Genomic DNA, 42,347 nt, shown 5'->3' on the forward strand with positions numbered 1-42,347 from the left:
CGTTCATTCGCATGCGAAGCGCTATCTTGCGCTTCTCCTTTTGTTGCTCTGGACTGAGCTTGCGGGCGTCTTCTTTATCCATGCCAATATCATACCACAAACGCCCTATATATTTGCCGGGTTAATATCCAGCTTCCTTCTATGATTCACTGTCGGGAGAACTAACTCGGCTCGGCTTTCCAAGACAAGCAGCTTTATGAGTGACAGGTGATCGACGCATTCCGCACAGACTAACAGACTTACTGAAGAGCAGCTTCATCCGAGATCCTTTCATAGGCCTTTCGACGAGCAGGTTTCAGGGCGCAGCAGCCGTTCAAGTGACGGCTCTCCTGAGTGGACGAATTTCCGCCCCTGGCCGGTTGCAGAACTTCCGTTTCGACCGATTGCCCCCCGACCTCAACGTCGCCCTGCCCTCTCCTGCCCTCTCCTGTGGCAACAAGATTGGCTCTGTCATTCACTCGAAATGCCATCCATGGACCGCAAATTGCCGCTCAAGATTTTCCCGTCACCTTCAGTTCCGTCTCGCTTTCGATACCGCGATTCACAAGCGTGGCCAGCACCAATTCAGCCCGCCGACTGGGCAACCCGCCCCCCTGAATTCACCTCCTGACCACATCTCGCCAGCCAGTCAGGCGGCAGGCCTCCCGCTCATGACTATCCTCACCGCCGTAGATCAGGATGGGCTTGCGGCTTGGGGTGTCGGCGCTGAACTTCTGCCATTTCTTCACACCGTCCAGCCAGTCGGCGGCGAAGGTGCTGCCGGATTTGATTTCGACCGGCTGCAGTCCGTCCGCCGTTTCGTACACCACGTCGATTTCGTTGCCCGAGCTGTCGCGCCAGAAGTAGAGGTCGGCGGGCTGGCCGGTGTTGAAACGCTGCTTGATCAGTTCTGACACCACCCAGGTTTCGAAAAGGGCGCCGCGGGCGGCATGGGTGCTGATCGACGCTTCGTCACGGATGCCCAACAGCCAGGCCATCAGGCCGACATCGAGGAAATACAGCTTGGGCGACTTGACCAGGCGTTTGCCGAAATTCTGAAAATACGGCGGCAGGCGGGTGACCAGATAGCTGGCTTCCAGCACCGACAACCATTCCCGCGCCGTCACCGCCGAGATGCCGCAATCCGCCCCGAGCGCCGCCAGATTGAGCAGTTGCCCAGAGCGGGCCGCGCACATGCGGACGAAGCGCTGGAACTGGGAGAGATCGCGCACCGCGATGATCTGCCGGACATCGCGCTCCAGATAGGTCGCCACGTAGTTGGAAAACCAGTCGCTGGCCGCCAGTTCGCGCAGGTAGATTGCCGGATACCCGCCGTTCAGCAACAGGCGATCCAATGTCGGCGGCACGCAGCCGCCGTCCTGCATTTCCGGCAGCGACAGGGGCAATAGCTCGACGCGCCCAACCCGCCCGGCCAGCGACTGGCTCATTCCGGCGATCAGGTCGAACTGGGCCGAGCCGGTCAGGATGAACTGCCCCATGAGCTGCCGCGCGTCGACCACGCCTTGCAACCAGGACAACAAGGCCGGGCAGCGCTGCACCTCATCGAGAACCGCGCCTTCCGGAAAACGCGCCAGGAAGCGCTTGGGGTCGTGTTCGGCGAATTCGCGCTCATCCGGGTTTTCCAGCGAGACATAGGGCTTGTCGGGGAAACAGGCTTTGGCCAGCGTGGTCTTGCCGGATTGGCGCGGCCCAGTGATGGCCAGCACCGGAAACCCCCGGGCCAGTCGTTCCAGTGCTGCACGGGCTTGGCGTGGATACATGGAGACCTTTCTTTGCAAATCGAAAGTTTTGATTTCGATTTGCAAAGAATAGCATCAACAAACCGGAGTGGGCGGACAAACCAGCGATACGAGCAGCAATCCGGGATCAAGCCTCGGCACCGGGTCGGGAAAGCGGACTGCCGCCGTCACTCGCCAAGCAGAGCCAAGACGATCCGGTAACGCTCCTGCAGCACGGGATGCCGTAGCGGGTCCGGGCGCAAGCGCCTGAACTGCCGTTGCCACCATCCCCGGGAACGCGCCATGGCAGCGGGCACCCTTTCCCGGACTTCGTTCTCGGACCAGCCTTCCATTTCAGGCATCGGGTTGAGCCCGCTGAAGTTACCGATGAAGACGGGCGCCACTTCGTCGCGCAGGATGTTCGCCAGTTCCGCCGCGCCGACCTCCGCCGCGCGCAGCGTTTGCGCGATGCTTCGGTAGTCGTAATCCTGCAATTCGCGCGCGACGAAAAGTTCGGCCAGGGCAGTCCACACCTGGACACGGTTTTCGGGTTCGGAAGCGGGTGGAGCCATCGTTCAGCGCACAGCCAGGGAGGGCAAGTGGGCGGGATCATAGCATTCCATTGGCTTACTCCCGCGCCATGGAATGCTGCGGCTTGCGGTGGTCGACCGCCCACTTCACCCCCGCTTCACAATCCCCCGCCCCGACTTCGCCCTGCCCTCACTTGCGGCGGCGAGACTGGCTCCGTCATTCACTCAGGGAGCCTTTCATGGACCGCAAGTTGCTGTTCAAGATTATTGCCGTTGTCGTCATGTCCATCCTGCTGCTGGTGCCGCTGGCGCTGATCGAGGGGCAGATTCGGGATCGTAGCCAGCGCCAGCACGAGGTGCAGCAGAACATTGCCAACAGTTCGGCCGGCGCACAGACGCTGGTCGGGCCGGTGATCCTGCTCGAATTCCGCGAGCAGGTGCAGGAGCCGACGCGCGATCCGGCCAGCGGCAAGATCACCGGCACGGTGTCGCGCATCGAGACGCAGCGCCAGTTGATCTCCGCCGAGAGCCTGAACATCGACGGCGCGGCGCGGGTGGAGAACCGCCATCGCGGCATTTACCAGGCGCGGCTGTTCCATCTTGACCTGGCCAACCAGGCAAAGCTGGTGATCGAGCCCTTCGCCGCCAGCGCGCCGGAGCGCACGCTGCTTGATGCCGAGGCGACGCTGGTGCTCGGGGTGGCCGATCCGCGCGGGGTCGATGTCGATCCCGAGGTGACGATCAATGGCCAGCCCTTCCGTTTCATCACGCCGGGCAACCGGCTGGAGACCGGCGAAGCGCTGAAGATGCCACAGTTGATCGTGCCGCTGGGGCGCATCGACCCGAGCAAGACGCACAGTTTCGACGTGCGCTTTCCGCTGCAGCTGACCGGCACCACCCGCCTGGCGATCACGCCGAGCGCGCAGAGCAACCGGATTCACCTGAAGTCGGACTGGCCGCATCCCAATTTCGGCGGCCGCTTCCTGCCGCGCGAGCGCAGCGTCGGCGCCGACGGCTTCGATGCGCAGTGGGCGATTTCCCACCTCGCCCGCGATTTCGACCGGGCGCTGGACCCGACTTCGGGCGAGGCCCTGTCCATCGACTTCGTCGATCCGGTGAATGTTTACCTGCAATCAGAGCGGGCGGTGAAGTACGGCATCCTGTTCATCGTCCTCACCTTTGCCGGCTTCTTTCTCACCGAAATCCTGCGCCGCGCGCCGATCCATCCGATGCAGTACCTGCTGGTCGGGCTGGCGCTGGCGCTCTTCTTCCTGCTCCTCATCGCCTTGTCCGAACACCTGTCGTTCGCGCTGGCTTACGGGCTGTCCTCGCTCGCCTGCATCGCGCTGATCGGCTTCTACCTGGCCGGCGCGCTGGGCGGCGCGCGGCGCGGGCTGGCCTTTGCCGGCGGCCTCACCGGCTTGTATGGGGTGCTGTACGGCGTCCTGCTTTCGGAAGACAACGCACTGCTGATGGGCGCCCTGCTCCTCTTCACGGCACTCGGCACGATCATGCTCGCCACCCGCCGCGTCGATTGGCACAGTCTGGCCGGCAAGACGGAGCAGGCCTGATGGCGGCGCTCGCCCTGCCCCTGCGCGGCGCCCCGGCGCGCCGCCGGCCCGGCGCGGCGACACTGGCGGCCAATCTGTGGCCGCTGGTGCTGCTGCCCTCGGCCTGGTATTACCAGCACCCGCTGCTGTTCGGCCTGCGTCACGTCGAAAGCGCGCTGCTCTGGGTGCTGCCGCTGCTCGGCCTGCTCTGCTGGCGGCGGCTGCCTGGCATCGCCCGCGTGCTGCTGCTCGGTATCGGGCTGCTGCTCGGCTGGCAGGCGCTCGACTACCGCCTGCAGCGCCAGGCGGTGCTCGCCGCCGGGCCGACAATGCGCGCGGTCGGCGGGCATTTCATCGTCGGTTACACCGATCTCGACGAAGTCCGCGAACTGGCGGCCAAGGGCTTGATCGGCGGCATCTACATCGGCCGACGCAACGTGCGCGGCCGCAGCCTGGCCGACGTGCGCGCCGAGATCGCCGGCCTGCAGGCGCTGCGTGCACAGGCCGGCCTGCCGCCGCTGATCGTCGCCGCCGACCAGGAGGGCGGCCGGGTCAATCACCTGTCGCCACTGCTCGAACGCCTGCCGCCGCTGGCCGGCGTCACCGAACAGCCCGACCCCGGCCGCGCCGCGCAGGCCTACGGCGCGCGTCAGGGCCAGGCGCTGGCCGGTCTCGGCGTCAATCTCAACTTCGGCCCGGTGGTCGACCTGCGCCCGGCTGACCGACCTGCCGGCGACAGGTTCAGCGACATCCCGGCGCGCGCCATCGGCAGCGATCCGGAAGACGTCACCGAAATCGCCGCCGGCTACCTCGACGGCCTCGCCGCCAGCGGCGTACGCGGCACGCTCAAGCATTTTCCCGGCCTCGGCCGGGTCGACCGGGACACTCACCTGCACCCGGCCCGGCTGAGCGAAACGCCTGCCGAACTGGCCACCGACTGGCTACCCTTCCGCAGCCTCGCCGGCCACGCCGGCAGCGCGCTGATGCTCGGCCACGTCACGCTCGAAGCGCTCGACCCGCAACGCGCCGCATCGCACTCGCCGGCCGTCGTCCGCCTGCTACGCAAGGACTGGGGCTACGACGGCGTGCTGCTCACCGACGACCTCAACATGGGCGCGGTCTACGACCTCGGCATCGGCAAGGTGGCAAGCGAAGCGCTGGCCGCCGGCGTCGACCTGGTACTGGTCAGCTACGACCCGCGCCAGGTCTACCGGGCGGTTTACGGCGCGGCAGCGGCGCTGGCAGACGGGCGACTGACGGCAGAAAACCTGGCGGCAAGCAGGCAAGGGCTGGCGACCTTGACCGGCACGCTGCGCAGGGAATAGACGGCGAACCGCGCCCCTGAGCGGGCCTTGAACACAGTACCGCGTCATTGACGCCCCTCCGGCGCTGCACTAGGCTTGCCGCGTGGCACGCCTTTCCAGGCGGGTTCGGGTTGCCTGCAATCCGGCCACGCCGGGGCTACCCCGGCGGTTTTCTCGCAGTTGGACTTTTCATCGCCTGAACCTCACACGCCGCTGGCGTGGCCGGTTCAGGCAGGACACGACAGGCTGGAAAGGGCGCCACGCCCGCAGGCGCGCAACATGGATGATCCCGACGACCGCGACGACGACTTCGACCCGGAGGACCTGCTGCCGGCCAGGGCCATGCGCGCGGTCGCCAGGGGACTGGTGCACGCCTTCCTCGCTGGCAGCTCCGACCCCGCCAGCCTGCGCGAACGCGGCCGCCACGCGCTGGGCGAGAATCCGCGCTGGTTGCCGTCGCTGGTCCTGCATCTGCGCCAGGAATTCGGCGCGCCGTTCACCGCCCACCAGCACGACGCGCTGCTCGAAGCGGTGCTGGCTTACCGCCACTTTCGCCAGGCCTTTCTGCCCTGGTGCATCCGTCCGCGCATCCGCGCCCATTTCGCCTTTCATCCACCGATGGGCGAACCGCCCGCCGCGCTCGCCGGGTTGGCCGTGCCGGCACTCGCCACGCCCGGCGAGCTGGCCGACTGGCTCGGCCTGCTGCCCAACGAACTGGCCTGGTTCTGCGGCAACTGGCAGGTAGCGCCAAGCCAGCCGAAGCTGGATCATTACCGCTATCGCTGGCTGCGCAAGGCGAGCGGCGGCGCGCGCCTGATCGAAGCGCCCAAGGAAACGCTGCGCGCCATCCAGCGCCGCATCCTGCACGGCATTCTCGACAAGGTGCCGGCGCATGCGGCGGCGACCGGCTGCGTGCGCGGTCTGTCGGTGGTCGACAATGCCCGCCGCCACGCCGCCTCGCCCTTGCTGCTGAAAATGGATCTGCGCGATTTCTTTGCCAGCATCCCGGCCGGGCGCGTCTTTGCCCTGTTCCGCACCCTCGGCTACCCAGCGGCCAGCGCGCACTGCCTGACCCAACTGTGCACGCACGCAACGCCGATGCGCGTCTTGCGCCAGGTGCCGCAGGACGAATATGCCAGCCTGGAAAGCCGCCGCCAGGCGCAGGCATGGGCGCGACGCTTCGCCAGCCGCCACCTGCCGCAGGGCGCACCGACTTCGCCGGCACTGGCCAACCTCTGCGCCTGGCGGCTGGACCTGCGACTGGCCGGACTGGCCCGCGAATGTCGCAGCGGCTACAGCCGTTACGTCGACGACCTCGCCTTTTCGCTGCCTGTGGACGATGCGCCCCGCGCCCGCCGCATCCAGTTCCTGGTCGAGGAAATCATCATTCAGGAGGGCTTTGCCCCGAACTGGCGCAAGACCCGCCTGTGCCCGGCCAGCCAGGCGCAGATGCTGACCGGTCTGCTCATCAACCGCCATCCCAACCTGCCGCGCGCCGAGTACGACCGGCTGAAAGCCATCCTCACCAACTGCCGCCGCCACGGCCCAAGGGAACAGAACCGCGATCAGCACCCGGATTTCCGCGCCCACCTGCAAGGCCGCCTCGCCTGGTTGCGGCAAGTGAATCCGGCCAAAGGAGAGAAGTTGCTGGCGCTGTTCGGGCAGATCGACTGGGCGTGATCGCGCCATCTCCCGTGGCCAACGGCAAAGCCCGCTCGCCCGCAGGCAAAGCGCGAAAAACCGCCGCCCCCCGCCCGCTCTGCTAAAATCCTGCGTCCGTTTTTCCGGCGCCCGTTCCATTGGCATGGCGCCCCTCCCGTGGAGATTTCACCGATGTACCAGTCCCCCCTGCTTCAGGATCTGCATGAGCGCGGCCTGATCGCCCAGCTCACCGACGCGGAAACGCTCGACAAAATGCTGCAGGAGGAGAAGATCACGCTGTATTGCGGCTTCGATCCGACCGCCGACAGCCTGCACCTCGGCCACCTGGTGCCGGTGCTCATCCTCAAGCGCTTCCAGCAGGCCGGCCACAAGCCGATCGCGCTGGTCGGCGGCGCCACCGGCATGATCGGCGACCCGAGCTTCAAGGCCACCGAGCGCAAGCTCAACACACCGGACGTGATCGCTTCCTGGGTCGGCAAGATCCGCGGCCAGGTCGAACCCTTCCTCAGCTTCGACAGCGCCAACGCGGCGCTGATGGCGAACAACCACGACTGGTTCGGCGCCATGAACTGCCTGGAATTCCTGCGCGACATCGGCAAGCACTTCTCGGTCAACGCGATGATCAAGAAGGAATCGGTGCAGCAGCGCCTGGTGCGCGAGGACCAGGGGATTTCCTACACCGAGTTCTCCTACAGCCTGCTGCAGGGCTACGACTTCGCCGAACTCTACAAGCGCCACCAGTGCGTGCTGCAGGTCGGCGGTTCCGACCAGTGGGGCAACATCACCGCCGGCACCGACCTCACCCGCCGCCTGCACCACACCCAGGTCTACGGCATGACCGTGCCGCTGATCACCAAGGCCGACGGCACCAAGTTCGGCAAGACCGAATCCGGCGCCGTCTGGCTCGACCCGAAGAAGACCTCGCCCTACGCCTTCTACCAGTTCTGGCTGAACACGGCCGACGCCGACGTCTACAAGTTCCTCAAGTTCTTCACCTTCCTGCCGGTGGCGCGCATCAACGAGATCGAAGCGACGGACCAGGCCAGCGGCGGCAAGCCCGAAGCCCAGCGCATCCTGGCCGAGGAAGCCACCCGCCTGGTGCACGGCGAAGTTGCATTGATGGCGGCACGGCGCATCACTGAATGCCTGTTCTCCGGCCAGCTCGCCGACCTGACCGAGAACGACCTCGAGCAACTGGCCCAGGACGGCATGCCCGGCATCGCGCTCGACAGCGCCGCCGACAGCCTGATCGACGCTCTGGCGGCAAGCGGCCTGGCCAAGTCGAAGTCGGAAGCGCGCACTTTCATCCAGGGCGGCAGCGTAACGATCAACGGCATCAAGGCCGACTCGCTCGACCACCGCCTCGTCGGCGACGACCGCCTCTACGGCCGCTTCAGCATCCTGCGCCGCGGCAAGAAGCAGTACGCGATGCTGCGCTGGCAATAACCCTCACCCGGAACCGTCATGGACTTCCTGTTCAATCCCGAAATCTGGATCGCCTTCTTCACGCTGACCGCGCTGGAGCTGGTGCTCGGCATCGACAACATCATCTTCATCTCGATCATTGTCGACAAGCTGCCCAGGGAAACCCGGGAGTTCGCACGCAAGCTCGGCCTCTTCCTCGCCATGTTCATGCGCATCGGCCTGCTGCTGGTGCTGTCGTGGATCGTCGGCATGACCGAGCCGGTGTTCACCGTCTTCGATACCGGCTTCTCCGGGCGCGACCTGATCCTGATCGGCGGCGGCCTGTTCCTGCTCTGGAAGAGTACCGGCGAAGTGCACCAGTTGCTCGAAGGCGAGGAAGGCGAGGAATCGCGCAAGATCGCCAACAGCTTTGCCGGAGTCATCGTGCAGATCATGCTGATCGACCTCGTTTTCTCGCTCGACTCGATCATCACCGCCGTCGGCATGGTGCGCGAGGTGGGCGTGATGATCGCCGCCGTCGTCGCCTCGGTCGGCCTGATGATGCTGTTCGCCGGCGCCATCGGCAAGTTCGTCTCCGACCACCCGACGATCAAGATGCTGGCCCTGTCCTTCCTCGTCGTCGTCGGCGTCGTGCTGATCGCCGACGGTTTCGGCCACCATGTGCCGAAGGGCTACATCTACTTCGCGATGGCCTTCTCGGTCGGCGTCGAGATGCTCAACCTGCGCCTGCGCAAGAACGCCGCCAAGCCGGTCGACCTGCGCGAGCCCTACGTGCGCGAAGAAGGCGAAGGCTGAGCGATGCGCCAGTTGCTGCTCGACCTGCTGCCGGAGAGTGCGCCCAGCCTGGACAATTTCGTCACCGGCCCCAACGCCGAGACGGTTGCCGCGCTCACCGGTTGGCTCGCCGGTTCGCCCGCCGACACCGCCTTCTGCCTGTACGGCGGCGCCGGTTGCGGACGCAGCCACCTGCTGCAGGCGAGCGCTTTCGCCTACCACGACGCGGCGGCCGATCCGGCGCTGCACGGGCTTGGCGACGCCATGCAGGTAGCGGTCGATAACGTCGAGTCGCTCGACGACGCCGGCCAGATCGCGCTGTTCAACTGTTTCAACCACCTCAAGATGGACGGCGGCCGCCTGCTCACCGCCGCCGCCCAGCCGCCCGCCCACCTGGCGCTGCGCGAGGACCTGCGCACCCGCCTCGGTTCCGGCCTGATCTACCGCCTGCAGGCGCTGAGCGACGCCGAAAAGGCGGCGGCACTGGCCACCCAGGCGCGCGAGCGGGCACTGAAGCTACCACCGGAAGCGATCGACTACCTGCTGCGCCACGCGCCGCGCGACATGCGCTGGCTGTCGGCCTTCATCGTCGCCCTCGACCAGCACACCCTCGAACACAAACGCGCCGTTACCCTGCCCTTGCTGCGCGAACTGCTCAATCACGAAAGCCCCGCATGAACCTCGCCCTGTTTGACCTGGACAACACTCTGATCGCCGGCGACTCCGATTTCGAGTGGGCGCAGTTCCTGATCGCCAAGGGCGCGGTCGACCGGGAAATCCAGGAAGCCAAGAACGTCGAGTTCTACGAGCATTACAAGGCCGGCACGCTCGACATCGGCGCCTTCCTCGAATTCCAGCTGGCGCCGCTGACCCGCCATTCGCGCCAGGAACTCGACGCCTGGCATGCGGAATTCATGGACCGCCACATCCGCCCGATCATCGGCGACAAGGCGCGCGCCCTGGTCCGCGAACACCTCGACGCCGGCGACCTGTGCGCCATCGTCACCGCCACCAACAGCTTCGTCACCGGCCCGATCGCCCGCGAATTCGGCATCCCGCACCTGATCGGCACGATTCCGGCGGTCGATCTGAAGGATGGCACCTTCTTCGGCACGCCGACCGGCACGCCGTCGTTCCAGGCGGGCAAGATCGTCCGCGTCGAACAATGGCTGGAAGCGCACGGCCTGTGGTGGGGAAGCTTCGAGACCACCAGCTTCTACAGCGATTCGCACAACGACCTGCCGCTGATGAAGCAGGTAAAAATGCCGGTTGCCGTCGACCCGGACGACAGACTGCACGCTTACGCGAGCGAAATGGGCTGGAAAATCATCACTTTGCGGTAAAATCCCCGTCTTTACGTCGCGCCCCATGCGCCTGCCCCTCAGGAACTCGTGATCCGCAAATTCATTTCCCGCGTTTTCAGCGGCAAGAACAACCGCGCCGGCCGTAACGAACCGGTCGTCATCCCGGTCTCCGGCCACGGCATCACCCGCGACCGTATCTCCAGCGGCAGCCGGCGCACCTGCGAGACCCTGCAGGCCGAAGGCTTCAAGGCCTACGTCGTCGGCGGCGCCGTGCGCGACCTGCTGATCGGCGCCGAGCCGAAGGATTTCGACGTCGCCACCGACGCCACGCCGGAAGAGGTCAAGCGCGCCTTCCGCCGCTCGCGCATCATTGGCCGCCGCTTCCAGATCGTGCACGTGATGATGGGCCAGGAGCAGATCGAGGTCACCACCTTCCGCGGCGAGCTCGGCGAAGACACCAAGAAGGACGAACACGGTCGCGTGCTGCACGACAACGTCTTCGGCAGCCAGGCGGAAGACGCGGCGCGCCGCGACTTCACGGCCAACGCGCTGTACTACGACCCGACCACGGAAACGGTGCTCGACTACCACCACGGCGTCGGCGACCTCAAGGCGAAGACGCTGCGCATGATCGGCGAACCGCGCGCCCGCTACCGCGAAGACCCGGTGCGCATGCTGCGCGCCGTGCGCCTGGCGGCCAAGCTCGGTCTCGCCATCGACCCGGCGGCGAAGAAGCCGATCCGCGAGATGGCCGGCCTGCTGGAAAACGTCCCGGCCGCCCGCCTGTTCGACGAAATGCTCAAGCTGCTGACCTCGGGCCACGCCGTCAAGTGCATCACCCAGTTGCGCGACGAGGGCCTGCACCACGGCCTGCTGCCGCTGCTCGACGTGATCCTCGAACAGCCGATGGGCGAGCGCTTCGTGATGGCGGCGCTGGCCAACACCGACGAGCGCATCCGCCGCGGCAAGGGCAGTTCGCCCGGTTTCCTGTTCGCCACCCTGCTCTGGCACGAAGTCCTGGCGCACTGGGAAAAGCTCATGGCCGCCGGCGAGACGAAGATTCCGGCGCTCTACCAGGCGATGGATACGGTGCTCGACGTACAAGCCGAGAAGCTCGCGATCACCCGCCGCATCGCTGGCGACATCAAGGAAATCTGGGCCCTGCAGCCGCGCTTCGAACAGCGCACCGGCAAGCGCCCCTACGCGCTGCTCGAACATCCGCGCTTCCGCGCCGGCTACGACTTCCTGCTGCTGCGCGGCGAAGCCGGCGAGATCGACAGCGAAATCGGTGCCTGGTGGACGGCCTTCCAGCATGCCGACGGCGAGCGCCGCGCCAACATGCTGCTGCCGGAAGCCGCCGGCGACAAGAAGAAGCGCCGGCGCAAGCGCAAGAAACCGGCCGCCGAACCCGAAGCCTGAGATGGCCATTGCCTACATCGCCCTGGGCGCCAATCTCGGCGACCCGGCGTCCACGCTCCGCACCGCCTTTGCCGCGCTCGCTGAACTTCCGGACAGCCGCCTGCTCGCCCGCTCGGCGCTCTACCTGAGCGCGCCGGTCGGCCTGACCGGCCAGCCGGACTTCGTGAACGCCGCCGCCCATATCGAAACCACGCTGCCCCCAGAGGCGCTGCTCGACGCACTGTTCGCCATTGAACAGCAGTTCGGCCGGCTGCGCGGCGAACGCAATGGCCCGCGCACGCTCGACCTCGACCTGCTGCTCTACGACCAGCAGGTCATTTCGACGCCGCGTCTGACCCTGCCGCACCCGCGCCTGCACCTGCGCGCCTTCGTCCTGCTGCCACTGGCCGACCTCGACCCGGCACTGCGCATCCCGGGCCGCGGCACGCTCGCCGCCTGGCTGCCGGCGGTCGCCACCCAGGGCATCCGGCGGCTCGACGCCTGACACTTGCAGCCACGGCGCCGCTGTGTATCCTAGGCGTCCGATTCATAGGAGCGAATCCCCCATGTCCGCACAAACCGTCACCCGCCGCCTGACCCAGGCCGACCTGGCCAAGCTTTACCAGGCCGGCGAAAAGGTCGTCATGTTCACCTGCTACGACGCCAGCTTCGCGCGCCTGCTCGACGGCGCCGGAATCGACTGCCTGCTGATCGGCGACTCGCTGGGCAACGTCGTTCAGGGCCACGACACGACGCTGCCAGTCACCGTCGCCGACATCGCCTACCACACCGCCGCCGTCAAGCGCGGCTCGGAGCGCGCCTTCGTCCTCGCCGACATGCCTTTCGGCAGCTATCAGGAATCGCCCGAACAGGCTTTCCGCAACGCCGTCGCCCTGATGGCCGCCGGCGCCCAGATGGTCAAGCTCGAAGGCGGCGCCGAGATGGCAGCGACGGTGCGCTTCCTGGTCAGCCGCGGCATCCCGGTCTGCGGCCACCTCGGCCTGACGCCGCAGTCGGTGCACGTGCTCGGCGGCTACAAGGTGCAGGGCAAGGGCGAAGCCGCCGCCCAGCGCCTGAAGGACGACGCGCTGGCACTGCAGGAAGCCGGCGCGACGATGATCGTCCTGGAAGCGATCCCCGCCGCGCTCGCCGCCGAAGTCACCGCCGCGCTGCACATCATCACCATCGGCATCGGCGCCGGCAAGGACTGCTCCGGGCAGGTCATGGTCGTCCATGACGCCTTCGACATCCCGCCCGGCCGCAAGGCCAAGTTCGTCCGCAACTTCATGGACGGCGCCAGTTCGCTGCACGACGCCGCCTGCCGCGCCGCCGCTGCCGTTCGCGACGGTAGCTACCCCGGCCCGGAACATACCTACGCCGGCTGATCCCGCCGGCCCACACCCCCCAACGCCATGCAAATCCATTCCGCCATCGCCGACCTGCGCGCCGCCCTCTCCCAGCGCGGCCGCATCGTCTTCGTCCCGACCATGGGCAACCTGCACGCCGGCCACATCAGCCTCATGGAACAGGCCCGCGCGCACGGCGACACCGTGGTCGCATCGATCTTCGTCAATCGCCTGCAGTTCGGCCCGAACGAGGATTTCGACAAATATCCGCGCACCTTTCAGGCCGATTGCGACAAGCTCGCCGCCGCCGGCGTCGACGTCCTGTTCGCGCCGACCGAGGCCGACCTCTACCCGGAGCCGCAGGAATACTTGATCGAGCCGCCGGGCATCCAGAACATCCTCGACGGCGAATTCCGCCCCGGCCACTTCCGCGGCGTCGCCACCGTCGTCACCAAGCTGTTCAACTGCGTCCAGCCGCAGGTCGCGCTGTTCGGCAAGAAGGATTACCAGCAGTTGATGATGATCCGCAACATGACGCGCCAACTGGCACTGCCGATCGCCATCATCGGCGGCGAAACGGTGCGCGCCGAAGACGGCCTCGCGCTCTCGTCGCGCAACGGCTACCTGAGCGAGGCCGAGCGCGCCGAAGCGCCGCGCCTCTACCGCACGCTCAACGAAATCGCCGCCGAACTGCGCGCCGGCAACGCCGATTTTGCCGGCCTCGAACAGGCCGCCACGGCCAAACTGGCGGCTGCCGGCTGGCAAACCGACTACATCGCGATCCGTCGCCGTCACGACCTGGCAGCGCCGGAAAACCTCGACCAACCGCTGGTGATCCTCGCTGCCAGCCGGCTCGGCAAGACCCGCCTGATCGACAATCTGGAGGTCTGAACCCCACCATCATGCCTGATGCATTTCTTTACAAAAGAAATGCATTTTTATCATAAACTCCTCCGCGTAAATCATCTTGACCACGCGCCAAGCGCATTTTTCAAGGAGTACAGGCAATGGCGACAGACCTCATCGATCGCGACACCATCGATTCCACTTACGACATTCCCGGCGACATCCGCAACGTCTGGCTGGGCAAGGGCAATGACACGCTGACCATCGGCGGCAATGCCAACTACGTCAACACCAGTGACGGCAACGACAGCATCACCATCGCCGGCAGCGTCGATTGCGTGGACGCTGGCAAGGGCGACGACCAGATCGACATCGGCGGCGACGCCAAACATGTGCTGCTGGGCAGCGGCAACGACACCCTGAAGGTCGGCGGCAACCTCGGCTGCGTCGTTAACGCCTGCGGCGGCGGCGACGACCAAGTCACCGTTGGCGGCAACCTCGGCCACGCCAACCTGGGCGACGGCAACAACACGGTCACCGTCAAAGGCAGCGCCGACTGTGTCATCACCGGCCAGAACAACGACACTGTCCTCGTCACAGGCGATCTCAAGCATGCCTGCGTTGGCAGCGGCAACAATCTGATCGTCACCGGCGGCAATGCTGACTGCCTGGTCGCCGGTAGTGGCAGTGACCGCATGTTCGTTTTCGGCAGCCTCAAGCATGCCAACATGGGCGGCGGTGACAACTGTATCGTCGTCGACGGCAATGCAGAGTCGATCATCGGCTGCGGCGACGTGGACGCGGTCAAGACCGGCGGCAATCTCAAGCATGCCTGCCTGGGCGACGGCGACAACGCTGTCCTCGTCGGCGTTGCTGGCGGCAACGCCGTTACCGGCGGTGATGTCGGCTGCCTGGTCACCGGCAACGGCAACGACCGCTTCGTGATTTATGGCAACGCCGACCACATCAACATGGGCAGCGGCAACAACCAGGCCTACATCTCGGGCAACGTTGACTGCTCGGTGATTGGCCACTGGGACAGCGACAGCCTGCAGGTCGACGGCAACCTGAAGACCACCTGCCTCGGTTCCGGCGACGACCAACTGGTGGTCAGGGGTAGTGCCAACTGCGTCAACCTCGGCGACGGCCAGGACACCGCCTGGATCGGCACCAACGCATGCATCGTCGATGCCAGCTGCGGCAACGACACGGTCTATGTCGGCCAGAACGATGGTCGCGTCTATATGAGCTTGGGCGACGACACCCTGGCGCTGGCAGGTTTCGCCGACCGCAGCGTGGTCGATGGCGGCCTTGGCAATGACACCTTGCAATTGGTTGGTGACGCCGCTGACTACACAGTCGATTCGAGCTGGAATGGCAAGAAGCTGGAGATCACCAACAACGCCACTGGCGAAAAGATGACTGCCTGGTGGTTCGAGGATCTGCAGTTCATCGACGCCAGCGCTGTCCCGGTCAACGATTACATCGACCCGAACTTCATTGAGGACGTGTACAACATTCAGTGCTTCAACACTGACGTCAGCAATATGATCTAATCCAAGCTGCAGCGAGTTGATTGAGCAACTCGGACACAGGGGGCGCAAGCCCCCTTTTTTGGTTTTCGCAACCCCGTATCGTGAGCCTGCCCACGGATGAACCGCCACATCCTGCCGCCCCTGCATTTCCCGCACCCCCACGCCACTCTGGAACAGGCACTCAAGCTCTGCAAGAACAGCTTCCTGAGCATCGCCGCCTTCAGCATGTTCATCAACCTGGCCATGCTGGTGCCGGCCATCTACATGCTGCAGGTCTATGACCGGGTCGTGGTTGGCAGCAGCTTGCCGACGCTCTATGTCCTGACCCTGCTGCTGCTCGTCTTCATGGCCGCCATGGGACTGCTCGACTGGGCGCGCCAGGACATCATGCGGCGGGTCGGCAACCGCCTCGACATCCTGCTGGCGACACCGCTTTTCGACGTCGGCTACCGGCAGGCGGTCTATTCCGGCGGATTGGTGTCCGGCACGCAACCACTGCAAGATCTCAAGGGCATCCGGCAGTTCATCGCCAGCAACGGCCTGTTCGCCTTTTTCGATGCGCCCTGGGTTCCCCTCTACCTCATCGTGATGTTCGCCTTCAACGTCTGGATCGGCGTTGCCGGCGTGCTCAGCGCCCTGCTCCTGATCGCCATCACGGTCGCCAACGAACGCCTCACCCGCCAGCCGCTAAAGGAATCGGGCCAGGAATACGAGGAGGCCAACGCCTCCCTGAACCGGCTTTACCGCAACGGCGAAGTGATCGCTGCCATGGGCATGCTCGGCCTGATCCGGCAGCACTGGTTGAAGCGCACCAGGAGCGCCATGCTCAAGCAGAACGCGGCGGCTGATACCTCGTCGATGCTGACCGCGCTCTCGAAGACGCTGCGCATCGTCATCCAGTCGCTGATCCTCGGCCTCGGCGCCTACCTGGCGATTCAGCAGGAGATCTCGCCGGGCATGATGATCGCCGGCTCGATCCTGCTCGGCCGCGCCCTGGCCCCGATCGACCAGATGCTCGGCATCTGGAAGCAGTTCGCCCAGGCCAGGGAACAATACAAGCGCCTGAACACCAGCCTGCACCACGACCACCTGGTGGAAAGCGACATGTCGCTGCCAGCGCCGCAGGGCGAACTGCTGGTGGACAACATCACGGTCACCGCCCCCGGCAGCAACAGCGTGCTGCTGCACGACATCTATTTCCAGGTCCGCGCCGGCACCATCACCGGCATCATCGGCCCGAGCGCCGCCGGCAAATCGACGCTGGCGCGAGCCCTGCTAGGCATCTGGCCCTGCGCCAAGGGTAGCGTCCGCCTCGACGGCGCCGACATCTTCACCTGGAACAAGGCCGAGCTCGGCCCGCACGTCGGCTACCTGCCGCAGGACATTGAACTGTTCGAAGGCAGCGTCGGCGACAACATCGCCCGTTTCGGCACCCGGGATCCGGAAAAGGTCGTCGCCGCGGCGCGCAACGCCGGCATCCATGACATGATCCTGCGCCTGCCGCAGGGTTACGACACCCTGCTCGGCAACGCTGGCGCCAACCTTTCCGGCGGTCAGCGCCAGCGTCTGGGCATCGCCCGCGCCATCTACGGCTCACCGCGCCTGGTCGTCCTCGACGAGCCCAACGCCAACCTCGACCACCAGGGCGAAATGGCCCTGCTCGACACCCTGCAGATGCTGCGTCGCGATGGCGCCAGCGTCTTCATCATCACCCACAAGACCAATGTACTGGCCGCCGTCGACAAGCTGCTGGTCCTCGCCGACGGCAGCCTGTCGATGTTCGGTCCGCGCGACGCCGTGCTGGCCGAACTGAATCGCCACGCGCCGCCGCCCAAGCTCAAGGAAGTCGTCTGAGATGCACCCCCACAAGGAACTCCGCAGCAAGGCCCTGGTGCTGGGCGAAGACCGCTCGCTCGACGGCATCGTCGAAGAGGGACGCGCGCGCCGCGTCGGCTTCTTCGTCGTCGTCAGCACCTTCGTGCTGTTTGGCGGCTGGGCGGCCCTGGCGCCAATCGGCAGCGCCGTCGTCGCCCCCGGTGTGGTCAAGGTCGAACTCGATCGCAAGACCCTGCAGCACCTCGAAGGCGGCATCATCCACCAGATTCACGTCCGTGAAGGCGACCATGTCGAGCGCGATCAGGTGCTGATCACCCTCGAACAGACCCAGTTCCAGGCCGATCTCGACGTCGCGCGCAGCCAGACCCAGGCGCTGCTCGCCAGCGAAGCCCGCCTCAAGGCCGAACTGCAGGGTGCCAGCAGCATCGCCTTCCCGGAAGATTTTGTCGCGACCGATCCGGAAACTGCCCGCCTGATGCAGAGCGAGACCGCCCTCTTCAACGCCCGCCGCGCCTCGCGCAGCGGCGAGCTGCGGGTGCTCGAGGGGCGCATCCAGCAATCGGGATCGCAGATTGCCGGCCTCTCCCGGATCAACGGCAGCAAGCACGACACCCTGCGCTCCCTCGAATCCGAACTCGCCGACCTGCAGCGCCTGGTGGCCAAGAACTTCATCAGCCGGCACAAGCTGAACCAGACGGAGCGGCTGATTTCCGAACTGCAGGCCGAGATTGCCGAAAACGACGCCAACATCGCCAACCAGCAGGTCCAGCAGCAGGAAACCCGGATGCTGATCGATTTCCGCAAGTCCGAATTCCGAACCCAGGATGTCGATGCCCTGACCGAAATCCAGAAGCGTCTCGACGAGATGCGCAAGAAGAGCTTGTCGCTTGCCGACCGCGTCGAGCGCGCCAGCATCCGCGCCCCGGTCGCTGGTCAGGTCATGGGTCTGCAGGTCAACACGACGGGCGCCGTGCTGCGTGCCGGCACGCCGATCCTCGACATCGTGCCGGCCGGTGCCGCGCTGCTGATCGAAGCGCGCATCTCGCCCGCCGACGTCGACACCGTGCACACCGGACAACTCGCCGACATCCGCTTCACCGGCTTCAAGGCAACGACGACCCCGGTGGTCGAAGGCAAGCTGGTCTACCTGGCCGCCGACCGTCTGGTCGACCAGCACAGCGGCCTGCCCTACTTCAACAGTCACATCCAGCTCACTGCCACCGGCCTGAGCAAGCTGCAACAGTTGGGCCTGCAGATCCAGCCGGGGATTCCCGCTGAAGTCATCGTCAAGACCGGCGAACGCACCCTGCTGCAATACATCGTGCAACCGCTCAGCAACGTGCTCGCCCGCACCTTCCGGGAGCAGTGAATCCGCCAAAAAGATCGTTGACACGGGGGGCAATGCCGTTAAAATTCGCTTCCCCCAACTGTCTGGATGAGTGAAGCCATGCAGAGAACGATGTTGAAATCCAAGCTGCATCGCGTGACGGCAACCCACGCCGATCTGCACTATGAAGGCTCGTGCGCGATCGACGAAGATCTGCTGGAAGCGGCCGACATCAAGGAATACGAGCAGATCGACATCTGGAACGTGAACAACGGCGAGCGTTTCACGACCTATGCCATCCGTGCCGAACGCGGCTCGGGCGTCATCTCGGTCAACGGCTCGGCTGCCCGCCGTGCCGCACCCGGTGACATCCTGATCATCGCCACCTTCGCCACGTACACCGAAGTCGAACTGGCCAGACACGAACCGTCGCTGATCTACGTCGACTCGCAGAACCGCATCGTCCGCCGCGGTCACAAGATTCCGGTCCAGGCCGCCGCCTGACGAGCGCAGTTTCGACGCAGTCCTGCCGCGAAGGCCCGCCCATTGGCGGGCTTTTCTTTTTCTGTACAATTCGTTCCACAATGTTTAACAAGAAGCTGGAGACGATTGATGGGCGTGATTTTCGCCAAGACAGAGAAAGGCCAGACCGAACTGACGCAGAAGAGCGGCGGGCTGACGCCACGCCAGCGACGGGTGCTGATCATGGTCGACGGCAAGCGCAGCGTCGACGAACTGCGCGAACTGCTGCAGAGCGACGACCTGCAGCACACCCTGGGCCTGCTCGAGGAATCCGGATTCATCGAAATCGGTGGTCTGCTGAACGCAACCGGCACCCCTCAGGCAATGCCTGCCGGGCCGCTGCCGGCCATCGACGCCTTCCGTCCGCCGCCCGATCCGCCCAGTCCCAAGGACATGGCACTGGCGCGCAATTTCATCCAGAACACGCTGAAGACCTTCTGCGGTCCGTTCGCTCATCTGGACATCGTCGAAGCCGCCTACGCCGCGACCAGCCATGAAGAATTGCGTCAGCAATTCGCCCCCTGGTTCAACGCCATCGTCCAGACCCGCGACGGCAAGCGTCGCGCCGAGGAATTGCGCAGCCTGCTCCTGCGCGTGATCTGATCCGCCGCGCCAGACGCGGCCTCCCTGACCGCCAAAGGCGGGCGAAAGAAGCTTGTTTCGCCCGCCTTTTTTGCTCAATGCCCGGGCCTCGGCAAAGGCTGGAAAGCGCCACCGGATGGGGCTCCGGCAGCGGCGACAAGATCGGTGAAATATAGTTCCGCGATACGCAATCAATTTTTGTTGCAACGCAACAGGTTTTCCTTATACTCGGCCACCTCACGAACATGAACGCGGCGCAACTGCTTTCATGCCACCGGGGGGAGCAATCAACCCGCCTCCCCCTCCCGCAGGCTGGATCCGACCTCCGACTGCCCCGTGATGGATGCCGCACTCCAGCCCTCAAGGCCCCCCCGCGGTCTCCAGACAATTCTCTTGAAATATCTTTCGCGCATTCTTCGCCGTCGTCCCGACCTGGCGAGGCAATCGCATTTTGCTTGTGGAGAGCGGTGGATGGGTTTTGCGAATCTGGCTGTTTCCGGTCTGTTCATGCTGGCGCTCGGCCTCGCGCTTGGCGGCATGCTGGCGTTCGCCAGCCGGAAACTGGCGGTGCTTGAAGATCCGCGTATCGACGAAGTCGAAGGCCGCCTCCCCAAATCGAACTGCGGCGCCTGCGGCGAAGCCGGCTGCCGCGCCTTCGCCGAGAAGGTGGTGGGCGGCGCCGTGCAGCCCGCTGCCTGCTCGGCAAGCTCGCCGGCACAACGCCAGGAAATCGCCGATTATCTCGGCATCGCCGCCGGCACGGTCGAAAAGAAGGTCGCCCGCCTGGCCTGCTCGGGCGGCCAGCACGTCGCCTTCCTGCGCGCCCGCTACGCCGGCCACCCCTCCTGTCGCGCGGCAGCCGTCGTTGCCGGCGGCGGCAAGGAATGCGCCTGGGGCTGCCTGGGACTCGGCGACTGCGCCAGCGTCTGCAGCTTCGGTGCCATTACCATGGACCGCCACGGCCTGCCGCAGGTCGATGTCGACAAATGCACCGGCTGCAACGACTGCGTCGAAATCTGCCCGAAAGGCCTGTTCAGCGTCGAACCGCTCAGCCGCCAGTTGTGGGTGGCCTGCCGCAACCAGGCGGACGGGCCGACCGCCGAAGCCGCCTGCGAAGTCGCCTGCACCGCCTGCGGCCGCTGCGTCCAGGACGCGCCGGGCGAACTGATCAAACTCAACGGCAATCTCGCCAGCATCAACTACGAGCTCAACGAACTGGCCAGCCGCCACCCCATCGAGCGCTGCCCGACCGGCGCCATCGTCTGGTACGAGCGCCCGGACCACGCCGTCAAGGGCGCCGCCGCGCGCCGCATCCTGCGCCAGGAAGCCCTGCCGCTGGCACACTGAATTTGCAAATCCACGGAGTCACACCATGTTCAAGAAGCTGTTCCAGTCCGCCACCAACGCCAGCGACAGTCAGCCGGCGACGGGCCGCGCCGTCAAGTACCCCGGCATTCGCGACGCGGTCGATGGCAACACGGCGGTCATCCACGTCGAACGCGAAGCCTCCGACGCCGCCGGCGCCTACCCGATCACGCCGTCCACGCAGATGGGCGAATACTGGGCCGAAGCCGCCAGCCAGGGCCATCTGAACATTTCCGACCGGCCGCTGATCTTCGTCGAGCCGGAATCCGAACACGCCGCCGCCGGCGTCACCGCCGGCATGTCGATGACCGGCCTGCGCGCCGTCAACTTCTCGTCGGCGCAGGGTGTCGCCTTCATGCACGAATCGCTCTACGGCGCCGTCGGCAAGCGCCTGCCCTACGTCCTCAACATGGGTTGCCGGGCGATCACCAAAGCCTCGCTGAACGTCCATTGCAGCCACGATGACTACCATTGCGTCGACGACACCGGCTTCATCCAGGTGATGGCCAAGAACGCCACCGAAGCCGCCGACCTCAACCTGATCGCCCGCAAGCTCGCCGAACTCTCGCTGACGCCGGCCATCGTCGGCCAGGACGGCTTCCTGACCACGCACCTGATCGAATCGGCGCTGCTCCCCGAACGCGAACTGATCGCCGAATTCCTCGGCCGTCCCGACGACCTGATCGACACCCCGACCCCCGCCCAGGCCATGCTTTACGGCCCGAAGCGGCGGCGCATCCCGGCCATCTGGGACGTCGATCTGCCGATGGTCTCCGGCACCGTGCAGAACCAGGACGCCTACATGCAGGCGGTGGCCGGCCAGCGCCCCTACTTCTTCGACCATGTCGAAACCCTGAGCGCCCGCTGCATGACCGAATTCGCCGAACTGACCGGCCGCCGCTACGAGCGCATCAGCACCTACCAGGCGGCCGATGCCGATTACCTGATCGTCGGCATGGGCAGCATGGTTGTCCAGGCGGAAGCCGTCGCCGACTACCTGCGCCAGACGCGCAAGCTCAAGGTCGGCGTCGTCAACATCACGATGTTCCGTCCCTTCCCGGGCGATCTGCTGGGCCAGGTGCTGCGCGGTCGCAAGGGCGTCGCCGTGCTCGAACGCACCGACCAGCCGATGGCCGAAGACCTGCCGCTGATGCGCGAAGTGCGCGCGGCATTGAGCAAGTGCCTGGAAAACGGCGCCAGCCAGGACGATGAACGCCCCTTCCCCGGCTACGCCGCCTACGCCGGCGGCGACCTGCCCCGCCTCTATTCCGGCTGTTACGGCCTGGGCTCGCGCGACATGCAACCGGAAGCGCTGATTGCCGCGGTCGAGAACATGCTGCCGGAAGGCGCCCGCCGCAAGTTCTACTACCTGTCGGTCGATTTCGTGCGCGACCCGCTCAATCCCAAGGACGAGGTGCACCAGCAGCAGCTCCGGGAAGCCTATCCGAAGATCGGCGAAATGGCGCTGCGCGGTTCCGAGAACCCCAACCTGCTGCCGCAGGGCGCAATCACCGTGCGCATGCACTCGGTCGGCGGCTGGGGCGCCATCACCACCGGCAAGAACCTCGCCGTCACCCTGTTCGAACTGCTCGGCTACGACATCAAGGCCAACCCGAAATACGGTTCGGAAAAGAAGGGCCAGCCGACCACCTACTACCTCTCGGCGGCGCCGGAGCCGATCCGCGTCAACTGCGAATATGTCTACGTGGACGTCGTGCTGTCGCCCGACCCCTACGTTTTCGGCCATTCCAACCCGCTGTCAGGCCTGAAGAAGGGCGGCGTCTTCATCATCCAGTCCAACCTCGGTGACGAAACCTGGGCAAGCTTCCCGCTCTGGGCGCAGAAATTCATCGTCGACAACGGCATCCGCGTCTTCCACCTCGACGCCTTCGCCATCGCCCGCGAGGAAGCCGGCAGTCCCGAACTGCAACTGCGCATGCAGGGCAACGCCTTCCAGGGCGCCTTCTTCGCCGCCAGCCCGCTGATGCAGGACGCCGGCCTGAGCGAGGACAAGCTGTTCGCGGCGATCGAAAGCCAACTGCGCAACAAATTCGGCGACAAGGGCGCGGCCGTCGTACGCAACAACCTGAGCGTGGTCCGTCGCGGCTTCAGCGAACTGACCGAAATCACCGCCAAGGAAGTCGGCGCCACCCGCCAGCAGATCGCCAAAAAGGACGCCGGCCTGCCGATCATGCTGCGGCAGATGCCGGAAGGTGACGGCAAGATCGCCGACATCCACCGCTTCTGGGAACAGACCGGCCATTTCTACGCCACCGGCAAGGGCAACGACAACCTCGTCGATCCCTTCATCGGTGTTTCGCTGATTCCCGCTGCCACCGGCGTTTTCCGCGACATGAGCGGGATCCGCTTCGAGCACCCGGTGTGGACTGCGGAAAACTGCACCGCCTGCGGCAACTGCTACACGGTCTGTCCGGACAGCGCGATTCCCGGTCTGGTCAGCAATGTCGGCGACGTGCTGAACACCGTCGTCAGCCGTGTCGAAATCTCCGGTCGGCCGACCCGCCATCTGCGACGCGCCGTGCGCACGGTAGAAAAGAAGCTGCGCGCCATGATCGACGGCGACGGCGCCCCGGTGCGCGCGCTGATCGACCAGGCGATCGCCGCGACGCTCGACGAGGCCCCCGCCGAGGACAAGGAGAAAATGGCCGAAGAGTTCGCACTCTTCCAGACCCAGCTGGGCGATTTCAAGTTCGCCACCACCAAGCCCTACTGGAGCAACAAGGAGAAAAAGGAAAAAGGTGCCGGCGGCCTCTTCTCGATCACCGTCAATCCCAACACCTGCAAGGCCTGCGGCCTGTGCGTCGACGTCTGCGCCGACCAGGCGCTGACGATGGTGACGCAGACCGACGACAGCGTCGAAACCCTGCGCCAGGACTGGCGCCTGTGGCTCGACCTGCCGACCACGCCGAAGGAATACAGCCGCATCGACAGCCTCGACGAAAAGATCGGCGCCCTGGAAACCCTGCTCCTCGACAAGCACAACTACAACGCCATGCCCTGCGGCGACGGCGCCTGCCTGGGCTGTGGCGAGAAGACGACGATCCACCTGTTCACCTCGACCATCACGGCCCTGATGCAACCGCGCGTGGCCGCCTTTGTCGAGCGGCTCGACCGGCTGATCGCCGGCCTTGAGCAACGCATCCGGATGAAGGTCACGGAATCGATGGATGTCGGCGACACCCGGGCCATGATCGCCGCCGTCGACGCCGCCCGCGACGGCGACCTGACGCTGGGCCGGCTGGCCGACTCGGTCTCCGCCGGCAAGCCGTCGCAACCGATCGACCCGGCCTGGATGCGCAATGTCGCGCAAGTGCTGGAACGCCTCAAGGATCTGCGCTGGCGTTATGTCGAAGGGCCGTCCAAGCGCGGCCGCGCCGAGATGGGCATGGTCAATTCGACCGGCTGCACCTCGGTCTGGGGTGCCACCTACCCCTACCACCCCTACCCCTTCCCGTGGACCTCGCACCTGTTCCAGGACTCGCCGTCGGTTGCCATGGGCCTTTTCGAAGGCCACATGGCGAAAATGGCCGACGGCTTCAAGGCAGTGCGCATGGCCGAGCTGGAACTGGCCGGCGAATACAACCCGGCGATCCATGAAGACTTCTTCCGCCGCTTCGAATGGAAGCAGTTCTCCGCCGACGAATGGCAGCTCTGTCCGCCGGTGGTCAGCCTGGGCGGCGACGGCGCGATGTACGACATCGGTTTCCAGAACCTGTCGCGGGCGCTGATGTCGGGGATGCCGATCAAGGTAGTGGTGGTCGACACCCAGGTCTATTCCAACACCGGCGGCCAGGCCTGCACCTCCGGCTTTACCGGCCAGGTTTCCGACATGGCGCCCTACGGTAAGGCCATGCACGGCAAGCAGGAGACACGCAAGGAAATCTCGCTGATCGCCATGGCGCACCGCACCGCCTACGTGCTGCAGTCGACCATCGCCCACGTCAACCACATGCTGGAAGGCTTCATCGACGGCATCAACTCGCGGCGCCCGGCGCTGTTCAACATCTACGCCGTCTGCCCGCCCGAACACGGCGTCGGCGACGACCGCAGCGTCGCCCAGAGCAAGCTCGCCGTCGAAGGTCGCGCCTATCCGCTGTTCAAGTTCGACCCCGACGCCGGCGTCGCCTTCTCCGAGTCGGTCAGCCTCGACGGCAACCCGGCGCCGGAAGCCGACTGGCCCAGCTACCGCCTGAACTACGTCGACGAAAACGGCGCCGCGCAGGCCATGGAACTGCCGATGACCTTCGCCGACTTCGCAGCGACCGAAGCGCGCTTCGCCAAGCAGTTCAAGAAGGCGCCGCCGGAAACCTGGAACGACGACATGATCGCCCTGGCCGAATTCCTCAAGCTGGCCGAGGACGAACGCGACGGCAAGTTCCCCTATATCTGGGCGGTCGACCGCAAGAATCGCCTGACCCGGCTGCTGGTTTCCGCCGAGCTGGTCCGCTCGAGCGAAGAAAGACGCGACTTCTGGCGCCAGCTGAAGGACGTCGCCGGCCTTGGCCGCGCTGAAGAAGTCGATCCGGCGGCGGTCGCCGAACAGGTGCGCGCCGAACTGATCGCCCGCATCACCGCCAGCCTCGGTGTCAGCGCCGACAGCGCCGCCCCGGCCAGCCCGGCGGTGGTCGCCGGCAGCGGCCAGCCGGCCGCCAACGCCGACGGCTTCGAACCCTGCTGGGTCGAGACCCAGGAATGCACGGCCTGCGACGAATGCGTGGCAATCGCCCCGAAGGTCTTCGTCTATAACAGCGAGCGCAAGGTGGTGATCGGCAACCCGAAGGGCGCCAGATTCGCCGACATCGTCAAGGCGGCCGAGAAGTGCACGGCTGGCTGCATCCATCCGGGAAGCCCGGCGAACCCGGCCGAACCCGGGCTCGACAAGCTGCTCGGGCGCGCCGCCAAGTTCAACTGACCGGCCATGAAACTGCTCAGCTATTTTCGCGGCGAGTTGTTCGAGCGCGGCATCCACCCGCCGCCGCACAAGGAGGCGACGGCGACGCGGCCGATCCGCCGCCTGCCCTACCCGGCGCAGGTGGTGGTGCCGCTGGCGCAGCACATCGGCAAGGCACCGAAGCCGATCGTCCGGGTCGGCGAAACGGTCGTCCGCGGCCAGCCGCTGGCGCGCGCCGAGGACTGGCTGGCGGTGCCGCACCACGCGCCGGTAACCGGCGTGGTCAAGGCGATCGAACTGCGCCCGTCGGCGCGCGGCCCCTGGCTGCCGTCCATCGTCATCGACGCCCAGGCCGGCGCCACCCAGGAAGACCTCTGGGGACTGCCACGCGACCTGTCCAGCGCCAGCCCGGGCGAACTGCTGCAGATGGTCTGGGACAGCGGCATGGTCGGCCTCGGCGGCGCCGCCTTTCCGAGCCACGCCAAGCTGTCCGTGCCCAAGCAGGCGCACGTGCATACGCTGGTGGTCAATGGCTGCGAGTGCGAACCCTATCTGACCTGCGACCACCGGGTGATGATCGAGGAAGCCGCCGACCTGGTGCAGGGAATCCGCTACGCGATGCGCATCACCGGCGCCCGCCGAGCCATCGTCGGCATCGAGGACAACAAGCCGGACGCGGCGCAGGCGGTGAGCGCGGCAATCCGCCAGGCCGGCGCCCTGCCCGAAGGGGAAATCTTCGTCGAACAGGTGCCAACCAAGTACCCGCAAGGCTCGGAAAAGATGCTGATCATGGCGCTGTTCGGCCATGAAATCCCTGGCGGCACGCTGCCCGTCTCGCTCGGCATGGTGGTGCACAACGTCGGCACCCTGGCCGCGCTCGGCCGTCTGCTGCCGCAGGGGCGCGGCCTGACCGAACGCGTCGTCACCATCACCGGCCCCGGCGTCGCCCGCCCCGGCGATTACCGGGTGCCGCTCGGCACGCCGCTCAAGTTCATTCTCGATTACGCCGGCGCACCCGCCGAGGCCCGCCAGGTGATCCTCGGCGGGCCGATGATGGGGCAGGCCATCGCCAGCCTCGAGGTGCCTGTCACCAAGGGCGTCTCCGGTGTCCTCGTCTTCCGTCAGGAAGACCTGGCCCGGCGCGAAGAGCGGCACAGCTATCCCTGCATCAAGTGCGGCGAATGCGTCGAGTCCTGTCCGATGGGGCTCAACCCGTCGGCCCTCGGCATGCTCGCTGCCAAGCGCCAGTACGAAACCATGGGCAGCCACTACCACCTCGGCGAATGTTTCGAGTGCGGTTGCTGTACCTACGTCTGTCCGTCGAACATTCCGCTGGTGCAGCAATTCCGGGTCGCCAAGCAGGTTCTGCGGGAAAGGGCCGCGGCATGAGCGCCAGCATCGAAATCCGTCCGGCACCCCACGTCAAGGGGCCACGCAGCGTCGAGAAGATCATGCGCAACGTGGTGTACGCGCTGCTGCCGATCTGCGCCTTCTTCGTCTTCCAGTACGGCATTTCGGCGCTGGCGCTGATCGTCGTCGTCACCGCCGCCTGTCTGCTCACCGAACGCTGGCTGATCGCCACCGGCACCCAGTCCGGCCGCCTCGGCGATTATTCGGCGACCATCACCGGCCTCCTGCTGGCGCTCACGCTGCCGCCCGGCTTCCCGCTGTGGATGGGCGCCGTCGCCGGCGGCATCGGCATCGCGCTGGGCAAGGGGCTGTTCGGCGGCCTTGGCCACAACACCTTCAACCCGGCGTTGCTCGGCCGGGCCTTCGTCCAGGCCGCCTTTCCCACCGCCATCGCCAGCTACACGCCGGCCCTGCTGCCGGGGCGCTTCGCCGAGTTCATCCCGTCGTCGCTCGCCTGGCCGCTGATGGTGCCGCCCGACACCACGGCCTGGCTGGCACAGTTGCAGATCGACGCGCTGACCAGCGCGACGCCGCTCGCCCGCTGGAAGTTCGAAGGCATCAGTGGCGGCCCGCTGGAACTGCTCACCTCGCTGGGCAGCCATCTGGCGGTCGGCCCCGCGCCGCTGCTGATCGTCGCCTGTGGCAGCTACCTCGCCGCCCGCCGCTTCCTCGACTGGCGGATTCCGCTGGCGGTGCTCGGCAGCGCCGCCGCGCTGGCCGGCGCGCTGCACCTGATCGACGGCGCCCGCTATCCCGATCCCTTCTTCACCCTCTGTGCCGGCGGCCTGGTCCTCGGCGCCGTCTTCATGGCCACCGACATGGCGACCTCGCCGGTGACGCCACGCGGCATGTGGGTCTATGGCGCGCTGATCGGCGTCCTCACCGTGCTCATCCGCTATTACGGCGGCCTGCCCGAAGGGGTGATGTACGCGATCCTGATCGGCAACGCGGCAACGCCGCTGATCGAGCGCATCACCCAGCCACTGCCGTTCGGCCGCCATACCCTGCTCAAACCAAAGCGGCGCGGTGCCTCCTACCCGCTGACGCCCGCCTACATCTCGCGCGAAGAGGCCGCCGCCGTGACGCCCAAGAAGAAAATCCTGAAGAACAAGCCGGACAAGGACGGAGGCCAGCCCTGATGAACGCCATCTCCGCTCCCCCGCCGCCCCCGGCCAGCCCGGCCACCCCGACCGCCGCCATGCTGCGCACGCTCGGCCTGGTTTCCGGCATCTGCGGCCTGATCATCGTCGGCAGCTACCAGGGCACATTCGACGCGGTCAGCGCCAACAAGCGGCTGGCCGTCGAACGCTCGGTATTCCGCGTCGTTCCCGGCGCCACCTCGATCGCCGCCTACGACGCCGGTCCCGGCGCCAGCATCGCCCCGGCCAGCGGCGCGCAGCCAGCGGCCGGCGCCCGCCGCTTCTTCGCCGCCTACGACGCCGCCGGCAAGCTCGCCGGCATCGCCGCCGAAGGCAGCGCCAAGGGCTACGCCGACAACGTCCGCGTCATGTTCGGCTACGACCCGGCCTGCGAGTGCATCCGCGGCTTCAGCGTGATCGCCATGCGCGAAACGCCGGGCATCGGCGACCAGGTGATCAGCAACCGCCAGTTCCTCGCCAATTTCAAGGCCCTCGACGCCAGGCTCGACGCCGGGCGCACGGTGCTCGCCAACCGCATCATCACCGTCCGCCACGGCAGCAAGAACCAGCCCTGGCAGATCGACGCCATCACCGGCGCCACCATCACCTCGCGCGCCGTCGGCAAGGCCATCGACAGCACCGCCCAGGCCCTGCTGCCGACGCTGCTCCCCAACCTCGACCAGATCGGAAAGCCACAATGACCCAGACCACGACCGAGAAATGGGAAGAGTTCATGGAGGGAATCTGGCAACAGAATCCCATCTTCGTCATGGTGCTCGGCATGTGCCCGGCGCTGGCCGTCACCGTCTCCGCCACCAACGCCATCTCGATGGGCATCGCCACCACCTTCGTGCTGGTCTGCTCCTGCCTGCTGGTCTCGCTGATGCGCCACATCGTTCCCCGCGAAGTGCGCATCGCCACCTACATCGTCATCATCGCCACCTTCGTCACCGCCGTCGATTACCTGATCCAGGCGATCAGCCTCGCCCTCTATGACGCACTCGGCGCCTTCATCCAGCTGATCGTCGTCAACTGCGTCATCCTCGGCCGCGCCGAAGCGCACGCCGCGAAACACCCGCCGCTGAGCGCGATGATCAACGCCGCCGGCATGGGCGCCGGCTTCACCATCGCCCTGCTCTCGCTCGGCGTCGTCCGCGAAATCCTCGGCGCCGGCAGCCTGTTCGGCATCGGCCTGTTCGGCGCCAGCTTCCAGCCCTGGGTGATCATGCTGCTGCCGCCCGGCGGCTTCTTCGTCCTCGGCAGCTGGCTGCTCTTCTTCGCCTGGCGCGCCCGGCGCCAGGCGGCAAAACCCGTGGAGGCCCGGCACCATGCCTGACAGCCTGTTCCAGATCTTCATCAACACCCTGCTCGCCAACAACTTCGTGCTGGCGATGTTCCTCGGCCTTTGCCCCTTCCTCGGCGTCTCCGGCAAACTGAAGACCGCCTTCCCGATGGGCATCGCCACCACCTTCGTGATGCTGGTCGCCTCGCTCTGCGCCTACGGACTCAACCTGTTGCTGAGCAGCCTGCAACTCGAATTCCTGCGCCTGATCTCTTACATCGTGATCATCGCCTCGGCCGTGCAACTGGTCGAAATGGTGCTCAAGAAATACAGCCCGGCGCTGTTCCGCGCCCTCGGCATCTACCTGCCGCTGATCACCACCAACTGTGCCGTGCTCGGCGTCGCGCTGTTCCAGACCGCACGCGAATACAACCTCGCCCAGTCGCTGGCCTTCAGCCTCGGCGGCGGTGCCGGCTTCACGCTGGCCCTGGTGCTGATGGCCAGCGTCCGCGAACGCGTCGCACTGTCCAACGTCCCCGGCGTCCTCACCGGCACCGCCATGACGCTGATGCTGGCCGGCGTCCTCTCGCTCGCCTTCATGGGCTTTGCCGGCATCGGCGGCTGAGACGGCAGGAAATTCCGATGCAACAACTGCTCCTGACCTGCGCCATCCTGTTCACCCTGCTGCTCGGCGGCATCCTGATCGACCGCCTGTACGCCTGGTTCCGCAACCGCCATCCCGAACTGGCCCCCTTCCGCGACAACGAGAACGGCTGCAGCTGCTGCGCCGGCCGCGACAGCTGCAAAGAGCGCAACAACTGCTGCTGAGATCGTGTCCCTGAATGTGGCGCCGAGCAACGCAAAGCACCCGCGCCGCCACCAACCTCTGTTCGTCTTCTTCTTGGCGAAGTGAAGCAAAAAGAAAGCACATCCTTCGGTCAAGGTGCGCGGGCGGGCGTTTGGTTTTCGGATCCGCTGTTTTCCGCTGGTCACCGGCGGGCGGCTTTGGTTTTTGATGCGCCGTTTTCCGCGCCTGACGCGCGGGCGTACTTTTTCTTGCGTGGCCAAGAAAAAGTAGCCAAAAAGAAAGCCACCCCAGGTTACGCGGTCGGCTGCGCCGACTCCCCTGCGCTACTCGAAGGGCCGGGCGGCTGCGCAACTCGCCGCTGCGCGGCTCAGACAGTGCTCGCCGACTTCCCCCGGCCCTTCTCCGTTGCTCGGCGCTCCACATGGGGGCCCCGAAAACCAGCGGTTCACGAAAACTGGCGGATGAGAAAGCCGTCCTCCCTCCAGCTACGATCGGTTTGCCGGGCCCCTTGGGAGGCGCCGAGCAACGCAGGGTAGTCGGGGGCCGTCGGCTGGCGTTGTCTGAGGCCCGCAGGGCCGAGTTTAGCCAGCCGCCCGACTGCCCGAGTAGCGCAGGGAACCCGCGTAGCGGGCGCCGACCTAGGGGTGGCCTTCTTTTTGGCTACTTTTTCTTGGCCACACAAGAAAAAGTACGCCCGCCGGTCAACGGCGGAACCCGGCGCCTCAGAAACCAAACACGCCCACGCATCAGGCGCGAAAAACAGCGCCCAAGGCAGAGAAAAACAGGAGGCAGCGGCCGGCGTCTGCCGGCCGCCCGCGCCGAGGTTTAAGCCTCGCCCTCTTCCGACTTCCTGGCCTTGCGACTGCGGCCGGGTTTGCGGGCCGGTTTCTTGTCGCTGACGGGGGCTTCGGCAGCCGGCTCGGCGGGAACGGCTGCCGGGGCAGCTTCGGCGATCACGGCTTCGCTGCGCTTGCGTGAAGTCCGGCGCGCGCCGCGCTGGGCTTTCTTCGGCGCTTCGACCGGGGCGGCTGCCTCGACCGCCGGCGGCTCAGGCACGGCCGGCGCGGCGGGAGTCTCCTCGACGACCGGCAGCGGTGCGGCTTCCTGTGCCAGTACTTCACCGATGGCGATGCCTTCCTCGCGGTTTTCCTTGCGGGTGCGGCGGCCACCGCGCCGGCGCGCGGCCGGCTTCTCCTCGGCCGCCGAGGTCGGTGCAGGCGAGGCGACCGCTTCAGAGGCATCGGCAGGCGGCGCGAGCGGCTCAACGCTCACGACTTCCGGCGTTGTTGTTTCCGGGCTGGGGGCCTCGCCATCGTGGGCGCGGGCGCGGGTGACGTAGGTGCCGGACTTGTCGTCGCGGCCGACCACCAGCAAGCCGAGGCCGGCGGCCTCTTCGAGCAGGTTGCCGAAGGTGCGGAAGCCGTAATAGCTCTCGCTGAAACCCGGGTTGCGCCGCTTCACCACTTCCTTGAGCACCGAGGCCCAGATCCGTTCGGCTTCGCCGCGGTCGGCCATGAGGTCGGCGAAGGTCGCCGCCACCAGTTCGATGGCCTTGGCCTTGCGTTCCTCGACCTTGGCGCTGCGCTTGGCTTCCTCTTCCGGCGTGCGCTTCTCGCGCTCGCGGCGCTGGCCACGGCCGGCTTCGCGGTCGCGTACCAGATCGTCGTAGTAGATGAATTCGTCGCAGTTGGTGACCAGCAGGTCGGAGCAGGACTGCTTGACGCCGACGCCGATCACCTTCTTGGCGTTCTCGCGCAGCTTGGAAACCAGCGGCGAGAAGTCGGAATCGCCGGAGATGATGACGAAGGTGTCGACGTGCGATTTGGTGTAGCAGAGATCGAGCGCATCGACGACCATGCGGATGTCGGCGGAGTTCTTGCCGGACTGGCGGACGTGCGGAATTTCGATCAGTTCGAAGTTGGCCTCGTGCATCGCCGCCTTGAAGCCCTTGTAACGCTCCCAGTCGCAATAGGCTTTCTTGACGACGATGCTGCCCTTGGCGAGCAAACGCTCAAGCACCGGGCGGATGTCGAATTTTTCGTACTGCGCGTCGCGCACGCCCAGCGCGATGTTCTCGAAGTCGCAGAAAAGCGCCATGCTGGCGGTATCGTTGGCGGCCATGAAGTCGATCCGTTTTGTAGAAGGCGGCCAGTATACCGCCGGCAAGCTCAGCTGCCCTGCAATTGTGCCGCTTCCTCGTCGGTGAACAGGCGCGAGCGGGTGATGAAGCTCTTCCCCGTGCCGCATTCGAGCGAGAAGGTGCCGCCCTGGCCGTCAACGGCGTCGATGATCAGTTGCGTATGCTGCCAGTACTCGTACTGCGAAGCACTGATGTAGAAAGGCACGCCGCCGATTTCGCCGAGATGGACATCGTAGGGGCCGATGGTCAGCTCACCCGGCAGGTAGCAATTGGGGCTGCTGTTGTCGCAGCAGCCGCCGGACTGGTAAAACATCAGTTCAGCGCCGTACTGGTCCTGCAGTTGCTGAATCAGGGCCAGGGCTGCCGGGGTGGCGGTAACGCGATCGACCATGGTCTTCTCCAAAAAAACGGGGGCACCAGGCCCCCGGTAAAGCCCGCAAGGGCACGCAGAGACTACAGCAAAACTACAGGGCGGCGCGGAAAATGCCTTCGATGTCGGCCTGATCGGCGCGCCGGGGATTGGTCAGGCCGCAGGCATCCTTCAGTGCGTTGGCGGCCAGCGTCGGAATGTCGGTTTCCTTGACGCCGAGTTCGAGCAGTCCCTTGGGAATGCCGACATCGGCAGCCAGGCGGCGGATCGCATCAAGACAACGGGCGGCGTTCTCGGCGGTGCCGGCATGATCGAGGGCAACGCCCATCGCCGCCGCGACATCGGCCAGCCGCTCGGGAACGACCGCCGCGTTGAAGGCTTCGACATGCGGCAGCAGCACCGCATTACAGACACCGTGCGGCAGGTTGTAGAAACCGCCGAGCTGGTGCGCCATGGCGTGCACATAGCCGAGCGAGGCGTTGTTGAAGGCCATGCCGGCAAGAAACTGGGCATAAGCCATGGCCTCGCGGGCGCCGACGTTCTGTCCGTCGGCCACTGCCTGGCGCAAGTTGGCGGCGATCATCGTCACCGCCTTCAAGGCGCAGGCGTCGGTGATCGGCGTCGCGGCGATGGAGACATAGGCTTCGACGGCATGCGTCAGCGCGTCCATGCCGGTCGCCGCGGTCAGTGCCGGCGGCTTGGCCAGCATCAGCAGCGGGTCGTTGACCGAGAGCAGCGGCGTCACGTGGCGGTCGACGATGGCCATCTTGATGTGGCGCGCCTCGTCGGTGATGATGCAGAAGCGCGTCATTTCGCTGGCCGTGCCGGCCGTCGTGTTGATCGCGATCAGCGGCAACTGTGGCTTGGCCGAGCGGTCGACACCCTCGTAGTCGGCAATGCTGCCGCCGTTGGCGGCGACCAGCGCGATGCCCTTGGCGCAGTCGTGCGGCGAACCGCCGCCGAGCGAGACGACGCAGTCGCAATCGGCGGCACGCAGCTGGGCCAGGCCGGCTTCGACGTTACCGATGGTCGGGTTGGCCTGGGCGCCGGCAAAAATCTCGGCGCCGATCCCGGCCTGCGCCAGCAGGCCCGCCACCCGGGCGGCGACGCCGGCTTTTTCCAGCCAGCTGTCGGTGACGATCAGCGCCCGCCGGTAACCGTATCCTCCCAGGGACTGGACGGCTGTCGCGAGACAGCCTTCGCCCATCAGGTTGACGGCGGGAATGAAAAACGCGCTTTGTGCCATCTTGCATGCTCTCCTTGAAACGATAAGCCGGCCGCGCGGCTTTCCCCTTGAATCCGCCGACCGGCCGGTGTTTGGTAAAACGCCCGCTCGAGGCGGGCGTCAGTGGCTGGTTTAGAAGAAGCCCAGCTTCTGTTCCGCGTAGCTGACCAGCAGGTTCTTGGTCTGCTGATAATGGTCGAGCATGACCTTGTGCGTTTCGCGACCGATACCGGATTCCTTGTAACCGCCGAAGGCAGCGTGCGCCGGGTAGGCGTGGTAGCAGTTGGTCCAGACGCGGCCAGCCTGGATGGCGCGGCCCATGCGGTAGGCGACGTTGCCGTTGCGGCTCCAGACGCCGGCGCCGAGGCCGTAGAGCGTGTCGTTGGCGATCGCCAGGGCTTCCGCTTCGTCCTTGAAGGTGGTCACCGCGAGCACCGGCCCGAAGATTTCTTCCTGGAAGATGCGCATCTTGTTGTGGCCCTTGAACAGCGTCGGCTGGATGTAGTAACCGCCTTCGATGTCGCCGCCGAGGTGGGCGCGTTCGCCACCGATCAGCACTTCGGCGCCTTCTTCCTTGCCCAGCTTGAGGTAGGACTCGATCTTGTCCATCTGGATCTGCGAGGCCTGCGCGCCCATCATCGTTTCGGTGTCGAGCGGCGAGCCCTGCTTGATCGCGGCAACGCGCTTCAAGGCCTTTTCCATGAACTTCTCGTAGATCGATTCCTGGATCAGGGCGCGGCTCGGGCAGGTGCAGACTTCGCCCTGGTTGAAGGCGAACAGCACCAGACCTTCGATCGCCTTGTCGAGGAAGCCGTCATCCTTGTCCATGACGTCGGCGAAGAAGATGTTGGGCGACTTGCCGCCCAGTTCCAGGGTGGCCGGGATCAGGTTGTTGGCGGCGGCCTGGGCAATCACGCGGCCGGTGGCGGTGGAGCCGGTGAAGGCGATCTTGGCGATGCGCTTGGACGTCGCCAGCGGCATGCCGGCTTCGCGGCCCAGACCATTGACGATGTTCAACACGCCCGGCGGCAGCAGGTCGGCGATCAGGTCGACCAGGATCAGGATCGAGATCGGGGTCGATTCGGCCGGCTTCAGCACCACGCAGTTGCCGGCGCCAAGCGCCGGGGCGAGCTTCCAGGCGGCCATCAGAATCGGGAAGTTCCAGGGGATGATCTGGCCGACGACGCCGAGCGGCTCATGGATGTGATAGGCCATGGTGTTCTCGTCGATTTCCGAGATGCCGCCTTCCTGCGAGCGCAGGCAGCCGGCGAAGTAACGGAAGTGGTCGACGGCGAGCGGGATGTCGGCGGCCAGGGTTTCGCGGATCGGCTTGCCGTTGTCGACGGTCTCGGCGTAGGCGAGCAGTTCGAGGTTGGCTTCGAGGCGATCGGCGATCTTCAGGAGGATGTTGGAGCGGGTCGCGGCGTCGGTCTTGCCCCACTTCGGAAAGGCGGCGTGGGCAGCGTCGAGCGCCAGTTCGATGTCTTCGGCGGTGGAGCGGGCGGCTTGCGTGTAGACCTTGCCGTTGACCGGGGTCACCACGTCGAAGTACTGGCCCTTGACCGGCGCGGTCCATTGGCCGTTGATGAAGTTGTCGTACTTGGCCTTGTAGGCGATTTTTGCACCAGCGGTGCCGGGGGCTGCGTAGATCATTTTGTCTCCTCGTCTTTTACGGATCGGTAAATGGCTTGCCTGTTGGCGGCATTTCCCTATCAAGGCCCGTGCCAGCATTGCAGGCGTCTGATTTAATTGACTTATCTCACCAGTCCGCGAGCCGGAGATCGTTGCCGGAACGTTGCAGACAGAAACAGGTGTAACAATCTGGAACAGGCGGACACTTTTGCTCGCGCAAGGCTTGCATCGCCCGGCATGCGGCCTATACTCGGCAAAAAACGGGCCGCGACCCGACAAGGAGACAATCCCGATGCACGCAAATCCCCCGCTGGCCGGCCCGCTCTTGCGTCAGGCCAGGCTCAAGCTGCTCGACGGCGGCAACTTTTCCGACAGCGCAATCGACGAACGCCTGGCCCGCTCCTGGCGGCGCAGCCTCGCCGCCGGCCTGACGCCGACCGGCCGCCTGGCCGTCCCGGACAATCTGACGGCCGGCGAACTGGGCCGCGCCCTGGGGCGCAACCGCGAACTGCTCAACCACTCGCGGCCGATCATGGAATACCTGTTCGAACAGGTCCGCCACAGTCACAGCCTGGTCGTCCTCGCCGACAATCACGGCGTTCTCATGCACACGCTGGGCGACACCGATTTCCTCGGCAAGGCCGAGCGCGTCGCGCTGATGTCCGGCGCCTGCTGGGACGAACGGCAGCGCGGCACCAACGCCATCGGCACCGCGCTGGCCGAGGCGTCCGGCATCGAAATCCACGGCGACGAGCATTTTCTGGAGCGCAACACCTTCCTCACCTGCGCCGCCGCGCCTATCGTCTCCGCCACCGGCGAACTGCTCGGCATCCTCGACATTTCCGGCGACCGCCGCAGCCGCCACCCGCACACCCTGGGCCTGGTCAATACCGCCGCCCGGATGATCGAGAACCGCCTGGTCGCCGACGCCTGCCGCCGCCACCTGCGCCTCTACCTGCACCCGGACCCGGCCGGCATCGGCACCGTCGCCGAAGGCATCGTCGCCCTTTCCGAGGACGGCTGGATCGTCGGCGCCAACCGCAACGCGCTGCGCCTGCTCGGTCTCTCCGCCGCCGATATCGGCGGCACCCCGCTGTTCCGCGCCATCGACACCCGGATTGGCGACCTCATTGCCCAGAACCGGCGCCGCCCCGGGCAGGTGCTCGCCCTGCACTGCCACGACGGCAGGACGATCTATGCGCGGATCGACGGCCACGAACCGCGCGCCCTGTCGGTGCCGAAAAGCGCCGGCCCGCAACCCAACGACGCATTGACCGCCCTCGACACCGGCGACCTGCGCTGGCGGGCGGCGGCCGACAAGGCGCGGCGCATCCTGGGCAAGGACATCCCGCTGCTGCTCAGCGGCGAATCCGGCGTCGGCAAGGAGTTGTTCGCGCGCGCCGTGCACGAGTCGTCGCCGCAACGCAACGGCCCCTTCGTCGCCATCAACTGCGCCGCGCTGCCGGAAAACCTGATCGAAGCCGAACTCTTCGGCTACCAACCGGGCGCCTTCACCGGCGCCCGCAAGGAAGGCTACATCGGCCGCCTGCGCGAGGCCGAAGGCGGCACCCTGTTCCTCGACGAGATCGGCGACATGCCGCTGGCGCTGCAGACCCGGCTGCTGCGCGTCCTCCAGGAGCGCAAGGTGCTGCCGCTCGGTGGCGGCGTCGCGGTCGATGTCCGTTTCTCGCTGATCTGCGCCACCCACCGCGACCTGCCGGCAGCCAGCGCCAGCGGCCAGTTCCGCAGCGACCTCTACTACCGGATCAACGGCCTCACCCTGAACCTGCCGGCGCTGCGCGAACGCAACGACTTCGCCGCGTTGTGCGACAAGCTGCTCGGCGAGTTCTTCCCGGATGCCCCGCTCGCCATCGAACCGGCGCTGCAGCACCGCCTCGCCGGCTACGCCTGGCCCGGCAACCTTCGCCAGCTGGCCAGCGTGCTGCGCACCGCCTGCGCCATGCTCGACCCCGGCGAATCGCTGATCGACTGGCCGCACCTGCCCGACGACCTGGTCGACGCCCTGCACCGCGCGCCCGCCCAGCCTTGCCGCAGCAACGCCGAGCCCGCCCAGCGCAACCTTGCCGCGCTGTCGCTGGCCGCCATCCACCAGGCAGTCGCTGACCATGCCGGCAACCTCAGCGCCGCCGCCCGCCAGCTCGGCATCAGCCGGCAGACCCTGTACCGCAAGCTGAAGGGCGAGCGCGCCTGAGCTGCCGGCCCACCCCAGGAAACGACGATGACCAAGCTACCCAGACCAGAAATCCACGCCCTGCTCGCCGACCTGCCACTGTTTTCCAACATGTCGCCCGACGAGATCGACCGCATCGCCCGCGGCAGCCGGGAAATTCGCGCCGCCAAGGGCAGCCTGCTGTTCCACCGCGGCGACCCCTGTCTCGGTTTCCACCTGCTGCTTTCCGGCCAGATCAAGCTCGCCTTCACCTCGGCCCAGGGCAACGAGAAGGTGGTCGAGGTGATCCGCCCCGGCCAGAGCTTCGGCGAAGCGCTGATGTTCATGGAGTCGCCTTACATCGTCGACGCCCAGGCGCTCGCCGATTCCCACCTGCTGCACGTCGCCAAGACCACGGTCGACGAGGAACTGGCCAAGGACCCGAAGCTGGCGCGCAAGATGCTTGCCAGCATGGCGATCCGCCTGCACCAGATGGTCAACGACCTGGAAGGCTATGCGCTGCATTCCGGCAAGGAACGCATCGTCGCCTACCTGCTGCGCGAACTGGCGCCCTGTAACGCACCGGGCAATACGGCCCGGCTCGCCCTGCCGACCACCAAGGGCATCGTCGCCTCCCGCCTCAACCTGACCCAGGAACACTTCTCGCGCATCCTGCACGAACTGAGCGACGAAGGACTGATCGTCGTGCACGGCCGGGAAATTGAAATTCCGGACATCGCACGCTTACGCGCCAACCTGGCCTGAAACCGGCAGATTTAAAAAAAAGGGGCTGGATCAACCAGCCCCTTTTGCATTGCCGACGCGGTGGATCAATCGGTCAGCAGACGCCCCTGGTTCAACAGGTTCTGGATCACCTGCTGATCCGACGGGCTGCCGCCACCGACCAGATCAACCCCTTCCAGGACGATCTGCATCACGTCGTTGCTGGCCACGTTGCTGGGCAGGCCGCTCGCCGTATTGCCATCCGAGAAGTTGCCGCTGGTGCTGACGTAGATCGTCGTGTTGCTGCCGTCGTACTGGAAGTGCAGGAAGTTGTCGAGCTCGGCAGGCGTCGCGTTGGCTGGCGCGTTCAGCAGATCGCGCAGGTCGAGCACGTCGCCTTCGGCACCGTTGAAGTCGGTCACCCGGTCGATCGCTGGCGTCTGCGTGGTTCCGCGGTCGCCCAACACCCACCTGAAGGTATCAGCCCCCAGACCACCGGTCAGGATATCGTTACCGGCACCGCCGATCAGGATGTCGTTGCCAGCACCGCCAAGCAGCGTGTCGTTACCTGCACCACCGAACAGCACATCATCGCCATCCTCGCCACGCAGCGTGTCGTTGCCGCCCTCGCCGAGGATGAAGTCGTTGCCGACGCCACCCGTCAGCGTATCGCCGCTGGAAGTTCCGACCAGGTTCTGTTCGACCGACACCGTATTGGAGGTCACGGTGATGTTGGCCTGCGAACTGGCGGTATCGCCATCGTTGTCCGCCAGGGTGTAGTCGATGGTATCGACATAACCGCTGTTAACGATGGCCGGTGCGGTGTACTCGTAATAGGTGGTGTTCAGTTCCACCTCGAGCGTCGCGCCGTTCAGGCTGGTGATCGTCAGCACCGCGTTGGCCGCATCGTAGACGCTGCGGTTGGTGCCGGTGACGGTCAGACCGCTGTCCGGATCGTAGGCGTAGGTCGTCCCGTCGATCACGATCTGCTTCACGTAACCGCCATCCGCACCCAGCGTGGCGCTGGAGTTGCCGGCCAGATAACCGTTGAGCGGACTGAGCGGCACGGTGGCAGCCAGGGTGCTCTGCAGTTGCGAAAGGTCGGTCACTACCTGGGCGTTGAGGTTGGTCTCGGTGATGCCGTCGTAGGCAATCGGGTTGAGGTTGGTGGTCGACACGCCGGTACCGATCCCGATCGCGTACGACTTGATGTCGTTCAGCTTCAGGAAGTCCGTCCAGAGGTTTTCTTCTAGCTCCTGGATGCCGTTGTCGCCGGAGGCGGAAACGTTGTTCAGCTGGCTGCTGTTGCCGTCACCGGTCGTCGGGCTGCCATCGGAAAGGAAGTAGGCAACATTCTGGCCGTCGGGCAGCTTGCCCGCCGTGCTGAAGCTGCTCATCGTCTGCGCCAGCGCCGCGTCGTAGTTGGTCGACCCGGTTGCCGCCAGGGTCGCCAGATAAGACTTGGCTTCCGTCGCCGTCATCCAGACGCTGGAAGGCGCGCTCGCCGTGGTGGCAAAGACCACCAGCTGGACCATCACGTCACCGAGGTTTTCGTAACGGTTGATCAGGTCGGAAATCGCCTGCTTCGAGAGTTGCAGGCGGTTCAGCCCACCGACCCCGGAGGAATCGGTCATGCTGCCGGAGAGGTCGAGCGTGATCAACAGGTTGGTCGAAATCGGCGACGGCGAGAAGATGGCGTCGACCGGGTTGGCCTGCGGCGCATCGTCTTCGACCAGCACCGTCAGCGGCGTCGTCGTGCTGTTGACGCCGTTGCTCACCGTCACCCCGATATCCAGGCGCAGCATGTCCTCAAGGTCCGTCACCGGATGGTCGAGCGCGCCCTTCAGTTCAACCTGGTAGGCACCGTCCGGCTGCACGGTCACGCTCAGGATGTCCTGACCATTGGCCGAACCGGTCAGGATGGTGGCATCGCCGACGGTCGTGGTGACCCAGTTCAGCGCCGTACCGTTCGACGTCAGGTCGGCCGGCGGCGTGAAGGTGATGCTGAGGTCGCCATCGCCGGAAATGTTCAGCGTACCGCTGGCAACAACTGCATCGGTGGTATCCGGGCTGCCGTTGTTGTCGGCATTGCCGGTCGCCAGACCTTCCTCGGACACCGTCGCGATGCTGGTGAGCAGACCCACCGTCGAGATCGAGGCCGAGCCGTCGGCCAGATCCGAACCGTCGCGCGCCGTCGCGGTGACCGTCACGGTCATCGACTGGGTCATTTCGACCGGCGTCGTCATGGTCAGGCCGGTGATCTGCACCGCCTTGGTGACTTGATCGATGGTGACGGTGTAGGCACCGTCGCTGATCAGCGGCAAGGTCCAGGTCCCGTCCGGATTCAGCGTTCCATGCGACAACGTGACGCCAGCCGGTACCGCCACCGTGACCGTCGCGACATCTTCCGAGTAGTCGATGTCCTGCGGCGTCACCGTGATCGTCAGGTCCTGGCTCTTGGTCTGGGCAAAGGTGACCGAGTGGATCAGGTAATCGTCGCCAGCGCGCGGGGCGCTGAACTCGATGTAGCTGATCTGCTGACCATTGTCGCTGACCACCGTGAAGGGCGAGTCGAGCACGTCGGTCACGCCGTTCATCGTGCCCTGGCCGATCACATTGCCGACGCTATCGTACAGCGTGTAGCTGGCCCGTTCGCTGGAATGCAGCCAGGCGAGCTGGATCGTCGCGCTCGACACCGGATCGTCGAAGCTCACCCGGACCTTTTCGGAAACACCTGCCACGTTGCCGATTTCGCTATCGGCACCAGACGACACCTGGTCGACACCGAAACCCGTCACATTGCCGGTGGAACCGCCGTTGTCGACGACGCTGACCGTACCGGTGCTGCCGTCCAGGTTGTAGGCGGTGACAGTGAAGCCCGCGCCCGCCAGGACGTTGGTGTTGTCGATGGTGACGTTGTTGGTCACCGCGTCGCCAATCTGGATCGTCACCAGCGGCGTGTCGGCAACCGGCGTCACGTCGACCGTTACCGTCGCGCTCGCCGTATCTTGGCCGTCGGAAACGGTGTAATCAAACATCGCTTCGCCACTGTAGTCCTTGCTCGGCGTGAATTCGATGCTGACCACGTTGCCGTTGCCGTCGAAGGTCGCCGTCACGGTACCGACCGGATTGCCACCGGCATCGCGAGCCACGCTAGCGACGCCGACCACGCTCAACGGATCGCCTTCGACATCGCTGTCGTTGGCCAGCAGCGCCGACGGCAGAATGGTCAGCGGCGTGTCTTCCGGCGTGCGCAGTTGATCGCCGAGGATGGACGGATCGTCACCACGGACATCGGGGATGTCATTGGTGCCGGTGATCGTGATCACCACGTCGTGCTCGGTGCCGTCCGCCGTCTTCACCGTGAAGGTTTCGACCTTGGTTTCGCCAGCGCCCAGGTATTGCACGTCGGCGTTCGGGACCGTGTAGGTCCAGTCGCCGGTGGTCGTGATCGACAGGCTGCCCAGCGCACCGGCGCTGGCCACGATGCCGCTCGTCTGGAACACCGCTTC

33 protein-coding genes are annotated in these 42,347 nt (G+C 65.8%); 26 read left to right on the top strand and 7 right to left on the bottom strand.

Annotated features, from left to right (window positions below):
- Positions 1-599: 599 nt before the first annotated feature.
- Together ACE3OV_RS17850 and ACE3OV_RS17855 are read right to left on the bottom strand one after the other, a co-directional pair.
- Positions 600-1,760: an ATP-binding protein gene (locus ACE3OV_RS17850; protein ID WP_374328855.1), complete on the bottom strand. Its 1,161-nt coding sequence runs from the start codon at positions 1,758-1,760 to the stop codon at positions 600-602.
- 146 nt (positions 1,761-1,906) lie between these two features.
- A complete protein-coding gene (locus ACE3OV_RS17855) occupies positions 1,907-2,251 on the bottom strand; it encodes a hypothetical protein (RefSeq protein WP_374328857.1) in 345 nt (114 codons plus the stop codon).
- Between the two features lie 236 nt (positions 2,252-2,487).
- Between ACE3OV_RS17855 and creD the strand changes: the two genes are divergently transcribed.
- The 24 genes from creD (at position 2,488) to ACE3OV_RS17975 (ending at position 30,595) form a co-directional block, all read left to right on the top strand.
- A complete protein-coding gene (creD, locus tag ACE3OV_RS17860) occupies positions 2,488-3,819 on the top strand; it encodes a cell envelope integrity protein CreD (protein ID WP_374328858.1) in 1,332 nt (443 codons plus the stop codon).
- Positions 3,819-5,123, top strand: coding sequence for a glycoside hydrolase family 3 N-terminal domain-containing protein (locus tag ACE3OV_RS17865; RefSeq protein WP_374328859.1), 1,305 nt, complete (start codon positions 3,819-3,821; stop codon positions 5,121-5,123). The genes creD and ACE3OV_RS17865 overlap by 1 nt, the downstream gene beginning before the upstream one ends.
- A 258-nt stretch (positions 5,124-5,381) precedes the next feature.
- The gene (locus ACE3OV_RS17870; RefSeq protein ID WP_374328860.1) at positions 5,382-6,782 is read left to right on the top strand and encodes a reverse transcriptase family protein; all 1,401 of its coding nucleotides are present in this window, start codon (positions 5,382-5,384) and stop codon (positions 6,780-6,782) included.
- 153 nt (positions 6,783-6,935) lie between these two features.
- On the top strand, positions 6,936-8,210 hold the full coding sequence (gene tyrS / locus ACE3OV_RS17875; RefSeq protein WP_374328861.1) for a tyrosine--tRNA ligase: 1,275 nt from the start codon (positions 6,936-6,938) through the stop codon (positions 8,208-8,210).
- 18 nt (positions 8,211-8,228) lie between these two features.
- Positions 8,229-8,984: a TerC family protein gene (locus ACE3OV_RS17880; protein ID WP_374328862.1), complete on the top strand. Its 756-nt coding sequence runs from the start codon at positions 8,229-8,231 to the stop codon at positions 8,982-8,984.
- Between the two features lie 3 nt (positions 8,985-8,987).
- Entirely contained in the window at positions 8,988-9,641 is a 654-nt protein-coding gene (gene hda, locus ACE3OV_RS17885; RefSeq protein WP_374328864.1) for a DnaA regulatory inactivator Hda, read from the top strand.
- Positions 9,638-10,306 (top strand): HAD family hydrolase, encoded by a 669-nt coding sequence (locus ACE3OV_RS17890; protein ID WP_374328866.1) that lies wholly within the window; start codon positions 9,638-9,640, stop codon positions 10,304-10,306. Before hda ends, ACE3OV_RS17890 begins: the two co-directional genes overlap by 4 nt.
- A gap of 48 nt (positions 10,307-10,354) precedes the next feature.
- Positions 10,355-11,686: a polynucleotide adenylyltransferase PcnB gene (gene pcnB / locus ACE3OV_RS17895; protein ID WP_374328867.1), complete on the top strand. Its 1,332-nt coding sequence runs from the start codon at positions 10,355-10,357 to the stop codon at positions 11,684-11,686.
- Between the two features lies 1 nt (position 11,687).
- Complete coding sequence (gene folK, locus ACE3OV_RS17900; protein WP_374328868.1) at positions 11,688-12,170, top strand: 2-amino-4-hydroxy-6-hydroxymethyldihydropteridine diphosphokinase; 483 nt, start codon at positions 11,688-11,690, stop codon at positions 12,168-12,170.
- A gap of 61 nt (positions 12,171-12,231) precedes the next feature.
- A complete protein-coding gene (gene panB, locus ACE3OV_RS17905; RefSeq protein WP_374328869.1) occupies positions 12,232-13,050 on the top strand; it encodes a 3-methyl-2-oxobutanoate hydroxymethyltransferase in 819 nt (272 codons plus the stop codon).
- Positions 13,051-13,077: 27 nt separating this feature from the next.
- Positions 13,078-13,902: a pantoate--beta-alanine ligase gene (gene panC / locus ACE3OV_RS17910; RefSeq protein WP_374328871.1), complete on the top strand. Its 825-nt coding sequence runs from the start codon at positions 13,078-13,080 to the stop codon at positions 13,900-13,902.
- Between the two features lie 116 nt (positions 13,903-14,018).
- Positions 14,019-15,413 (top strand): hypothetical protein, encoded by a 1,395-nt coding sequence (locus tag ACE3OV_RS17915; RefSeq protein ID WP_374328872.1) that lies wholly within the window; start codon positions 14,019-14,021, stop codon positions 15,411-15,413.
- A 96-nt stretch (positions 15,414-15,509) separates the two neighbouring features.
- Positions 15,510-17,246 carry a type I secretion system permease/ATPase gene (locus ACE3OV_RS17920; protein WP_374328873.1) on the top strand — a complete coding sequence of 579 codons (1,737 nt, stop codon included), beginning with the start codon at positions 15,510-15,512 and terminating at the stop codon, positions 17,244-17,246.
- 1 nt (position 17,247) lies between these two features.
- Positions 17,248-18,597 carry an HlyD family type I secretion periplasmic adaptor subunit gene (locus ACE3OV_RS17925; RefSeq protein WP_374328874.1) on the top strand — a complete coding sequence of 450 codons (1,350 nt, stop codon included), beginning with the start codon at positions 17,248-17,250 and terminating at the stop codon, positions 18,595-18,597.
- 78 nt (positions 18,598-18,675) lie between these two features.
- Positions 18,676-19,059: an aspartate 1-decarboxylase gene (gene panD, locus ACE3OV_RS17930; protein WP_374328875.1), complete on the top strand. Its 384-nt coding sequence runs from the start codon at positions 18,676-18,678 to the stop codon at positions 19,057-19,059.
- A 108-nt stretch (positions 19,060-19,167) separates the two neighbouring features.
- Complete coding sequence (locus ACE3OV_RS17935) at positions 19,168-19,680, top strand: hypothetical protein (protein ID WP_374328876.1); 513 nt, start codon at positions 19,168-19,170, stop codon at positions 19,678-19,680.
- A gap of 450 nt (positions 19,681-20,130) precedes the next feature.
- Positions 20,131-21,006, top strand: a complete 876-nt coding sequence (locus ACE3OV_RS17940) for an RnfABCDGE type electron transport complex subunit B (protein WP_374328877.1) — start codon at positions 20,131-20,133, stop codon at positions 21,004-21,006.
- Between the two features lie 25 nt (positions 21,007-21,031).
- Positions 21,032-25,957 (top strand): 2-oxoacid:acceptor oxidoreductase family protein, encoded by a 4,926-nt coding sequence (locus tag ACE3OV_RS17945; RefSeq protein WP_374328878.1) that lies wholly within the window; start codon positions 21,032-21,034, stop codon positions 25,955-25,957.
- 6 nt (positions 25,958-25,963) lie between these two features.
- A complete protein-coding gene (rsxC, locus tag ACE3OV_RS17950; protein ID WP_374328879.1) occupies positions 25,964-27,325 on the top strand; it encodes an electron transport complex subunit RsxC in 1,362 nt (453 codons plus the stop codon).
- Positions 27,322-28,485, top strand: a complete 1,164-nt coding sequence (locus ACE3OV_RS17955) for an RnfABCDGE type electron transport complex subunit D (RefSeq protein ID WP_374328880.1) — start codon at positions 27,322-27,324, stop codon at positions 28,483-28,485. Before rsxC ends, ACE3OV_RS17955 begins: the two co-directional genes overlap by 4 nt.
- A complete protein-coding gene (locus ACE3OV_RS17960) occupies positions 28,485-29,186 on the top strand; it encodes an FMN-binding protein (RefSeq protein ID WP_374328881.1) in 702 nt (233 codons plus the stop codon). Before ACE3OV_RS17955 ends, ACE3OV_RS17960 begins: the two co-directional genes overlap by 1 nt.
- A complete protein-coding gene (gene rsxE, locus ACE3OV_RS17965; RefSeq protein ID WP_374328882.1) occupies positions 29,183-29,821 on the top strand; it encodes an electron transport complex subunit RsxE in 639 nt (212 codons plus the stop codon). The genes ACE3OV_RS17960 and rsxE overlap by 4 nt, the downstream gene beginning before the upstream one ends.
- Complete coding sequence (locus ACE3OV_RS17970) at positions 29,814-30,392, top strand: electron transport complex protein RnfA (RefSeq protein WP_374328883.1); 579 nt, start codon at positions 29,814-29,816, stop codon at positions 30,390-30,392. The genes rsxE and ACE3OV_RS17970 overlap by 8 nt, the downstream gene beginning before the upstream one ends.
- A gap of 17 nt (positions 30,393-30,409) precedes the next feature.
- Positions 30,410-30,595: a hypothetical protein gene (locus ACE3OV_RS17975; RefSeq protein ID WP_374328884.1), complete on the top strand. Its 186-nt coding sequence runs from the start codon at positions 30,410-30,412 to the stop codon at positions 30,593-30,595.
- 805 nt (positions 30,596-31,400) lie between these two features.
- On the opposite strand, the gene ACE3OV_RS17980 is transcribed toward ACE3OV_RS17975, so the two are convergent.
- The 4 genes from ACE3OV_RS17980 to ACE3OV_RS17995 form a co-directional block, all read right to left on the bottom strand.
- The gene (locus ACE3OV_RS17980; protein ID WP_374328885.1) at positions 31,401-32,696 is read right to left on the bottom strand and encodes an NYN domain-containing protein; all 1,296 of its coding nucleotides are present in this window, start codon (positions 32,694-32,696) and stop codon (positions 31,401-31,403) included.
- A 47-nt stretch (positions 32,697-32,743) separates the two neighbouring features.
- Entirely contained in the window at positions 32,744-33,106 is a 363-nt protein-coding gene (locus tag ACE3OV_RS17985; RefSeq protein WP_374328886.1) for a DUF779 domain-containing protein, read from the bottom strand.
- Positions 33,107-33,179: 73 nt separating this feature from the next.
- Entirely contained in the window at positions 33,180-34,331 is a 1,152-nt protein-coding gene (gene yiaY / locus ACE3OV_RS17990; protein ID WP_374328887.1) for an L-threonine dehydrogenase, read from the bottom strand.
- Between the two features lie 111 nt (positions 34,332-34,442).
- Positions 34,443-35,963 (bottom strand): aldehyde dehydrogenase family protein, encoded by a 1,521-nt coding sequence (locus tag ACE3OV_RS17995; protein WP_374328888.1) that lies wholly within the window; start codon positions 35,961-35,963, stop codon positions 34,443-34,445.
- A gap of 271 nt (positions 35,964-36,234) precedes the next feature.
- Between ACE3OV_RS17995 and ACE3OV_RS18000 the strand changes: the two genes are divergently transcribed.
- Positions 36,235-38,154: a sigma-54-dependent Fis family transcriptional regulator gene (locus tag ACE3OV_RS18000; RefSeq protein ID WP_374328889.1), complete on the top strand. Its 1,920-nt coding sequence runs from the start codon at positions 36,235-36,237 to the stop codon at positions 38,152-38,154.
- Between the two features lie 27 nt (positions 38,155-38,181).
- A complete protein-coding gene (locus ACE3OV_RS18005; protein WP_374328890.1) occupies positions 38,182-38,877 on the top strand; it encodes a Crp/Fnr family transcriptional regulator in 696 nt (231 codons plus the stop codon).
- A gap of 65 nt (positions 38,878-38,942) precedes the next feature.
- Here the strand turns inward: ACE3OV_RS18005 and ACE3OV_RS18010 are convergent.
- Positions 38,943-42,347, bottom strand: a 3,405-nt coding sequence (locus ACE3OV_RS18010) for a VCBS domain-containing protein (protein WP_374328891.1), incomplete at its 5' end; no start/stop codon positions are given.

It is taken from the genome of Azonexus sp. (assembly GCF_041909095.1).
Lineage (GTDB): Bacteria > Pseudomonadota > Gammaproteobacteria > Burkholderiales > Rhodocyclaceae > Azonexus.

Excerpts from the sequence above, each read along its gene's own strand:
- ACE3OV_RS17925 (WP_374328874.1), top strand. The coding sequence starts at position 17,248 with ATGCACCCCCACAAGGAACTCCGCAGCAAGGCCCTGGTGCTGGGCGAA.
- ACE3OV_RS17995 (WP_374328888.1), bottom strand. The coding sequence starts at position 35,963 with ATGATCTACGCAGCCCCCGGCACCGCTGGTGCAAAAATCGCCTACAAG.
- ACE3OV_RS18005 (WP_374328890.1), top strand. The coding sequence starts at position 38,182 with ATGACCAAGCTACCCAGACCAGAAATCCACGCCCTGCTCGCCGACCTG.
- tyrS (WP_374328861.1), top strand. The coding sequence starts at position 6,936 with ATGTACCAGTCCCCCCTGCTTCAGGATCTGCATGAGCGCGGCCTGATC.
- ACE3OV_RS17880 (WP_374328862.1), top strand. The coding sequence starts at position 8,229 with ATGGACTTCCTGTTCAATCCCGAAATCTGGATCGCCTTCTTCACGCTG.
- ACE3OV_RS17945 (WP_374328878.1), top strand. The coding sequence starts at position 21,032 with ATGTTCAAGAAGCTGTTCCAGTCCGCCACCAACGCCAGCGACAGTCAG.
- ACE3OV_RS17920 (WP_374328873.1), top strand. The coding sequence starts at position 15,510 with ATGAACCGCCACATCCTGCCGCCCCTGCATTTCCCGCACCCCCACGCC.
- ACE3OV_RS17955 (WP_374328880.1), top strand. The coding sequence starts at position 27,322 with ATGAGCGCCAGCATCGAAATCCGTCCGGCACCCCACGTCAAGGGGCCA.
- ACE3OV_RS17870 (WP_374328860.1), top strand. The coding sequence starts at position 5,382 with ATGGATGATCCCGACGACCGCGACGACGACTTCGACCCGGAGGACCTG.
- ACE3OV_RS17960 (WP_374328881.1), top strand. The coding sequence starts at position 28,485 with ATGAACGCCATCTCCGCTCCCCCGCCGCCCCCGGCCAGCCCGGCCACC.
- yiaY (WP_374328887.1), bottom strand. The coding sequence starts at position 34,331 with ATGGCACAAAGCGCGTTTTTCATTCCCGCCGTCAACCTGATGGGCGAA.
- ACE3OV_RS17985 (WP_374328886.1), bottom strand. The coding sequence starts at position 33,106 with ATGGTCGATCGCGTTACCGCCACCCCGGCAGCCCTGGCCCTGATTCAG.
- panC (WP_374328871.1), top strand. The coding sequence starts at position 13,078 with ATGCAAATCCATTCCGCCATCGCCGACCTGCGCGCCGCCCTCTCCCAG.
- ACE3OV_RS17980 (WP_374328885.1), bottom strand. The coding sequence starts at position 32,696 with ATGGCCGCCAACGATACCGCCAGCATGGCGCTTTTCTGCGACTTCGAG.
- folK (WP_374328868.1), top strand. The coding sequence starts at position 11,688 with ATGGCCATTGCCTACATCGCCCTGGGCGCCAATCTCGGCGACCCGGCG.
- ACE3OV_RS17935 (WP_374328876.1), top strand. The coding sequence starts at position 19,168 with ATGGGCGTGATTTTCGCCAAGACAGAGAAAGGCCAGACCGAACTGACG.
- ACE3OV_RS17890 (WP_374328866.1), top strand. The coding sequence starts at position 9,638 with ATGAACCTCGCCCTGTTTGACCTGGACAACACTCTGATCGCCGGCGAC.
- panD (WP_374328875.1), top strand. The coding sequence starts at position 18,676 with ATGCAGAGAACGATGTTGAAATCCAAGCTGCATCGCGTGACGGCAACC.
- ACE3OV_RS17865 (WP_374328859.1), top strand. The coding sequence starts at position 3,819 with ATGGCGGCGCTCGCCCTGCCCCTGCGCGGCGCCCCGGCGCGCCGCCGG.
- ACE3OV_RS17970 (WP_374328883.1), top strand. The coding sequence starts at position 29,814 with ATGCCTGACAGCCTGTTCCAGATCTTCATCAACACCCTGCTCGCCAAC.
- ACE3OV_RS17975 (WP_374328884.1), top strand. The coding sequence starts at position 30,410 with ATGCAACAACTGCTCCTGACCTGCGCCATCCTGTTCACCCTGCTGCTC.
- ACE3OV_RS17915 (WP_374328872.1), top strand. The coding sequence starts at position 14,019 with ATGGCGACAGACCTCATCGATCGCGACACCATCGATTCCACTTACGAC.
- ACE3OV_RS17940 (WP_374328877.1), top strand. The coding sequence starts at position 20,131 with ATGGGTTTTGCGAATCTGGCTGTTTCCGGTCTGTTCATGCTGGCGCTC.
- hda (WP_374328864.1), top strand. The coding sequence starts at position 8,988 with ATGCGCCAGTTGCTGCTCGACCTGCTGCCGGAGAGTGCGCCCAGCCTG.
- panB (WP_374328869.1), top strand. The coding sequence starts at position 12,232 with ATGTCCGCACAAACCGTCACCCGCCGCCTGACCCAGGCCGACCTGGCC.
- ACE3OV_RS18000 (WP_374328889.1), top strand. The coding sequence starts at position 36,235 with ATGCACGCAAATCCCCCGCTGGCCGGCCCGCTCTTGCGTCAGGCCAGG.
- ACE3OV_RS17850 (WP_374328855.1), bottom strand. The coding sequence starts at position 1,760 with ATGTATCCACGCCAAGCCCGTGCAGCACTGGAACGACTGGCCCGGGGG.
- creD (WP_374328858.1), top strand. The coding sequence starts at position 2,488 with ATGGACCGCAAGTTGCTGTTCAAGATTATTGCCGTTGTCGTCATGTCC.
- rsxC (WP_374328879.1), top strand. The coding sequence starts at position 25,964 with ATGAAACTGCTCAGCTATTTTCGCGGCGAGTTGTTCGAGCGCGGCATC.
- rsxE (WP_374328882.1), top strand. The coding sequence starts at position 29,183 with ATGACCCAGACCACGACCGAGAAATGGGAAGAGTTCATGGAGGGAATC.